The following is a 55,257-nucleotide window of genomic DNA, read 5'->3' on the forward strand; positions in this document are numbered from 1 at the left end:
CGCGGCGTCTACGGCGGCGCGGTGGGCTATCTGGCCGGCAACGGCAGCATGGATCTGGCGATCGCGATCCGCACCGCGGTGATCAAGAACGGCGAGATCCATGTCCAGGCCGGCGGCGGCATCGTCGCCGACTCGCAGCCCACCACGGAGTGGGAAGAGACGATGAACAAGGCCCGCGCCGTCATGAAGGCCGCGGCCCTGGCCGAGCAGGGGCTGGGGACGCGGCGCCGTGTTGGCCACAAGGGGGAGCGCTCGTCATGATCCTGATGCTCGACAACTACGATTGGCGTCTTCCAAAGGCCAGTGAGTTCCATGATTTGTAACTAAGTTATTGATTTATATTATATCAATATCCACAGCCGTCCATTGAGCGTCAAGCTGATCCAGCGTCATTGTGTATAATGTCGTGTATAATGACTTCTTAAAGAGGCGTTATACACATGGCTCAGAACCTCCTCTCTGTCCGCAAGATTGAAGCCGCCCAGCCTCAGCCAAAGGCATACCTGCTGCGGGATGGCGGCTCTCTCTTCCTGCGCGTCCAGCCTAACGGCAGCAAGCTCTGGTGGTTTCGCTATCGGCTAGGTGGCGTGGCGCAGACTTACTCCATCGGTATTTTTCCGAAGGTCACGCTCGAAGCCGCGCGGACTGAACGTGATTGGGCCCGCGGCCTGGTGAAGAAGGGACTCGATCCCATCCTTGAGAAGAAATCCCAGATTGCTGCCCAGGTCGACAGCAACGAGCAGACGTTCGAAGTCATCGCACGCGATTGGATGCGCGCGAACTCGGACTGGAGTGACTACTACGCTAAGCAGGTTGAGAACTATCTGACGAAAGACGTGTTCCCAAAGATCGGCAGGCTTCCGATCACTTCGATCAAGGCATCACATCTGCGTCCGGTCATCAAGGTCGTGGAAGCGCGCGGGGCCCAAAGCGTGGCTATCTTGATTCGGCAATGGGTCGGGCAAATATTTAGATATGCAGCCGCAAACGGTATCTGCGAATACGATCCGACATCGCTACTGAAGGGACTAGTGAAGCGGCCGCCAGTTCGTCATAACCCGCCGCTAAAGTGGGCCGAGGTGCCTGTCTTCCTCAACAAGCTTAATGGTTGGTCAGGCTTTCGGACAACGGAAATTGCCTTGCGGCTGGTTGCGCTTACTTTTGTTCGCACGGTCGAGATCCGTAGAGCCACGTGGGATCAGTTCGACCTCGATAGCGCGATATGGGAAGTGCCCGCCAAGAACATGAAGATGCGCCGGCCTCACCTGGTATTTCTATCGAAGCAGGCTGTCGCTTTGTTGCGAGAGCTGGAAACGTTGACGGGGGCAGGACAACTACTTTTCCCAAACAACCGTCGTCCCAAAGAACCTATGTCGGCCACCACACTGAACCGCGTGCTAGAGCGGCTCGGTTATGGCGGCCAATTCTCCACACACGGTTTTCGTTCGACCGCTACAACAATCCTTGGCTTGCTAGGCTACCCTGAGAATCGTGTAGATCTGCAGCTTGCACACCAGAAAAAGAAAGATACGTCGCGCGCATCCTACGACCACACGAAGTACGTAAGTTCCAGGCGTATGATCATGCAGGATTGGGCAGACATCCTGGATGCCCTGGAACGCGGCGATTCGGTCGATAAAATCACCAAGGACTTCGGGCCAATGTCCAAACGGCGTGCCGCATTGCTCAAGATAATCGAACGTGAGTAACCGCCGGCTCGCAGCCTCCATCCTCAGGCTGTGATACGCGCTTCACGAACCAGGGTTCGCCCAGATACTGAAGATCAGCGACCGCGACACGATCACGGGCGGAGTTTCGGTACAAGCATCCAGCGCTGGCGACGCCAGATTCGTGAGAATGCCCGCATCCGAGTCGAGATCAGCTCGATCGGGTGAGCTATGTCCTGGATATCCATAAGGCGCGGCGCATCCTCTTTCCCGACAACCGTCAACGAATACGTGGATTTATCGGCCGATCAACATGCCGATTGAAATTGAACGCGATTCATCGCCATCAAGACTCTCCCCGTGTCTGTTAAGGCCTTATTATTCAAACCCGCTGGGTCATATCATGAGCCAGCTGACTTTCCGAATTAATCAAGAACGTATTTGACGTTGCCCGTCACCGGACTGCGGCTCTTGTCGCTACTAAGTATAACCCGTTCCGCCATCTCGAATTATAGATCCGAACAATCGATTGCCGTCGCACGACGAGCAGTGAATCGTTGATCGCACTCTTGCCGGCTCACCCGAGCTGACTACAGGCCGATATCTCCCCTTATCTGGACTGTGCTGCGTCTTAGTAGGCACTGATGGATAAGCACGCCTGCTCGCCTAACCAGTATCGGCTACCTATTTCTTTTTTCGTCTGCTGTAAGACCAGACTGACAACATTCAGACATAAATCTTATTTTATCTATTACTTGCATATGACAGCAATCATCGTGCATCCATGACCGGTCTGGACTGACAGCCATCCTGATATTAGTCAGGCATCAAGCCGTATTTCACTGGTCTTCACCCGGACTGTCACTTATATCGAGACTGCAAAATTCTCACTTCCAGCCATAGCCGAACGGTCTTATGTGGTCAGCGTTTCTGAACTGTTCGTGAGCCAAGACACTCATGTCACCCATGATGAATGGCGTCGTTGACAATTATGCATATGTTTTGCGCTTTTTTAGCACACAGCAGTTCAACGCCAAAAGCAGTCCACACAAACCCAACGGAGAGACGCAAACACGAAAACGAGGGAGATTCACATGCCCACGAGATCCTGGGAGACAACGGGCCAAAAGGTGTTCTACCGTCCGATCGAGGCCGGCATCCGATGGAGCGGACTGTTAGCACACGAGCAACGGATTCTCGAAGTCGTCGGCACGCGACCGCTTCTCGAGCCCAACGCGTTTCCCGAATGGCCAGCTCTTCACTTGAACACCGAACGGATCGTCGACGCCCTCGTCAACGGCGATCTGGTTTATGGGAAAAATGGCATCACGTGCCACGATCCGACGCTGATCGATTCACCCGACCTGACCGTCCGCCACGTAGATCTGAAAGCCTGGATGGCCGACTTCTATCCCGGCGAGAAACCCGCTTTTCTCTTCAGTGGTGTGGAACGCCGTCTGCATACGGCGATCAGCGCGGAGGCTGTTCAAGCGTTGCTCGCTGACCATGAGGCCTTGAAGATCCGCCTGGCCCATCAAACCGAGGCGTCGAAGCAGCTCCAGTCAGATCTTGAAACGCTTCACCAAAAGCATGAAGCAGACGTGCAGCGGACCCAACGAGCACAACAACCGAGCCGCCGCAGCGAATCAACCTATCTCAATATTGTCGCCGGTCTTTTGACTTTATTGCTTGGGCATTCACCGTCCGGCCACCCGTACTCGAGCTTCAACACCCAGGACGCCGTCATCAGCGCCATGATCGCGCATCACGGCGACCGACTCGGCATATCCCAGAGCACACTGGAGAACAAATTCGCCAAAGCGAAGCAGCACATGCAAGGCAATTGACTTGTCCAGTCCCTATCTGGGGTCGCTGATACCCCATTGACGGTTTCTTTTGCTGCTGAGATCTATTGAATGGAGGTCACGTCCGAATAACGTCAAGGAGCACCCAGGAGTGACCGTCATGTCCGACACAACCGCTTCCATCCCTACTGAGCGCCGCATCCTGCGCCGCGCCGAAGTCGAAGCTAAAACAGGCTTCAAGCGCGCCCATATCTACAACCTGATCAAACAAGGCCAATTCCCAAAGCCCATGCGCCTGGGCGTACGGGCCGTCGGCTGGGACTCGCGCGAAATCGATGAGTGGATCGCCGAACGGCTCAAAGCGCGCGTTTGACGCGGCCCAATCCGAGCGTTTCGAGGCGTGGTGCCATGCAGGTGATGTCCATCATTTCGACCAAAGGTGGGGTCGGCAAAACGACTACGGCGGCGAACCTGGCGGGCTTCGCGGCCGATGCGGGCCTACGCGTGCTGTTGCTGGACGCCGACGTGCAGCCGACGCTGTCCAGTTACTTCGAGCTTACCGAGCGCGCGACCGGTGGTGTCTATGAATTGCTGGCCTTCAACGAGCAGGACACTACCCGTCTGATTAGCCATACCACGATCGATGGCCTGGATGTCGTGCTCTCCAATGATGACCAAGGGCAATTGAATACCCTGTTGTTGCATGCGCCGGATGGACGACTACGGCTACGCCATCTACTGCCCGTCTTCCGGCCCCACTATGACCTGTTACTTGTCGACACCCAAGGGACACGCAGCGTGCTCCTGGAAACGGCGGTGCTCGCCGCCGATGTCGTCCTGTCGCCGGTCACCCCCGAGATCCTGGCCGCACGTGAGCTCCACCGCGGCACCTTGCGGCTGCTCGAAGACATCGCATCGTATCGACACCTGGGCATCGTCTTGCCGCCATTGAATCTGCTGATCAATCGCATTCCACCCGTCTCGGCGAACGCGCGGACGATCCAGCAAGCTTTGCGACAGCTCTTTCACGAAGAAAACGGCATCTCGATACTGGAAACCGTCATTCCGGCCATCGAGGCCTATCCGCGGGCTGCGACGCGCAATCTGCCGGTCCATCGCGTGGAACACCGCCGACCGTCCGGGCGGGTTGCGCCCGCGGCGCTGGAGACCGTCCGGGCCTTGGCCGGCGAATTGTTTCCGCACTGGCAGGACCGATTCGCCACGGTCACCGGCCGAGCGCACCGGAGGGCATCCCATGACGAGCGCTTCTGATCCAAACCGCCGGCTCGCCCGGTTTCGGCCCCTGATCGATCACGCATTCCGTGAGGGCTGGGCGGTGCAACACATGCCGGGCGGCCAGCTGCGGTTCATGAAACCGGGTCTGCCAACTATCAGCACCGGCTCAACCTCCATTGACGATCCAGCCAGTTATCAGACTGAAACGTTCAGGCCGCAGCGCCGGCTATTGGCGGGACGATCGATCACAGACGGCGGACCCGACGGAGGCATTCATGGCTGAACTGACGCCGGATAATATGGCGCGCAAGCTACAAGCCGAAGGGTTTACGCGGCCTCGCCCGACCGCCGATAGGTTGAGTGATCCGATCGCCGACACGCCGATGACCGTCACGCTCGATCAATTGCGGCCCTATGATCTGAATCCGCGCGTGACCCGTAATCCCCGATACGATGCCATCAAGTCCTCGATCCGCGAGCGTGGACTCGATGCGCCACCCCCGATCACCCGACGCCCGAACGACACCGCCTACATGATTCGCAACGGGGGCAATACGCGCCTGGCGATTTTGCGCGAGTTGTGGGCCGAGACCGAAGACGAACGCTTTTTCCGGATTCCCTGCCTGTTCCGGCCGTGGACGGCGCGCGGTGAAATCGTCGCGTTGACCGGCCATCTCGCCGAAAACGAGTTACACGGCGGGCTCACCCTCATCGAACGCGCGCTGGGCATCGAAAAGGCGCGGACGCTTTACGAGCAGGAAACCGGGCAATCGCTGTCGCAGTCGGCGCTCGCCCGGCGCCTGACGGCCGACGGCTATCCTATTTCACAATCCCATCTCAGTCGCCTGCAGGATGCCGTGCGCTATCTGCTGCCCGCGATTCCGACGGTGCTTTACGCCGGGCTCGGACGGCCCCAGGTCGAGCGGCTGGCCACCCTACGCAAGGCCGGCGAACGACTCTGGGAGACATATGCGACCGATCCACACCCGGCCGCCGCCTTCCCTGATCTGTTCCAAGAAGTATTGGGCGCATTCGACAGTGCGCCGGAGGCGTTTTCGATCGAAGCCGTCCAGGATGAGCTGATCGGGCAAATGGCCGAACGACTCGATGCCGATTACGACGTGCTGGCTTTGGCGTTGGACCAGACCGAACGCCGACATCGAATATTACGCCAGGCTCCCGCGGACATCGGCCCGCATTTCAAAGCTGGCACGAGGCCGTCCCAAGCGCCCAGTGCACGGGTGGACGAGTCACAAAGCAAGCCCGCTGCACAGCCGTCGACTGCGACCGACACCGCTCCGGCGGACAAACCGGCCACCACGTCACAGCCGACGTTATCGATACCGAGAAAAGCCGGCGCACAACAAAATTCGGACCCGCATACCCCCATTGTCTCGCCGACACCGGAGCAGGAGCCGCTACGATCGGGACCGGCCCGGACGAACGACACGATGGGCGGTGCATGCCCCCTCGTCGAAACCACGGCCTTACGCTCGGCTTATGTGCAAGCCGACAAGCCCACTCCCGCCGCCGATGTCTGGTCCATCGACCCAGATCTGGAGACACCGGATCGCCTGCGTCGCCGTATTGCACAGCTGGCCCAAGATATCGCTACGGAAGCCGGCACAGCCGATACCATCGAATCCGTGAACGACGGCATCGGCTTTCGTTGTCGTGCCCCAAGGGGCGCGACGGATACCGACGCGTGCCCTGGATTCGCTTGGGCGATACTGAGTCTACTCTACGCATTGAGTACGGGCTATCGACTCGACCACGGCGGGTCCGCACCCGATGCTCTGCCGCTGACCCATACCATCGGCGCCCTGTTGCTGGGCAACCCACTGGGCGACGCAGTGCCGACAACGCGCCTGAGCGACGAGAGCCTATGCAAACTATTTCGGTTGGTGAGACTCGCCCGCCGCTTAAAGGCACTGGATAGCGATCGGCCGCCCCACGCCGAACCGGCCACTGGGCGTTGAACCGGACGCGTGCGATGTCGGGACCGCATCCCCTCAACCAGGCCGTCATCGCTCAAGCGCTACACGATTTGCGCAATGGGCAGTTACGGCGCTGCAAGAGCATGGGCTTCGGCGATTCAGACTTGGACGCGCTCAAACACCCCGAAATGGTGAGCCTACTCGCCAACGCCCGCGTGTCGTGGTGTACGGTTCAGGTCAATCGTGAGGTCCTGCAACGCCTGCTGCGTCAGGCCGATGACATCGAAGCGGAAATCGCGATGATCGATCGCATGCTACGCGTCGGTGCGAGTACAGAGATGATCACTCGGTATTTCGGTTTGACCCATCAGGAAATCGCGCTACGCCGGGACATCCTGGGCCTGCCGAAGCGCCGCGGCCGCCATCCGGTGTTGACCGAAGAACAAGACGTCACCCTCTGGCAGCAGTGGCGCCCGGCCTTGAGGCAACGCGACATCGCACTCAACGACGACAAAGCGATGCTCGGGTTGGCGATGGAGCTGGCCGAATCGCTCGATCTACCCATGTCCGTGATCTGGGCGACGATCCGCAGTTGGGTCGATCAAGGGCTTGTGTAGTCGACGCGAGCAAGCCTGTCTCCCGGCCACAAAGGTATGCGGCGCCGTCTGCTCTCGATTGCCAACCTTATAACCCGGTCCTCAGTCTCATCAAGCCCTTACGTGCGTTCGTCCTATCCCGTACAGCGCGCGTGCCCACGCGGGCACCGCGTCGCTCGCGCTGTGTAACTGGCCGTGCCGGAACGTTAACACCCATCGCGGCGGGGCGGCTTCTTTGGAGCTATCATAGATCTGCGCGAGGTCTGCCAAGCCGATGGCCTCCCGAATGTACTGGGCGCTCCGCTCATACCGCGCACGGATCTTGTCTTCGGGCACGTCATGACCGCCTTGCGATACGCGCCATCGAACACGCGCCACCGATAGGTCGGCGCTTTCCACATTGACGTGAAAGAGTACGACCCGGAATCCCGCCTCTTTCGCCGCGTGAACCAAATCCAGCTTGCTTGGATGAGAAAAGACAGTCTCTGTCACGAAGGAGGCGCCAGCAGCCAAATGCCCAGCCCGCATTTCTGCGGCTATTTCGGCCGCACGGTAGGCATCCAGTTCTTCTCCCTCAATCTGCCGCTGTTTGAGAATCTCATCAGCATTGATGAACGGCGCGTAGGTGTGTGGCCTGATCCGGATGTCGTATAAGGTCGACTTGCCGGCCCCATTCGGGCCGGCAAGCACGTACATCGTGGGCCTTGGCTCCAACGATTAGGTCCCGAGATCGCCCTTAGCGAAACCCGCTTCGCGTTGACGCTTGCCCAATTGCCTGAAGAACTCGACTTCCGTATCGCTGGCGTTTTCCATGAGCACCTCGTGCTCAACGTCATAAACCGCGCGCTCGTAAGAACCCAGCTCGTCGGGCGATATCTCGCCGCGCAGCGCCGATTTGATCTTTTTGTCATCAAAGGTCGGGGCCTGCTCAATCGCTTGACCCAGCCGCAGCCAATGCTCGATTTGAGCCTGCAGCGTTCGTGACATGATGCCTGCTTCCTTACGGGCATCGCTGATCGTGGACTCCGAGAGCCGGACACTCTGTGTGGCCATGACATGCCTCCTTGCTATGCCACAGAACCGCGCAAGCACCACTGCTCGCACTTTGACCACAATTTACCACACTTGCGTCTTGATGGTAATCAAAATACCAGGGCAACCCCGCGCTGGCGGACTTCAGGGGCATACCGGTTGCTCGGTTTCATAGCGCCAGCATCTCAAGCGTTGGAGCGGGTAATCCCGGGGCGATTCACCCATTATGCGACTCGCATAAATTCAACGCGTCGACCTAAGTCAGAGAAACCGGACAGCAGTCGATGCGATTTGATAACTGACGATCTTCCCAGCCTCGCTCCATGCTGGGTATCCGATTTTCATAGCGAGTCCGGCGCAGCGCCAGCGTGCTGGCGGTCGTCTCGGATGCGGTGAGTTCGCGAACCGGCGTCTCGAAGCGCGATCCTCGGGCCGCGGGCCACTGGGAGCAATCCGATGAGCCGCAAAAGCCTTACGGACGGTCAAGAGAATACCCCGTCGCAGCCACCGTCCGAACACGACGTGGCAGATGCGGCCCGTCCTCCGTCGCAGGTTGCCATCCCGATGCGGGTCGACGTCGATCAGATCGTGCCGTATGACCGCAACCCACGGCGGATGACCAATACGGCCTACGCTCAGATCAAGGCCTCCATTCGGGCGAACGGCCTCGATCAGGTGCTATCCATCACACAACGATCGGACACCGATCAACCGGACGTCTACATGATTGGCGCGGGCGGCAATACACGCCTGAATGCGGTCAAAGCGCTGTGGCAAGAAACCGGCGACGAACGTTTCAAGCAGATTTGGTGCCAATACTATCCTTGGGCGGGCGATACCCGCGCCCTACTCGCGCATATTCGTGAAAACGATCTGCGCAGCGATCTAACGTTCATCGATCGAGCGATCGCAATTCAGGAACTGCGCACGCTTATTGAAAGCGATATCGGCCAGTCCCTGTCCCAGCGCGAACTCAAGAACCAACTCAAAGAGCGCGGCTACCAAGTCAGCCAGACGATGATTCACTGGTACGACTATACGATCGACACACTCTATCCCGTGATCCCGAACGTGCTCCAGTCCGGCATAGGCCGGACCACGATCGCAAAGATCCACGCACTGCAGCGCGCCTTCGGCAAAGCCTGGGCCGCAATGGATCTCGGCGCCGCGGACGACGCCAATCACCTGTTCGCCCAGACCCTGCAACGACACGACGGTGACATCCTCGATGTTGACGCCCTGCGCCGTGATCTCGAGGAAGAACTGTCGGTGTCCGCCGACTGTGACATGCAGCGGGCCAGTCTTGAACTGGGCGCGGCATTGGGCGGACCTTCAGATTTCGACGCCGATACAGACCCGGGTACCCAAGCCTCCGCATCGCCAATCAAGGCATCACCCCAGCCACCGACAGCGCCCCCCGCAACCGATACGACGACCGATGAGAATGAATCGAGAAGCGCACCGCGGGCGAAATCCACGCCACCCGGCGATCACGGGGGCGCGTCTGTACCGGGCGAAACCGGGGCCTCGGACACCGGTCGGCCCAACGCGTATGGGTGCGGCGACGATCACGACCCGTCGACGGCACCTGATCCAGGACAAACCGACACGAAGCCGTCGCCGCCGAACGATCTGAAGTCGCTGCGTAGCCGATGTTGGACCCTGTCCAACCGCATTGCCCAGGGCTCGCGGCTCGGCGACATCGTGGTTCCGATCCACGCCGGCCTGGGGTTTCTCGTCGGCCCCGTTCCAGTCAACGTACAACAATCCTGGCATCCGGAAATCGGGCGTAGTGCCATGTGTGTCTGGTGGCATCTCGCCACGCTGGCCGAACAGTTCGCGCGCCATGGCCACGCCTATGCGTATCTCCCCGAGGCCTGGCAGTCGCGACGCATCGGCGACGCCGTACGCCAGGCGCGGGATAGCCAACAGGCCTTCTCGCGGTGGCAGTGGGAACAGGCCGATCGCGGACTGTTCGCGGACGTCCCCGCGCTGGAACCCAACGACATGGGACCGATGCTCTATCAAAGCTGGCCCGACCCACGCTGGCACGACTGGATTCAATTGGTTGAAGCTTATCGGGAGATCTACCGACAGACGAACAACACGCCTTGGGGGCCGTTGCATCATGCCGACGAAGGAGTATGAGCTTACGCTCGCAACCTTGATTTATGCGGCCGCCTGCCTCGAAGACGGCGACTGGGCCGTTCTACGTGATCTGAACTTCGGCGAGCAGGAAATCAGCGCGTTGCAGGGACTGGCGTTTCCCGACTTCCTGTCATTGGCCCGGCGCATGAACGGGCACGTCCTGAATATCCGCCTCGATCGCGAGCGATTCTGGCTGATCCTGAGCGAGATGAAACAAGAACGCGCGATTGCGCAGCTGAAAACCGAGATGGTCCGGCGGGATGCCCCGGTCGATATGATGCGGCAGTTGTTCGGCATGACCGAGAGCCAATACACCACGATGCGCCGGCGGTGGCGTCGACGTCGCGGCGCCGGCCGCCCACCGGAACCCGACACCGAGACCATGGATATCATGTGGCAGGCTTGGCAGCGTCAAGGTGAGGGCCGTACGGCCCTGTCCGCCGGTGAATGGCTGGCGCTATCGAAAGACACTGACGTGGATTTACGCACGCTCTGGCGCTTCATCCGCGGCACGAACGAGATAGAGCGAACCTTGTGAGGCCTAGCCAACCCCCAAGCCGCCATGACACGCTAAGCACGTATCTCAAGCACGCTGCGGACGATCTGGCGCATGCGAGCCCGCCACTCGATCATGAGGCCGAGGGGCTGCTTTTCCTGGGCGCCTGGCACCAGAGCTATCCCGCCATTCTGGTCCGGGATCCGTTTCTAAGCGACAGTGCCAAGGTACATTTTCTATATCTCATGCAAGAGTCCAGCTGCCAACCGCGCGGCGCGATTGCGATGCCCTCGCTGGATCAGACGGCCCAAGTGCTCGGCCATTCACGCAAGACAGTCAACCGCGATCGCACCCTGCTCCGGGTTTGTCGCTGGATCAGCCGGTATACCCATGTGCGTGACAACCAAGGTCGTTTCTGCGGCAGCATCAATGCCATTCACAGCGAACCCTGTTCGCTGGCCGAGGCCAGCCGCCTCGATACGTCCTACTTGCCACTGCTCGACAGCGCGAAGAATCACTCCGATCGCTATATCAAGCGCGCGGCCAAGGCCGCGCTGGCGAGTATCGATCAAACACTGGCCGACGGGCGAGACCCGCTGGAACCACCGGATCCGATCAGTCGACGACTCGATGCCGCCACGGCCGTGCAGAACGGGGGCGGCACGTTCTTCGATCTACTCCTCAGTGACGGCGGCCGCATCACAAAGCCAGACGATCCGACCGAGTCTGTCCACCCTATGGCCAGCAATTTCGGCGACGAATATGATTCGCAGCAAGAGAGATTTACCCACGGTGAGCCATGGGTAGAATTTACCCATGGTGATTCGCGGCCATGGGTGGATTTTACCAACGGAAGACAAGCTGCTGATAAAAAAGACAATAATATAAGTTATCCACAGACGGCGAAATTTACCCACGGCTACAGTAGTAGTAGTAGTAATAATAAAACTACTACTACAGACATCTCCGCGCGCGAGGCAGTATCGGCCCACGGTTCGTCTGGCCACAGTGTGGGCAGCCGGTCATCATCCGAGGCGACAGCCGAAGCCGGCCCCGCACTTCACTGGCCCGATGCCCTGCCGTCGAATGAACGTGCGTTGATCGAACGCAATTTTGCCTCGCAGGCCTTGTCGGGCGACCAGCAACAGCAAGTGTTGGATGTGATCGCCCGAAAGCTCCAGGATCCAGACAACCCGTTGCGCAGTCCTGTGGGTTACGCCGTGACACTGTGCCAGCGCGTCCGGTCGGGCCACTTCCAGCCGGTCGGCGCCCCGGAGCGCAAGCCGGACCGGCGACAGGGCGCACCCAAGCCGGAACCCGACGGGCCCGCTGCTGAGTTGGATGCGCTGCGGCAACGTTTACAGGCGGTGCAGAGCGAAATCGATGGCCTGGAACAGCACCTCATTCCCTTCGCCCCAACCGAGAGTCGGCCTGATCTCGAAACCCAGCGTGAGTGCCGCTGCCAGGAACGCGATGCCCTCAAACAACGGTATCGCGCGATACGAGCGCAGCTCGACGGTGTACGCGATTCGTCGACCTGATGGTAAGAACGACGCTGGAAACCGTGTTTCCGGAGCGGGCCGGCGCCCGAAGCCGATTACAGTGTAATCGAAAGGTGAACGCCCTTCGGGACTGATTACAGTGTCATCAGATGGAGGCTGCCCTGCGGCGCTGCACACACAATTTCCAGATTTGACGAAATCTCGACGCCGTGCCCCAGTATTTTCTGGCACGCCACGCTCTTGTGCCCTATACCGTTGCCGCAAATCCGCGATCGACGACGGCTTCCGCGCTGTCGATGAGCCAGGAGCAACGACCATGACCGACGCGAGCACCGCAAGCGCGAGCACACCGGCCATTGTGCCGGGCCGGCTGCGCAACTTTGTCGAGATGACCATCCAGACACGCCAGGCGCAGCGCTTGGTGCAGGGTCGCCGGGCCGTGGACGGCAAGCCGCCCATCATCGGCCTGTATCGCTACGGTGCCATGGTGCGCACGATCTGGGCGGGTGCGGCCCGAGACGATCCGTATGCCGACTGGTATCTGCTCAAGGTCGAGCAAGCGTTGACGGAATCAAAAGATGAAATCGCGACCTTGAAACAGACCATCGAAGCCAACATGGCACGGAGCCCGGCAATGAAAGTGGGCCTGGCGCATTCGCTCGAACCTGCCAACATCGAGCTGACCTTTTCCAATCCCTACGGCTACATGGGCGCCTGGCTGCTCTCTGATATGGACGAACTCGTGCTGGCCGCTCTGACGGCGCGCCATGTCGGGCTTATGAACCGGGATGAATCCGAACGGATGCTCGGCGAAGCCGGCCGCGCGATCCGGCGGGCCTTTGCCACAGCCCAAGGCTACCGGGCGACCGCGGTCAAGCGCGAGGATATGCGCCAGGGTACGCGGCGCGCCGAACGCGCCCGACAAGCTATGGGCGAACTGCCACAAGCCGTCCTGGACGGTGATCTGCGACCCGAGCACGCCCCGGCAATCGAGGGCGTGCAGCCCTCGCACAACACGGCTGGCCACAGTGTGGCCAGCTACGATGACGCGACAACGGATGAGGTGACTGACACAGATGCCACGACCGACGAGCACGGCGACGATGATGAGTCGTAAGAACGCGGTGGGTTACGCCGGATCTGACGAAGCCGTGGCCGACCGATTTGACGTAGCCCCTTTAAAGGGCCCTTTAAGGGTAAGGGAGGCGCGCCAGCGTCTCGCCGCCCTGGAACAGGTCATACGTGACGGCGAAGCCGAGGGTGCTCGGTTGTGTGAATCATTCGGCAAACAGTTTCCGACGGCTCCTGCCAAAATCGTTCGATACAACGATCGAAGCCTCACGTTCTATCGCTGGCGCCGGTCGAGCGCGCGTCGATGGGGCAATAAAAGCACGACGGCGATCAGTTTGACGGGTAAGCAAGGTCTGGCATTGCTTGCTCGAGTCCCGGAGTCTGCCCGCGGGCACTGGCTTAACTACGAGCGCCGCCGCATTTATCTCAATATGCGGTTGTCGATCGCCACCTATGAGCACTACCGAATCCAGGGCTGGCTCGATGGACTCGAGCAGATCAAGGTCATCGAACGTGACGGCCTTGCGGCCGGCGCGCCTGACAACCATAACGATCGCGGATAACCGCCGACGTCGTCAGCGACGGAATGTTTTGTTTCGGTGAGCGATCTGAGTCGATCGTCAACGGATGTTACGAGGGTGGCCACAGTGTGGCCCCCCCATATCACGGCGGCGGCTTCGCGCGACGAGGAAGGGAGAATCCATGTCTCGATTGAATGTGCCGGATGAGTGGGATCGAGCCGAGCTCACAGGTCGCATGTACGAAGCCATCGACCTCGAGACCGCGATTCGCGACGGTCGCTTCGCGTCCCTGAACGAGCTTGCGGATTGTCTCGCGGATCAATCGAAACTCATGAATCAGGCGTTGCGCTGCCATATCTGGGTGATGCACGCGGACAAACCCGGCTGTCTCGATCTCAACCGGACGATTGCACGAACCCGTCCACGCCAGCGCTCACCAATCTAAATGACACGGCAAAACCGTGGGATTCATTGTTGTACGGCGCCATGCGCCGGTCGAGGCTGACCTTGTCCTAGCGACACGCACGCTTGATTAACGGAGCCAACTGATGTCGAACTCATTCACCGCACGCGGCAATCTTGCGGCCGCTCCCGAATTGAAAACCGTCACCGTCAACGGGGAGAACCGCCAGGTCGCCGAGATGCGCATGTACTGCGATCGTCCAATTCCGGACGGTGACGGCGGCTTCAAGGATAAGGGCGGGTTCTGGCTGAACGTATCGCGCTGGGGCGCCGCAGCCGAACACGCAGCGCGTGTGCTCGATAAGGGATTCCGCATCAAGGCCGAGGGTACCTTGGTGCAGAACAGCTGGGAGAAGGACGGCGAGAAGTTTTCGCGCCTGGAACTCACGGCCGACGACATCACGCTGGATCTGTCGCGTGTCGAATCCGTGACGCGGCGCGAGCGTCGATCGCCCAATGCGACGGATACCGCAGACAGCACGAGTGAGGACGCTGCCGAGGCCGTCGCCTATGACGATTGAGCGCGATCGATCCAGGCGATCGAAACCCGCTGGCCACAGTGTGGACAGCGGGTTGAGTCTTTACCGAGACTTGGACGATGACAATGAAAAACGACATTCGGCGTTGCCGCGTGTGCGGTTGCACTGAACACGATTGCTCAAACTGTATTGAACGCACGGGCGAGGCGTATCGACATGCTCATCTGTTGAACATTCCCTGGATGTTTGCCTGTATGGCAGGGGCGCCGCAGACGCTCTATGGCCGTCGTGTTATCAACAATCCCGATCTATAGACGGCCGCAAGCCGCCATTCTTGAAACTGTTTTTTTGATTATCTCGAGCATCGCTCGGTTCGCAAAGATGGCTACTGTGAAAATCCGACGATGCCGGCAACGATTTTCGCCCTGATGGCGTTGGCGGGTTGCGATGCTGACTGTTCTTCACGTAACCGGCGAAACCATGGCTGGCGATACGGTCTATCTCTGCGAAAAACCCTCCCAAGCTCGCGATATTGCGCGGATTCTCGGCGCGACGAACAAGACCAAGCATTACCTATTCGGTGGCGGCATAACCGTCACCTGGTGTTTCGGGCATCTGCTCGAAATGGCATCTCCCGATCAGTACGGCGAGCAGTACAAACGCTGGTCGCTCGAGACGCTGCCGATCATCCCGGATCAGTGGCGTCTGGACGTCCGGCCCAAGGTCAAGGCGCAGTACAGCGCCATCGAGCGATTGCTGGGCCAGGCCGGGCATGTCGTGGTCGCTACCGACGCCGATCGGGAAGGCGAAATGATCGCCCGCGAGATCCTGGACCGCTGCGGTTTCCGGGGCCGTGTGTCGCGGCTGTGGCTGTCAGCGCTCGATGACGCCAGCATCCGCACGGCACTGCGTCAGTTGAAAGACGGCGCGGAGACCGAGGCGCTGTATTACGCGGGCCTGGGCCGGGCCCGTGCGGATTGGCTGGTCGGCATGAACCTGACACGGGCTTATACCACCATGGCCCGGTCCCAGGGCCACGACCGGCTGTTGCCGGTGGGCCGCGTGCAAACGCCGACGCTGCGGCTCGTCGTGGACCGCGATCACGAGATCGCGGCGTTCCGACCGGTACCGTATTGGGATTTGGTTGCCCATCTGGCGACCGACGACGGTGCGGCCTTGACCGCACAATGGCAACCTCCGGCGGACATCGCGGACGCCCAGGGCCGCTGTCTCAATCAACCGTCGGCCCAAACTGTGGCGCAGCAGATATCGGGCACCACGGCCCGAATCCATGCTACCGAAACGAAACGTGAGCGCGTCTCGCCACCGTTACCCTACGATCTCGGAACACTGCAGCAGGACGCCGGTCAAGCCGTTGACATGGGCGCACAGGCGGTCCTGGACACGGTGCAGTCACTGTACGAAACCACAAGGCGGTGACCTATCCGCGAACCGACTGCCGCTATCTGCCGGTCAGCATGTTCGCGGAAGCCGATGCCGTGCTGGATGCCATGACGCAAACGGATCCGGCCATCGCGCACGCTGTCGACCAAGCGGACGCAGCGACGCAGTCCAAGGCCTGGAACGACACAAAGATCACGGCGCACCACGCCATCATCCCGACGGCGAAGTCCGCCGACCTGAGCCGAATGAGCGCGGCCGAGCAACAGCTGTACCAGATGATCCGCACACGTTATCTGGTGCAGTTCTATCCGGACCACGAGGCCGATCGCACGATCTTGTCAATCGACGTCGCTGGCGCGGCGTTGCGTGCCAGCGGCAAGACGGTGATCGTCGAGGGCTGGAAGACGGTCACTGGATCCGCCGACGAAACCGACGAAGACAAGGCCGGCAATGCGCGTTTGCCTGCGGTCAGCGAGGGCGATCCCTGTCGCGTTACCGACATAAAGATTCAGGCCAAACAGACGCGCCCACCGGCCGCCTATACCGAAGGCACGCTGATCGCGGCCATGAAAAATATCGCGTCGCGGGTCACCGACGAACGACTGAAAAAGATCATGAAGGACACCGCCGGGCTGGGCACCGAGGCCACCCGCGCCGGCATCATCAAGACACTGATTGATCGCGGTTTCCTGGCGAAAAAGAAGAAGAAACGGGTCTCGACCGAAGCCGGCCAGGCATTGATTGGCGTACTGCCCCAGACGATTACCAATCCGGACACGACCGCGCTGTGGGAGCAGGCCCTGGACGACATCAGCACCCGCCGAATGACGCTCGACGATTTTGTCGCCCGGCAGACGAAGTGGGTCCGGGCCGCGGTCGGCCAGGTCAGCCGTTCCGGCCTAGCCATGCCCCAGGGGATCGAGGCCAAGCCGCAGAAGAAGTGCCCGGAGTGCGGCCAGGCCATGCGTAAGCGCCAGAGCCAGCACGGTGCGTTCTGGGGCTGCACCGGCTATCCGGACTGTACGACCACCGTCCAGATCGGCGGCAAACGGCGTCGCAAGAAAGCCGCCGAGGAATGACCTGCCCCGATGATCCATCCGTTTGCGCTGGGATTGCCTTGCCCCGAGTGGAACAATAGGAGACGACGCATGGCTGACGTCGGCGACCAGGCCGTTGAACTTCAGGAAGAATAGTTGCAGCGCTCGCTCGCGGCGCGCCAGGCGGCGCCCGCCGCTCGACCGAGTGCCGTGCGCTGCGTCGAGTGCGATGAGCCTATCCCGGTACGGCGGCGTGAGCTTCCGCCGGGCGTGCAACGCTGTGTTGATTGCGCCCGGTCGCGGAATGGCGACGTTGATTGAGCGAGCCTAACCGATCGTCTTTTCAACCAGATCAGGATGCTGGCCAATCACTTTCACGTACGCGAGCGCGAAGTCCGGCGCGGTTTCCCGTGCCTGTTCCCAGTCCCGCAGTGTGCCGGCCGGTACGCGAAACCGGCGGGCGAACTCGGCCTGTGACAGCCCTAGTCTCGTGCGGGTCGTGCGGATCAAACGCGCGCGCTGCGCGCGGTCCATGGCGCCCGCGGTGACGTCGAAGTCTTCTGGATCCGATGGATCAGAGGGCAGTGTAATACGCTCTTTCTTCACCTTTATTGCTCCTTCGCACGGACATGAATCGGGGTCGATCGCCCCGCCACACGAATACGCCGGTGAACAGCTTCTGTCCCACGACACCGACCACCTTGAAGCGCTCTTCCCCGTCCTGTGGACGAATCGAGGGCATGATCAGATGATTGTCGTCGGCGAGGATTTGATCTCCGAACGCCAACGAGAGCTTGTGCTTGGCCCGATTGGCCGCGTCTTTCGTCGGATCGAATCGGCCTTCCATATGCAACGCATTATACGGTAATCCCGTACATTCGAGAACAAGGGAACCCCCGCCCTGCATATCGAAAATTCCGACACCGCCCTGTCGGGATTTTGTGTTGTTCCGCGACCGGGTCTCGGCCAGTTTGGCCGCGAACCCATCGGCACGACGACGCGATATGGCCGCATCTCGATCTGCAACACGCCGCGCGATGATCGGCGGCGTGGCTGTCACGGCCTTGCTGCTGACATTGGGCGGCTGCGCCAGTCCACGGCATGCCTCCCCGGCCTCGAGCGCGGAACCCGCGCCGGATCGGCCCGCCGATATCTATGCTTCCCCGGCGACTGGACCGCAGCCCAACGTCGTGCGCACCGGCCGCTATCAGCTGGTTCCCCTGGCCCCGACCTCTGGCCAACGGAATCTGCTGGCCCAGGCCGTGACTATCGATCTCCCCCAATCGATGTCCCTGACGGTTCGCGACGGTCTGGTCCATGTGCTCCGGGATTCCGGTCTGCGGCTGTGCCCCCGCCTGTCTCAGACCGGCTTCTTCTCGTCCCCGTTGCCGGCCGTACACCGCGAGCTCGGCCCGACCACGCTATCCGACGCCCTGCAGGTGCTCGCCGGTCCGGCCTGGCGGCTGGATGTCGACTACGCCAAGCGCACGGTCTGTTTCGACCGGCGTGCGCGCACGGCACAGATGCCGCCGTCCGGCCGACAGCGCTCCTAACGAGGTTTGCCTGATGCGTAACCGCACGCTTCCACTTGCCCTGCTGATCGCCGCATCACTGGCGCCGGTCGCCGGCTGCAGCGACGGCGATAGCGACTCGAGTATCGGCCAGCACCATGACCGGGCGACGGAACAGACCGATTCTGGTTCATCGAACGCATCCCGGCTGCCGGTGAATGATCCGGACTCGACGCGTGGCGATCAGAACAGGCCGGCCCAGGCGCCATCCGATGATCCGCCGGATCAGCAGACGCAGCAGCTGGCCCAGCTGCTGCAACAGGTCCAGGCCATGAGGCAGGCCGCGGACAAGCAAAGCCAGCGCCTGGACGACCAGGCCCAGCGCATCGACCGCCTCGAGGACACGGTCAGCGATCTCAAGACACGGTTGCGCCGGCTGCCCCAGCCGGCGCAGACATCGCCATCCGGCAAAAAGAAAACCCAGCCGTCGAAGACGCCGGACGCCCTATCCCCCCAGGCTCAGAACGACTGTCAGCCGCGCGAGTCGCAAGCCGGCCCGGATGACGGCCAGAGCGCCGGCAGCGGTGACAAGGCCAGCGATGATGATTCGTCGGAACCGGCCGGCACGCTCTCGCCGCCAGCCGATGCGATCGGCGCGTGTCCGAGCCAGCGCGATCGGGCTCATCAGTTCGATGTGTTTTTCCAGGGCGCATCCGACAAGGCGCTCGGCCGGGCCATCGAGGCCGTCAAATCGGCGCAACTCAGCGACTGGTTTGCCCCGCGTGACGGTCAGCGGCTCTATCTCGGGCGCTATGACCGCTGCGCGGTCGCAGCCCGGCGGCGCGACGCGGTCCACCAGGCCACCGATCTGAGCCTGCATATCGCTGCGGCCCAGGCGCGGCATCCGTCGGGCGCACACGCATCCCGGCAGACAGACGACACCGACTACGGCTCGCCAAACAGCACGCGATCATCTCATTCGCCGGTGACAGTGCGTTCGGTCGCGTCGGCGCCGTTCACGCTCATCGGCGTCGAGATCCGCGGCACGCATCGGTTTCTCGGCGTTGCATCCGACCACGCGTCCGACCTGCGCGCCATCACCTGGCTGTCGCCCGGCGATCCGTACGCGGGCTGGCAGCTGCAGGCCCTCCAGACGGATCGCGACCGCGCCATCTTTAGGCAGGGCCCGCACACGATCGCCGTGGCCCTGCCGGATCGAGGTTAGTCATGGAAACACGATCGCTCGCGCTTCGTTGGTTCGGATTGGCGCTGTGCGCCGGCCTCAGCGTGGCATCCGCCGCGCCGGCACCGGCTGCGCATACATCGGCCCACGCCACCCGGCAACAGGACACCCAGGCGCGTGACACGGCCAAACGACACGCCCGGCAGTGGGATCTGTCGGTCAGTGAATGGGGCCGCTACAAGCAACTGCAACAGGGCATCGACGGCTATCGCTCGGACAAGCTGGATCCGATCACGCTGCTCGGCATGCACGCGCGCTCGAAAGTCGAGCGCCAGAAATACGCCCGCAAGCTCGCCCACCTCGAGCACGATCGCGTGCAGCGCGTGCTTAATTTCCAGAAAGCCTACGACCAGGCCTGGCAGAAACTGTATCCGAACACGCAGCGCGTGCATGCCGACGCCATGGCGAAAGCCATGGACGCGGGCCAACGCGACGCCCAGCGGCTTGGCCTGAATCGGGCCACCCGCGCGAGCGTCATCGTGCGGGCTCACGGCTGCGACGCCTGCCGGCGCACAGTCCAGCAGCTGGCGTCCTCGCACACGCCGATGGACATCTACGTCGTCGGTGCCGATTCCGACGACGCGATCCGGACCTGGGCGAAACGTGTCGGCCTGGATCCCGAGCGGGTGCGCGCCGGCGACATCACGCTCAACCACGCACCGAAGCGGGTGGCCGCTCAGATGGCGCACGCCTCGTTGCCCCGCGTGGTTCGTTGAGTATGCGGATGCGGGGGCTCGTCTGGCTTCTTCTGGGCCTCGCGCCGGCCGCAATGGCCGGGTCGCCGCGTGTCCCGGCTGCGTATGTCCATGCGGCCCAGGCGCACGCCGTGCCGCCGGTCATGCTCTATGCCCTGTCGCTGACGGAATCAGCCACGACGCTGTCGTTCGGACGCCGGCCCTGGCCGTGGACGCTGAACGTCGCCGGCACGCCGCATCGTTATACAACGCGTGACGCCGCCTGCAGCGCGCTACATCGCGCGCTGGCCCAAACCCGCGTGGTCGACGTCGGCATCGCGCAGTTGAACGTGCGCTGGCAGCGCCAGCTGTTCGGCAATGGCCGACGTTTCGCCGAACCGTGCGATGCACTGGATCCCTACGCCAACCTCGACGCCGCCGCGGCCGTGCTGGCGCGCTGTCATCACCAACATCCGGACAGCTGGCTCGCCGCCACGGGCTGTTATCACCGTCCGGCGGGCGGCGCGCCGGCCGCGCGTTACCAGCGCGCGGTTCGCCACCAGCTGGCCGCGATCGGCGACGGGGTCATCCCGCCTCCAGAGGATGGCCACAGTGTGGCCACCCGGCATCGACCCGAACACGCGCATCCCGGCGGCCACAGTGTGGCCACCACGCACAACCATCTAAATCACGCCACGCGCGTGACTTGGATCAATCCCACGCACGAGAGACAGGCCCATGCCCTGGATTAGAGCTCTGGCCGCGGGCGCGCTGGCGCTCGGCGGTCTGACCAGCGCCCAGGCCACGTTGACCGTGGTTGCGAGCCACGGCGGCATGCTGGCCCGGCCCTACTACGCCCCGATCGCCGCGGCGGACGTGGATGAGAACGACGCTTACAGCGCACGCGATGAGGCGACGACCCACGGCCCGATCCGCGAGGCCGACATGCTGCCGGTGGCCAGCGATCGCCTGACACCGGGCCATGTCGAGCCCCGCAAGCTGTCCATGCCGGCCAGCATGACGCCGTTTTTCATCATCGGCGCCGGCCCGCTATCGCTTCGATGGCTGAAACAGCGTGGCCAGCGCCTGCATCAACTGCACGCCGTCGGCCTGGTCGTCAACGTGCAATCGGTCGACCAGCTGCAACAGCTGCGCGCGGCCGGCAACGGCCTAGTGATGCGGCCGGTGGCCGGCGACGACATCGCAGCCCGCCTGCATCTGTCGCACTACCCCGTTCTCGTGACCCCGCAAGGAATCCAGCAATGAGTCTTGCGTCCATCACGCTCGACAACCTGTGCGCCATGGTCGTCGCCCGTCACCACGCGTCGGGCGCGACGCCGGGGGCGCGCTAGGCATGGCCTCGACTCATCCCATCGAAACCCTGCTCCGGCCGGCGGTGGAGGTTTACACCGCCCTGGCCTGCGCGGGCTGTGGGGTGGTCTGCCTGGCCGCGCCCTGGATGATCGCGCTAACGCCCAGCGTGGGATACGGTCTGGCCGCCGCGTTCGCCGGATTCGGGCTCTATCGCCTGGGTCAGGCCTGGCAGGTCGTGCGCTATCGACGCGGCATGAAACGCCTGCCGCGCTTCGCGCTGGCATCAAGCCAGATCCCGGTCAGCCAGCGCTATCTCTGGCTGGGGCGGGGTTTTCGCTGGCAGGTTCAGCACACCCGCCGGCTGCACGAGGCTCAGCAACCGGAAGCGCACGCGTTTCTAATGCCCAGCCGCGCCTATCGCGCAGCCCGCGCGCTCGAGGCCCCGTTCGAGCGCTGGCATCTGACCTGGCTGGTCGATGTCCTGCGCGCCGATACGGTTCTCAATCCGGTGCGGCCCCTGCCGCCAGTCGGCGGCGATCCGGCCCTGCACGCGGTCGAACCGGGCGAAACTGACATCTATTTGCCGCTGGCCGAACGCGTGGCGCACACGCTGGTTCAGGGCACCACGCGCGTCGGCAAGACGCGCCTGGCCGAAGTGCTAGTGGCCCAGGACATCCGCCGCCAGGTGGGTGGCGGCGAGGTGGTGATCGTCATCGACCCCAAGGGCGACGCCGACCTGATGAAGCGCATGTACGTCGAGGCCAAGCGCGCCGGTCGGCTCGACGCGTTTCGCGTGTTCCACCTGGGGTATCCCGAGGTCTCGGCGCGCTATAACGCCGTCGGCCGCTTCGGCCGGATCTCCGAAGTTGCCACCCGCCTGTCCGGCCAGCTGTCCGGCGAAGGCAATTCAGCGGCCTTTCGCGAGTTCGCCTGGCGTTTCGTCAACATCGTGGCCCGCGCCCGGCACGCGTTGGGCTACCGGCCGACCTACCAGCAGATTCTGGCTGACGTGGTGGCGATTGACGAGCTCATGATCGAGTACGCCGGCTATTGCCTGCCGCGCCTCGACGACACCGCCTGGGCCCAGATCACGGCGATCGAAAACGGGCTCAACGAGAAGAAGGTGCCCCGGAACATGCAGGGCCGGGCCTATCGCGTGGTCGCCATCGAGTTCTATCTGCAAGGCAACCGGGCCGCCGATCCGGTGCTCGCCGGTCTGCGATCCGCGGTGCGCTACGACAAGACCTACTTCGACAAGATCGTGGCTTCGCTGTTGCCGCTGCTGGAAAAACTGACCACCGGCGCGACCGCCGAGCTCCTGTCACCCAACTACGACGACATCGACGACGACCGCGACATCTTCGACTGGCGCCAGGTCATCCGCCAGAAGGGCATCGTCTATGTGGGTCTGGATGCATTGAGTGATTTCGAGGTCGCCCAGGCCGTGGGCAATTCGATGTTCGCGGATCTGGTCTCGGTGGCCGGCGACATCTACAAGCGCGGCGTCGACGACGGCCTGCCCGGCGCCGATCCCGGTACCAAGCCGGTGATCAATCTGCACTGCGATGAGTTCAACGAGCTCATCGGCGACGAGTTCATCCCGCTCATGAATAAGGGCGGCGGCGCCGGGGTCCAGGTCACCGCCTATACCCAGACCTTGTCCGACATCGAGGCCCGGCTGGGCAATACCGCCAAGGCCCGCCAGGTCATCGGCAACTTCAACAACGTCATCATGCTGCGCGTGCGCGAAGAAATGACGGCCCAGCTGCTGACCCGTCAGTTGCCGGAGGTCATGGTCAGCCAGCGCATGCTCGTGTCGATGGCCGGCGATAACTCAGACGTCGATACCGACACCGATTTTTCCTCGTCGGGCGGCGACCGCGTGACAACCACGCCCAAGCCGATGCTGACGGCCGCCGACATCATCAAGCTGCCGAAAGGCCAAGCGTTCGCCTTGATCGAAGGCGGGCGGCTGTACAAGATCCGTATGCCGCTGCCCAAGGCCGCAGACGCGGCCGAATTGCCGGCCGATCTGACCGACATGGCCGAGCGCATGCGCGAGCGCTATCAGACGGCCGATCACTGGTGGGATGACGTGGCGCCGCCGCCGGTCACGGTCGAACCCACGGCCCAGGCCAGCACGCCCAACAGCTGGGCCGGCGACACGATCCATGACACCGCCGTCAGTGCCGAGCTCGGCGAGGACGACGACTGAGCATGGCCACACAAGCCGAAACCACGCAGACAAAAGCCCGCCGGCCGACGCTGTTCGGCTGGATGCTGTCCCTGCCCTTTCGGATCGTCGCCGTGGTCGTGATCTCGATCCTGACCTCGATCACGATCGAATGGCTCGGCATCTATTTCGGCTGGTGGGATCTACCGGGCGCGCAGCACGCCCAGCACATGTTCAGCCATGAGCTGGGCTGGATCGATACCGAATTCACGCGTTCGCTGCTGGTCTCAAACCCGGCGGCGACCGGACAGAACGTACTGGCCTGGGTCTATCAGACGGTGTTCGTGTCGACTGGCATCACGGGCTGGTTCGATGCGCACGCCGACGGTGACGGGCTCGCTCACACGATCGCGATCTACAGCCAGGCCGGGCTGGCTGTCTGTCTGGTCGTGCTGATCCGCGTGTTCATCCTGGCGCTGACGATCCCGCTGTTCGTCATGGCCGCGTTCGTGGCCATCGTCGATGGCCTAGTCCGCCGCGATCTGCGCCGCTTCGGCGCCGGCCGCGAATCGGCGTTCATCTATCACCACGCCAAACGCATCACCGGCCCGGTGTTCGTTCTCGGCTGGCTGGCCTATCTGTCCCTCCCGTTTTCGATCCATCCGAACCTGTTTCTGGTGCCCTGCGCGGCCGGCTTCGGCGTGTTGGTGTCCGTCACGGTCGGTTCGTTCAAGAAATACCTGTAATCGGGGGTGCGCTATGTCACTCGTCGGCACGCGTAAAAATTCCCACACACCCCTGTCGGAATTTTGCCGCACCGAGCGCGATCGCTTTGTCAGGCTGAGCCCAACGCTTTGGACTCGACCGCCTGTGCAACGCATTGCCCGACACAACCCGCGCCGGACCGCCGCCGTTGCGCTGGCGATCGCCCTGCTGGCGATCGCCGGCCTGGCCCAGACCGCAACCGCGGCTGACCCGCGTGATCCGATCCAGCGCGAGGACATCGCGCTCATCGAAAAACAGCTGCAACGCATCGATTGGGTCATCGACCGGCTCGCCCAGCGTCAGCGCGCTCAGCCCAACCGGCGCGTCATCCTCGATATCGGCCGGCTGCGGGCCGACCTTAACGACGTGCGCAACGGCCTGCGGGCGTATCTATCGCCGCCGCGCATGCTACCGCGTCAATCGACGCCGTTGTCCGGCGCCTATCGCGCCCAGCGGGCCGGGGCCGATCGATGAACCCCGCCACGGCTTTTGCCGCCGGCTCCGGGCTGTCCATCAGCAAGCTCGCCTTTCTGATTTCCGGGGTGGCCTGTGTTGCGGTTCTGTTCTGGGGTGCCTGGGCCCTGCTGTCGCTCTGGCGCGGCTGGGCGCGCACGCGCGTCACCGAAGACACGTTCCTGATCGCGATGGTCCGCATTCTGTTCCTGGTTCTGTTCATCACCTGGATCGTGACGTGATCGATCCCATTCGCCCACGCCCTGCAAGGAGATCGCTATGAAAAACCTGACCCGTTTGTATCCTCGCGCCATGGCGCCCGACAGGCGCCACCGGTGGCTGTCCACCGGCCTGTCCGTACTCGCCGCCCTCCTCTTGATCGGGCTGCCCGTCCTCGGCTGGGCCGACGGACTACCCGACGTCGGTGATCCTGGCAGCGGCGGCGGCATTTTGGACGACACACAGCAAATGGCCGGCAGTGCCGCGGTTCTCGTCGGCCTGCTGCTGGCGGCTGCCGCCATGTATTACGTTGTCGGTGCCGCGATCAGTCAATACAACGAGGCCACGATGGGCCGCGGCAACTGGGGTGGCTTCGCCATGGCGCTGGTCGTCGGTATTGCCATGATCATTCTGATCGTCTGGTTGCTCGACAAGGCCTCCAGCATCCTGGGTAGTTAAACCGGTGGCCGATCGAAACACCATCGAGTTCGTCCCGAACCGGCTGAACATGGCCCCGATTGTCTTTCGCGGCATGACGGGCCGCGAGGTCATGCTGGTCGGCACGCTCAGTGCCGCCATCGGCATTGGACCCGGTCTGATCGGATGGTTGGTCTGGGGCTATTTCGCGATGGTGCCGACGGCCATGGCGGTCACGGCCGGAAGCGTTGTCTGGTGGGGCGGCCTGATCATGCGCCGCTTGCGCCGAGGCCGGCCCGAATCCTGGCTCTATCGCCGCATCCAGTGGCTGTTGGCGCACTACCGCCTGGCCAACAAGGCCGACTTGATCGTCGACACGGCGCGCTTTGAAGCGCGTCGCCGCCGGCTGCACGACACCGGAGAGCCGTCGTGAGTCAATTCCGCCACGGCAATGCGGCGCGCGATGCCCATATCATGACACTGCGCATCATGATCGGCGTGTTGGTCCTAAACCTCCTGGTGGCCATGGGCGGCTGGTATCAGGCACGCCAGGATCTCACGATCCATAACCCGCCGGATCTGCGTAGCGGCAGCACCCGCGCCTGGTGGAAAGTCCCGCCGTCGACGGTCTATTCGTTCGGTCTGTACATCTGGCAGCAGATCAACCACTGGCCCAAGGACGGGCAGACTGATTACAAAGCCAATCTCGAGCGCTACAGCGCTTACCTGACGCCGTCCTGCCGACATCAGCTGAACGCCAACTATGAGCGCCGCATCGGCCGGCATGAATTGAGCGATCGGGTTCGCACGCTGTCCGAGATCCCCGGTCACGGCTATCAGCCGAGTGATGTCACCGTACTCGACCGCGATCACTGGGTCGTCGCGCTGACCGCCCAGATCAACGAATACGTGCACGGCATGTCGGTGCGGAACCTTGCGATCCAGTATTACCTGCAAATCGAGCGCGCCGACGTGGATCCCGAATCCAATCCGTTCGGCCTGCAGCTGGATTGCTTTGCCAGGCCAGCACAGCGTTTGAGTCTGACCGATCAGACCGACTCATCCAATACACACAGCGCGAGCCCCGCCGAGGCCGGCCTGGAGGACGATCAATGACCATCATGACGCACGCGTCACGATCAGTCCGGCATGCCCTTGTTGGCGCGGCGGCGCTGCTGACGCTGGTCGCGATCAGCGCCCAGGCGACCGACGTTCGCCACTGGAAGCGCGAGCCGATCGACGTCGCGCTACCGGTCGGCACCGAGCGCATCATCGTATTCGGCACCGACGTTCGCGTGGGTCTGCCGAACCCGATTGCCGATCCCGACGTTCTGCGGGTTCAATCGACGGGCGGCGCGGTGTATTTGAAGGCCAACAAACCCTTCGATGCCCAGCGCGTGCAAGTACAGGACATGCAAACCGGCCGGATCATGCTGCTGGATCTGTCCGGGGTGGCACACGGCTCGCACGAGTCGATCCGGATCGAAAACGATGCCGGCTCGAACGACAACAGCGCGTCGTCATCGCGTCATGCCCCCGGTACGCCGGCCGATCGCCGACCGATTCCGCCCGAGGCGTTCGCGCAGGGCACGGGCCATCGCGGCGGTCCGCCACTCCCGGTCCAGCTGGTCCGACACGCCGCGCAGGCGCTGTATGCGCCTCAGCGCGTCGTGCATCACAGCCCCGGTATCCATCGCATTGCGATCCACACGCACAGCATTTCGGGCCTCATGCCGGCCTATCCGGTCCGTGCCAGGGCGCTGGCGGCCTGGCGGGCGGCGCCCTACACCGTGACGGCAATCCAGATCACCAACCGGGATCCCAATCGGCGTTTTGCCTTGGACCCGCGCAATCTCGCTGGCGATTTCTACGCCGCGAGCTTCATGCAGCCCACTGTCGGTCCGGCGGGTCGGTTGTCCGACACCACGACGCTGTTCGCCGTCACGAAAAACGGCGGTCTGTCCCATGCGCTCCGGCCACCGGCGGGCGCGCTGACAGCGGAGGCCGACGATGCAGATTAAGTCCAATGCGCTGCTCAAGGTCGGCGTGCCGCTCTTGATTGCCGGCGTCATCGTGTTCGTACTGCGCAGCTGCCATAACAGTCAGAACGGTGCCGGTCACGGCACGGCCGGTCAGAACAACACGCCGCGCCAGCTGACCGACAGCGAGCGCAAGGCGTTGGGCGTCGAAGCGGATAACCCGAACGACACGGTCTCGACCCTGGTCGCCAAGATGCAGCACATGCAGTCTCAGCTGAAAGCCTCACAGGAACAGTCCGAAAAACTGCGCGAACAGAATCAGCAGCTGGCCGAACAGAAGCGCCACGTCGAAGGTCAGATCGAGCATGCCCTGTCACAACAGAACGATCAGGCCCAGGAACAGCGCCAGTCGCTGATTGACTCGGTGCAACAAAAGATCGCCAATCTACGCGTCACGCTCGACAGCGAGACGTCTGGCGATCAATCGCAAAATAACCCGGATATGCCGGTCGGTCTGGGCCTGAACGGTGAAACGCCTGAGTCAGCGACTGGCAGCACGACCTGGGTCAACCCGCTCGAAGCCCGGTCTGCCGGCGGCAACGGCGACAACGAACCAAGCACGCCCGGCGGCGGCGCATTCAAGACGGCGTTCGATTCCGGCAAGCAGGCCGTCGCGAATGCTCGTAACAGCGCCGATCAGGCCCTGCCGGGCGATGATCGAACCGCCCACCCGGGCACGCCGGTCTATACCGTGCCGAAGTCTTCAACATTGATGGGCTCGGTCGCCATGACCGCCCTGCTCGGCCGCGTCCCGATCAACGGCACCGTCACCGATCCCTATCCGTTCAAGGTGATTATCGGCGGCAAGAATCTGACCGCCAACGGCAACGAGCTGCCCGAGATCAAAAAGGCGATCGTATCCGGCACGGCGACCGGCGACTGGACGCTGTCGTGCGTGAGAGGGAAGGTCAAGTCGATCACGTTTGTGTTTCAGGATGGCCGGATCCGCACGGTGCCGGAATCCGCCCGCCCCGGCGAAGGCAACGATAACGACGACAACGAGATCGGCTATCTATCCAATCCCGCCGGCGTGCCCTGCGTGGCCGGTACGCGCAAGACCAATGCGCGCAGCTTCATCCTGACGAGTTTGCTGTTGTCGGCCGGCGCCGCAGCGGGCAACGCCTACGCCGGGGGCGAGACCGAGACCAGCGTCAGCGGTCTGGGCACGGCCACCGGCGTGACCGGCGATGTGGGCAAATATATCGCAGGCTCCGCCGCCTCGAGCGGATTGAACGAGGTCCGCCAATGGATCCAGCAGCGCTTCGGGCAGACCTTCGATGCGGTCTATGTCCCGCCGGGTCATCCGGTCGCGGTCAATATCGACAAGGAAATCCCGATCGACTACGAACACAACGGACGAAAGGTGCGCTATGCGCATGACACGCGTGCGAACGGCCTCGATTAGGGCGCTCGCCCTGGGCGTGGCCATGGCGGCACTCCAGGCGACGTCGGGCTGTGCGACATCCCAGGAAGAAATGTTGCCGACTAACGGTACGACCATGGCCGACATCTGGGCGGGGCAAACCCACGGCAACGCGGACTCGGATGAGGACGACGACAGCGATCGCGATCACACAACGGATCTGGACCGGGCTCGCGCGGCGTTGCGCCGGCCGCTGGCCGGCGGTGACGTCGGTGCGGCCCATGCCGCGTACACGCGCACCGCGGCCAACGAGATCCACAGTCAGTTCCAGCGTCTGCCCAACCCGGATCTGACGCTCTATATCTTTCCGCATCAGTCGGGCGGAGCCGGCGAGCAGGTGCCCGTGCCGGGTTACTCGACCGTATTCCCGCTTTATAACCGCCCGCACTACGGCGAGCCGGGCGAGCGGGTCGAGTATCAGGCCACCGGCGACCATCAGTCGGCATCACGCTGAAACAGACGATCACAAGGACACGATGATGAAGCCCAACGTATTCCACCAGTTATTGACGGGTGCCAAACGATCCAGCGATCGGGACGAATCGGCCGATCCCGTCGATCCGGCTGACCCACCGCCGGGTCAGCACGGCCAAGCCCGCGGCCGGCCACCGACCTATCGCGAAATCGCGGCCACTTACAGGCCAGGGCCGTCGTTCACGCGATATCTGCCGTTCGTGGAGTATCTGCCGCAATCCGGCTGTTTTCTGCTCGAGGACAGCCGGTCTGTGGGCATTGCGGCCGAGGTCTGGCCGGTCCCGACCGAGGGTCGCTCTCAGGAGACGCTGGGCGCGGTGCGCGATCAAATCGAGGGCGCGTTTCAGGACGCCTTGCCCAAATATGATCGCCATCCGTGGATCGTGCAGATCTTTGCGCGTGACGAAGTCGATCCCCGCCATGACATCGAGACGCTGCACGATCATGCCGCGGCTGGCCTGACCGACGATGCGTTTACTCAGGCCTGGCTCAAGGGCATGGCGCGGCATTTGCGCACGATCGCCCAACCCGGCGGGATTTTTCACGACGACCGGGTCACGAACACGCGCTGGCGCGGTCAGACACGCCGGGTACGCTTGCTGCTGTACCGCTGGCTGACCGCGACCGAAGGCTTGACCGCCGAGGATGAAATCAATCGGGTCTATGACCGGCTGACCGCGGCCTTGTCCGGCTCCGGGCTGGTCATCGAGCGCATGAACGGTGAAGCCTTCCACCACTGGCTGCTGCCCTGGTTCAATCCGGCGCCGGCCACGGATCGGCACGAACCGGGCGCGTTTTACGAGCGCATGGCCTATCCCGGAGACGACGCGATCGAGGATCTGGCCCACTACGATCTCGGCGAAGACGTCATCCACAACAACCCGGTCGGCGACGTCGAGCGCGGCCTCTGGTATTTCGACAACCGGCCGCATCGGGTCATCCCGGTCGAGCAGCTGCGTCAGTGTCCGGATGTCGGTCACATCACCGGCGAGCTCGCCCGTTCCAACGGGCAGGTCTACAACGCGATCATGGACCGGTTGCCCGAAGATACGATCATGGCGCTGACGATCGTGGCCACGCCCCAGGAGCCGCTGGAAGACCACATCAATCTGCTCAGCAAGAAAGCCGTGGGCGACAGCGTCAACGCCGAGAGCGTTCGACGAGACTGCAAGCGCGCCCGCGAAATGCTGGCCGATCAGCACGAGATGTTTCAGTTCTCGTTGAGTTTTTTCGTGCGGGGCGACGCCGACGCGGATCTGCGTCAGCGCACGTTGGCCCTGACCACGCAACTACAGCAGGCCAAGCTCAAGCCCGTGGCCGCCGAGGACGAGATCGCGCCGCTGAATACGTATCTGCGCTGGCTACCGTTTGCCTACGATCCGCAGCAGGACAAGCGCGGCTGGTACACCCAGCTGGGCTATGTCCAGCATCTGGCCAATCTCGCGCCGTTTTTCGGCCGGTCACGCGGCACCGGCCGGCCGGGTCTGTCGTTTTTCAATCGCGGCGGCGCGACGTTCAGTTTCGATCCGCTGTCGCTGGCCGATCGCGAGAAGAACGGCCACATGCTGGTATTCGGGCCGACCGGGGCCGGCAAGTCGGCCACGCTCAACGCGATCTTTTCCCAGGTCATGGCCCTACGCCGGCCGCGGCTGTTCATCCTTGAGGTCGGCAACAGCTTTGGCCTGCTGGCCGATGACTTCGCCCGACACGGTCTGTCGGTCAACAAGGTGCGCCTGGCGCCGGGTGCGGCCCCGCCGCTGCCGCTGTTCGCCGACGCCCACCGTCTGCTCGACGATACGGCAACCCATCGACGGGATTCGGCCGATCGCGAGGATGCCCGCCGCGCCGACGAGCCAGTCGTCATCGACGAGGACGACGACGCCGACAAAGAAGAACGCGATCTGCTCGGCGAGATGGAAATCACGGCCCGCTTGATGATCACCGGCGGCGATGCCAAGGAAGAAGCGGATTTTCGTCGGGCCGATCGCCGCCTGGTTCGCGATGCGATCTATCGCGCTGCGCGAACCACCAACGACGCCGGCCGGCCGTGTTTAACCGAGGACGTGCGTCACGCACTCTACGAACTATCGCAGGATCCGGCGCACCCCGAGGCCCGGCAGGCCAAGGCCCACGACATGGCCGAGGCCATGGGGCTGTTTTGTGACGGTTTCGACGGCCAGGTGTTCAACGCGCCCGGTAAAGCCTGGCCCGAGTGCGACGTGACGGTGGTCGATCTGGCCCACTATGCACGGGACGGCTATGAAGCCCAGCTGGCGCTGTCGGTGATCAGCCTGACCAACATCATTATCGGCATCGCCGAACGCGACCAGTATTCCGGCCGACCGATCATCCAGGCCATCGACGAGTGTCACATCGTCACCGTCAATCCGTTGCTGTCGCCCTATCTGGTCAAGACCGGGAAGATGGGCCGCAAGCTATCGTACTGGATCTGGTTAGCGACCCAGAATCTTGAGGATTTTCCCGACGCCGCCGCGCGCTTGCTCAACATGATCGAGTGGTACGTCTGTCTGGTCACGCCCGCCGATGAAATCGAGCAGCTGGCCCGCTTCAAGACCCTCTCGGACGATCAGAAGGCCTTGATCCGCTCGGCGACCAAGGTCAACGGCAAGTACACCGAAGGCGTGGTGTTGGCCGACCGGCTCGAGGCGTTGTTCCGCGTCGTGCCGCCCAGCCGCTATCTCGCCCTGGCCGGCACGGAGGGCGAAGAAAAAGCCGAGCGCCGCCGGGTGATGATCGAACGCGGCTGCTCGGAGCTCGACGCGGCGCTGCATATCGCCGATGCCATGGACGAAGCCCGTGGTATCCGCGCACAAGCCAACCCATGACACAGGAAGACAACATGGGCCTGGAACGGATCAACGCGTCGCAAGCAAGCGCGCCGTTCAAACCGATTGAAGGCCGACGCGGCATCAAGTTTCGTCAGCAGCAGCCCTCCAGTGCGCTGATTCAAATCAAGCACGACGGCCATGATCACGTCATCTTCGACCTGCGCGGGGACGAGCTCGGCCATGACGGCGCAACGACGACACGTCAGGCCCTGCTGTTGTCATTCGATAGCCAGGAAACCGCGCAGCTGGCCAGCATCCTGACGTATTGCGTCGAACAACACCTACGTGATGCGGCGGAAGTGCCGTTTCACAGCGTCGTGACGACGCCGGAACGCGCGGGATTCGGGGCGAACTGGCTGCTCGAGGAACAGGACACCGCCATCGAGCGGCTGGACCGCCGTCGATGGCGTAGCCACGTCCTGGGTCTGATGCAGCGCTGTCTCGAAATCTGCGGAAACGAGGCCTTCATTCGGAAAATCACCCTAAATCTTGCCCTGTGGGCCAGCGAGCCTGGCGATGGATTCGCTGTGAGCAAGGCCGAGGTCGCGCTGGTTCAGATGGATAGGGTGCCCGACTCGACCGGGGAGTGAGCCCATGCGTCGGATCATATCGACACTGATGGGATGCGCCCTGCTGGCCGCGGCCGGGTCAGCCGCGGCCCAGGTCGAGGTGTTCACCGTGGCCGGGGCCCCGGTCACGCATGTGCCGGACGGCGTGGACGTCATCGAGATCGACAAGCCAGCCCGGCTGGACAAGCAGTTGTCCGAGGGCCTGCCCCGTGACAAGGCCGCGGCGGCGAAAGCCGTACAGAAGCGCCTGTCAGGCTTCAAGCAAGCCTATGGCAGCGCCTACGACGGCCTGCTCCGCGCCTGGCGGCTCGGCGTCGAGCGCGTGCCGGCTGTGGTTGTCGATGGCCAGTACGTCGTCTATGGCCAGCCCGACGTCAAAGCCGCCGTGGCCGAGATCCGCAACGCCCAGGAGGACGGCTCATGAATACGAAACGCACACCGCTTGTCCTGTGCGCGGCGTTTGCGCTGTTGATCAGCGCCAGCGTCATGCCGCGGCCGGCCGAGGCCACCAATACCGGCGAGATCGTGGCCTCGGCCGCGTCGTGGGATTGCCTGGATTATCAGATCAAGGGCGTGTGTGTCTGGCTGACCTGCACGCCGTTTGGCTGCTATACGCAGACCAGCGTGAAGGTCAAGCACGACATGCCGGATCTGGTCGTGTCCGTCTACCAACGCACCGGCGACAATCCCTGGTCGGTGATTTCCCCACTGGCGCCGCCGAACGTCACCGCGCAATACGGCGGCAATGGGCGCGAACGTCGTTACGGGCGCGATCATCAACAGGTGCGTTTCAAAAACGCGGACGCGGTGGGTCATCCAGCCGCGGCCGGTTTCGACCTGCTATCGAGCGTCGGCTATACCTGTGACGCCGGCGCGACGCCAATGCAGCCCTATTACCTGTCGGTGTTCGATTCGTTGGCCTGGCGGCAAGGCGTGCCCGAGTCCGCTTATCCCGAGGCGTTGATACCAGGCCAGCGCGAAGTCGGTGTGCTCGGCAACATCTGGGGTCATGTCTATCCCCGGTCGGGCTTTGTCAGCCAGGCCAACGATTACAAGGCCGCGGCGGTGATTGCCCAGCGCGTGGCCGATTTCGTCACGCGAACCGGTCAGCCGCACGTCTATACCCCGCTGGATCCAAAGAAACGCGAAGGTTACTGGCCACCGGATCCCGTCAAGGAGGGCGATGAGTCGAGCGGCAAGTGGCAGCGCCTGCAGCCCAACATGAGCGATTCCTGCACCGTCTTTCCCGATCGCGGCGTGCTCGCCAGCTTTGCCGACGTCACCGCTGACGACGGCGACTACGTCTGGGCCTTGTGGCGTCCCTACCAATGCTGCAAGCGCCGCGGTGAAGTCCTGATCTTTTCGAGCTAGCGAGAAAACGATGAACAACGACACGTCTTTCGGTCGGCGCACGGCTTTGATCGCGATACTGATTGGCGGGATCGTCTTGATGGCCGGGTGCGGGCTCCGATGTCGGGCCGACGGTCGACAGGGTGCGTCTGGATCTGCAGGACCGGATGGACACGCGGTTCCACGGCGTAATTCGGCTTCTGGATTTTGAGATCACCCAACGCAAGGCGCTTAGCGAGGATCGCGTGCAATTTCACGTCAGTACGACCTATGGGCTCGATAAAGATCGCCTCGAAGCCCTGCAGAAGAAAGAACACGCCCGTGGGCGGCTGTTTGGCACCGACATGAGCTATGGCGTGACCCAAAAAGCCCGCCGTCTGTCCGGACGCCATGATCAAGTGACCGTGCTTTATAAGCGCACTGGGCTAGACATCTGGCAACTCGCCGGACCTCAGCCAGGCTATCAATAGAGGTGTCGCCATGTCATTCATGACGCGTATTCCGATCACCGGTCTGCTGCTCGGCGCTCTGTGTCTCACCCTGCCCCTAACCGCCTGGTCGGCCGCCGGCGACGATCTGTACTACCAGATCGGTGGCGGGGGCCCGGTGAGCGCGTCGGCCGGCCGTGGCTATCAGCCGGGTCAGCTCGGTCTGGGCATTAGCTGGGACGAGGGCTCGGCTTGCAGCGGGCTCAATCCCCAGGCGACCGTTGCCAATCAGCTGAACGGCGTGACCCGCGGCTTCCAGAACATGATGGGCTCGGTCGTGCAAAGCGCCACGGCCGCGGTCGCCGCCCTGCCGGCGATGATCATTCAGCGGGCTGCGCCGGGTCTTTACGACCTGCTGTCGAACGGGGTGCTGCAAGGCCGGCTGGACTTCAACAAAGCCAAAACGTCATGCAAGGCGATCGCGGGTCGCGCGGCCGACGAAATTACAGGCGGCTGGCAGCGGCAAGCCGAGGCCGAGAATTGGCGGGCCACAGCGGCGGAAAACGAGGATGCCGTCGCGGCCCAGCAATCGGTCGAAGCCACCGGCGGCAACAAGGGCGTGATCTGGGTTGGCGGCGAGAAGCGGGGTGGCACCGCGCAAGAACCGATCAATGTGACCCACGATACGGCCGTGGCCGGCTACAACATCCTCCACGGTCGCACGGATCCCACCAGCACGCAGCCGGTTTCCGGAGGCGGCCAGGGCTGGGGCTCTGTGCCGACACCCGGCGGTTCGTGGCCCGGCGGCGACGGGTCCGGGTCGAGCCCCGATATCGGGGAGACGGGTAGCGGCTGTAACGGCGGCATGTGCACGGTCTGGGGTTCACCCCAAGAGGCTTCGCAATGGATCACCGACGTCATCGGTGAGAAACAGATCCAGACTTGCAGCGGCTGCGAGAAAGTGCAGTCGAAATCCGGTACGGGTCTGATGCGCGCCCTGGAAGATCAGCAGAACGAGATCCAGAAGAATCTGACGGCCATGGTCAACGGCAGCCAGCCGATCACGGATGCCAATCTCCGCGCAGTCTCGGCCGGCGCGACGCTGGCGGTATCGCGCGGTGTGATCAAGTCGCTGCGGCATGATCCCCAGGGCGGTCTGCTGACCCACCGCCTGGCCTCCGAGATGGCGTTGGCGCGCACGCTCACGCAGGCCCTCTGGGCACGCCGGATCCTGTTGGCCGGCGCCGACGAGCCCGGCATCGCCAACAACGATGAAGGTCAGGACGCCATCAACAACGAATTGACGCATCTCGATCGCGGTATCGAGGCATTGCGCACCGAGATCGATGTGCGTCGGTCCCTGGCCCACAACGCCGCCACGATGGCCTTGACCCGTAACCGGGCCAGCGCCCATCGCGGCGAACCGGCCAACACGGGGCCAGGCGATCGCGAGATCGACACTCGGGGCGCAATCGATGGCAATAACGAATAAAGCCCGCCGGCTCGGCGCCTGGGGGATCTTTCTTGTCGCCTGGGCCGCGGTCCTCGTGGTGGCGTTCGCCATCGCCGCGATCGGCCTATCGATGGCCGGCGGCGCGGTCGAGTTCCGTGATTGGGGGGCCCGGATCGTCCCCTACGCCCTGATCTGGCGGGTTGGCGTCTATGTCGTTATCGGCACGCTGTATATCAAGCGATGGCGCCCGCGCTTGCGCGCGTTGCAGCAACGCCAGAGCGATGGCGGTGAAGCGGCGCGCCAAAGACTCGTCCGTGTCGAGTGGATGTTGCTGGCCGTGATCGTCGTGACCGAGGGGGCGAATCTGCCCGATCTCGTCAACTGGATAACGGCGAGCTAGCGGAGAAGCGGCATGAGCGCGGATCTGACCGTATTCGATTTTTTCGAGAACGTCGTGCTGATGCTCGGCTGGATCGTGAGCAACGCGATCTGGGACGTGCTCAATACGACCATGCTCGCCGCCATTCCTTTTGCTGCGCTTATCGCGCGCGAGTGGTACAACGCGCGCCGTGAAGGTGAGGACGAGGGCAACAAGGGTTTGCTCTCGCTCAACCGGATCGAGACAACGCTGTATGCGATGCTCCTGGTGTACATATTCGCCGCCGTGCCGCTGCTGAGCGTACAGTTCGCGCCGGCGAATTTCGACCAACAGTATTATCAAAAGTGTGGCGTGAAAACGGCAACCGGCGGGACATCCACCGGTGCCGGCGCTGCCCTGGGCGGCAAGACCGCCGATATGCCGCTGTGGTGGGCGCTTGTTCATGCGATCTCGAACGGCGTCACCAACGCAGCGCTTGGTGCGCTGCCCTGCAATACCGACTATCAGTATCTACGCACCGAGCTTGACCACACCGCGATCCAGGATCCGACGCTGCGTAGCGAGGTCGCCCGATTCCAACGTTGGTGTTATGGCCGGTCCCGGACCCAACTGTTCTATGCGTCCGAGAGTTTGGACGCGGACGTGGCCAAAGATACCGACTGGATTGGTTCGCACTATTTTCTCAACACCCCCGGCTACTACGACAGCTTCCAGTCTCACCGGCTGGTCCAGGGCTTTGCCTACAACGCCTCGCGGGACTCCGGCTACGGTACCCATCCCTCGCAAGGCGGCTATCCCACCTGCAAACAGTGGTGGTCTGCTGCCGGGAACGGGCTCAGAACCCGTCTGCACGATCAGATCGATACCAGCCTCTGGCAGAACATTCATGCCGCGTTCACATCGTCGACGGCTGACGACTATGCCATCCGTGCCCTGCTTAACACACATGGCGGGATGGCGAACGGCAATTCGGGCAGCGACGTTGTGTCCGGTTCCGGTGGCGGTAACGGTCTCAACAGCACGATCGGTACCGCGGCCGGTGCGCTGGGCGCCGGGCTGAGCTGGCTACCGGCGGAGGGTATGAAGGATGTGGCGGCACGGGCGATGCCCATGGTCCAGTATCTGCTGATGATGGCGATCGTCATCGCCATTCCGGTCGTGATCGTGATTTCCGGCTACAGCATGAAGGTCATTGGTATCCTGACCTTTGGCTACTTCGGGATGGCCTCATTGACGTTCTGGTTCGCCCTGTCGCGCTGGCTGAACAATAACCTAGTGGACCTTCTCTACCAGAGCGATGCGGCCAAGCTCGGCTTCATGGCCGGATTGAGCAATGCCTACGATATTTCGATTCTGACCCTAGTGCAGGCAGCCATGGTGGTGGTGTTGCCCACGGCGTGGCTCGCAATGTTGGGATGGGCTGGTGCTGGAGCCGGTAGTGTTTTGGGGAACGCAGTCAGAGGTGGTTCAGACGAAGCTGGTAAAGCAGGCAAGCAAGGTGGAGCGAAAGCTCAAAACACTGCCTCGGGCGGGAAACTCTAGACCCAATGCTTATTCAGTTTCATTATCAATGCGGACGCCTTGCACATACCAGCCGAAACCTTGCCAGCCGTTTCGCCAGCCATCTTCGTCACCTTCGTCCAGAATAGTGTCAGGAATCCCATTTTTGAGCATCAAACCCAAAAGCGTTACGACGGCCATGGTGATGAGAACGGCGTGCCAGTGCATGACGGCCAGGCCGAGCACCATCGCGACGAGCGCGCTGGCGATGCCGATCGTGGCCCATTGGCCGAAACCGTGCCGATGAATGGTGTACGCGATCATCGGCACGGCCGTTAGCGCGGCGCCGGTGGCCAGGAACGCGCTCAGGCTATCGAAGGCCCCGATCAGGCCAGCGCCTTCGGCGCGCGGATCCAGTAACGCGGTGACAACGCTCAATAGGATCCAGGCGACGAGGCCGAGTGCGCCGACACCAAGCCAGCGCGCCAACGCTCGAAGCGGCCTCGGGCGCGGCTGTACGTTGGGCGTGTGAGTAGTCATGATGATTCCCGTTTATACTTATCCACAAACATAACGCTGGTTAGGTGTGTCAGCAAATGCCACCCGATCATCCGGGTTGTCCTGCTTCACGGCGTAGAACAAGCAGTCGTGTCACCAGCCGCCACCGTAAAGAACGCCGGTATGTCTCGCTTGTTGGGTGATGCGGCCTGGTCGGGCGTTGACACGGCAAGTTGATTCCTGGCGAATGGCCATGTCTGTTGACACTCGCAATGAGCCGTGTCTAGTCTGAAGCTGAATACCCCACTGCCAGGTTTGAATGGCAGCCCTTGAAGCCTCACGCGGATCGTGCGACGAGGCGCCCTGCGGGGTTCGATCCACGCTTAAAACAGCAGCTGTCCGCCTTGGACAGCCCCTTCCGCCCACGCCGGGGAACATCCTTCCCCGAGCGGGTCGTGGTGTTTCCTGTTTTCACAGGAGAAACACCGTGTCAGTTCTGACACATGCCAACCGGCAAGCGATCCTGAACCGGGTCTATGCCTGTTTTATCATCAAAGAAGAGCCGTTAACCCGATCCGCTCGGTCAGTCGTCAGCCTTTTCGATTGGGCTGGCTGCCTGCGCAGCGACCGGGTTTATCGTCCGGCCGATCGCTATAAGTTGGACACACCCTTCGTCGACAAGCTGCAAGCAGCGCCGGGATTGGCCTCGGCTTTGTTTGGCCTGGACGATGACGACGAACTCGACAACGACGATTTCGCCTTTCTCATCGACCTGGAGTCCGAACACCGGTCGGCGGTCGCCACTGCGTGGCAGCACTTCGATGTCAAACGCGAACTGGATCCCGCGTCGTACCGTCACGATTTGAGCCAAAGGCTGGATCGTTTCGCGTCCAATGAAGGGCTTGATCGGCCGGCATCGGCACTCTTGGCCTCGTAAACCGTAGCGGAACGCTACTTTCTTCCCATCGGGGGATTCATCATCCCCCTGGCGGGCTGGTGTTCCTCATTTTTCAGGAGACACACCATGTCCGAATCGAACACGCTCGATCGTCAGTCAATCGTCAATCGTGTTCATCATCATTTCATTGTTCAGCGCTTGCCAGCCGGACGGCTGAGCGGCGCCAGCTGCATCTATCACGGCTACGACGAGCGCAATCGTCTGGTCTCGTGTGCGATCGGCATTTTCGACAGCGACGGGCGGCTCGGTAGTGAACCAGAGTGCAATCTGTCCGTTCCTGATCTATTCGATCAGGAGCCCGGTGCGCTTTGTGATGTCTTCGGGCATTCCGAGCTCACTATTCCTGATATTGGCTTTCTAGCCGATGTTCAGGACGAGCACGACATGGCCGTGAAGAACGCGGCGCTGTCGGATCAGAGCTTCGATTCCTACTTCATCGAGGAGCTGGCCCACCGACTTGATCGGTTCGCCAGGGAACAAGGCCTCGATTCGCCGTGTACGTCGAGCGATCTCGGCGCGGTCTAAATTCATCCGGACTTGCTAACGCAAGATCCGTCTTCCCGCTGCGGGGCATATCACCCCGCAGGGCGTGGTGTGCCCTTTTTCAAGGAGTATCACCATGCTTTTAGCGCTATCCGACGATGATGCAATGATCGTTCGCCAGGCGAGCGAAATCATGAAGCGCCACCTGGTCTCAGATCGAACCGTCCTGAGCAGCCCGATGGAGACTCGGGAGTATCTGCAGCTGCAGATCGCACACCTCGAGCACGAGGTCTTTGGCGTGATCTTCGTCAATAACCGCAATCGGATTATCGACGATCGGATCATGTTTCGCGGGACGATCGACGGCGCTGCCGTTTATCCGCGCGAGATCGCCAAGGAGGCTTTGCGGCTCAATGCGTCCGGTCTGGTGCTTTATCACAATCATCCGAGCGGTGTATCCGAGCCGTCCCGGGCCGATCGCGACATCACGGAGCGGATCACCCAGGCGGTCGGATTGTTCGATATGCGCGTTCTGGATCATCTGATCGTGGCAAGCGATCACGCGACCTCGATGGCCGAACGCGGTCTCATTTGACGTTCACGACCAGGCCTCGCCCTGGTCTTTCCTTTCCACCCCATCGGGCATGCCGCCCCAATGGGGTGGCGTGTGCCCGATTCATTCGGAGTACACCATGCAGACACAAGCACAGATCTATCGCTCTGTTCGTCATCAGCATCCGGCCCTGCCGGCGCTATCAGCCTGGCAGCACGCCGGTCAGAAGCTGGAAGTCGATCGCTGGATTACTCGTGTCGGCTTCGCGTGGAACGACTCGATCGAGCCACGCTATGCGCGGTGGTGCGAGTCCGGCTTTGACGTTGAAGCTCGTCTCGAGGCCGATGAACACGGCTGGGATCTGGTCGGCGTCGATACGATCGGCGAATTTCAAAATCGTTGGGTACCCGGCGCGATCGCGCACGATCGATTCAACCATCGTGTGCTCGACCGGTTCGTGCCGGCCAATGCCAGCTATGCCCAGGCCCATCCGGCATACGGCCAGGCTCAGTACCAACGGGCCTGCGCCTATGGCCGCGATTGGGCGTATCGGGTTTTGACGGTCAAGGCCATCCGAGCCGATGTCGAACTCGGCGTGGCCGTGCTCGGCGGTATCGAATCCGATAGCGACGAGGATTTCGTGACCGGGTCGGTATTCGACCTCACGGCCGAGGCGATCCAGACGGCTGGCCTTAAACTCCGCGAGCTCTGTGGCGAATGCTGACGAGCTCGTTCGCTGCCGGTTTTACCTGAGCCCGGCTTTCATCCATCGGGGATCCACCATCCCCGAGGGCTTGGTGTTTCCCGTTTTATTGGAGAACCACCATGAAATACGTCGTGGGCTATTCGCTGCCCTACTTCCACCACGTCCAGGTCGGCATCGAGGCCGAGTCCCAGGATCACGCGATCGAACGTGCTCAGGCATTATTCGATACGTGTGAGATCTGGGGTGACACGCCGGAGCATCCCTTACTTCGGGATGATTTCGACGAAGACGTCGACGCCGGAGCTGCACTAACGTTTGAGATCGTGCAAACGATCGAGACCGAGGGCGATTTCCCCGTATCGGACAGCAGTGTGAAACAGCTTCGATCCGACGCCAGAGCACGGGCTGCGGCCCGCGCACTTGTGGCCGCGTATCAACAAGGCGAGACCAACGGCGGTTCGATCGATTGGTCAGATCTCGATACGGCCTATGAGCTCGCCCGGGCCAGCCAGGCTGATCAGCCATAACGGTCTGATCTGACAAACCCACGCCCATTCACGGGCGTTTTATTCACCCGCAGGGGAACATCACCCTGGCGGGGTCTGGTGTTCCTCTTTTCACAGGAGCAACACCATGAAAACGATATCGACCCAGTCCGCCGGTCATTCCGGGGCAAACCGCGACACCACGCCGCCGATGCTGGCCATCGTCATGGAAGGTGGCCTGGTGCAAGCGGTGGTTTCCGATCGCTCGGAGGCCATCCGTGTGAACGTTTGGATCATCGACTACGACACCGATGGTGCCGATGACGATGAGCTTTCAGAGGTGCCGCAAGGCGACGGCTCGTTCTGCGATGCCGTCGTCGATCATCGATACCTGACCGAGGCGGCTATCGACCTCCATCACATCGTCGACAAGACCGATTCGGATCCATAAGCGGCGTCGATTATTCGTACTGACGTCATGCTGGGCCGGCCGCACTGCGGCCGTGCCGAGCTCAACACAAACGTCCGCTGACGCGGACTTCTCATCATCCACCCGCCGGGGAACACCACGTCCCTGGCGGGCGCCGGTGTTCCCTTTTTTCACAGGAGCAACCCCATGGGATGGTTAATCACACAAGGCCAGACGAAGGCCGAACTCATCGAACACCTCACCGAAGGTGACGCCAACCTCCGCACGCATCGGAAATGCGTGCGGGGCAACGTACTCTGGACTATTCAGGAAAACCTGAAATATCCAGGGTGGGGTCGATTCATCGTAGCGTATCTGATGGTTCACGATCCGGGCTACGGCTGGGGCTACAAGCCCGTCGACGAATCGATGGGGCCGGCCGATCTCTCGTGTCCGGTGTCGTATCTCGATGAAGTCCCCGTGCCCAATAGCGAGTTCGCCGCACCGTGGCGAGAGCGTGTTCGTCGACGTCATGCCGACAAACAACGCCTCAAGCGCATGGTGGCTGCGGCCTCGATCGGCGATCAGGTCACGCTCACCGAAGGGTGTGTTCCGCACACGGTGACACTAACGTCCCGGAAACCGCTGATCGGCCAAGCCGACAACGGCTCGTGCTGGGGGATTCCCCGCCGGTGCATTGCGTCGATCAATCCGACCACCTGACCAATTTAGGGCCCCTTTTCGAAGGGGCCTTTTTTTCGCACAATCATTGTGGATAACCTGCGTCGCCACGCCACGCCGCGCAAACGCAGACCGGCTGAGGCCCGGCTGGGGGCTGATCGGTCTTTGACCACTTGGCTCCGGCCGATCCCAAAATTTCGACAGCAGCGTGTGGGATTTTGTATTGTGTCGCCGCACACGATCGCGCAGATTGGCCTCGCCATTTACCAGACGACGATCGGCAATGCGGCTTCCGGAGACACTACGGCGTCGCCTTCTGACCTGGGCGCGGGAATACCACAGCGAGGCTCGATCCAGTGATTTCCTGATCCAGAACGAGAACGGCCCGTATCTCGCCCGGTGGTATGTCATCCGCCAGGGGCGGCGCTGGCTCGACCGGTCGCCGGCGATCCGGCGGCTCGATCTTGAGCACGAGAATCCGCGGGTCGACGGCCACCGACGTAACGTATTCGTCCATCAATTTCTGGCCAGCGACGACGATCGGGCGTTGCACGACCATCCCTGGCCCTGGATCACGATCATTCTCGACGGCGAATACCTTGAGCATGTGCCGGCCGACGCCCGGCATCCGGGTGGGCCGACCGTAGCCCATCGACGACGCGCCGGCGATGTGGTCATGCGATACAACGCCGTGCGACCGCATCGCATCGAACTGATCAATCATCGCCCGGCCACGACGCTGTCTCTCACCGGCCGAAAACGCCGCGAATGGGGCTTTTACTGTCGCCAGGGCTGGCGGCACTGGCGAGATTTCACCGCGACGGACGGCCGCGGTGGATCGCGGCTATGAATGATGCGCGATCAAAATTCCGACACGCCCCTGTCGGAATTTTCTATTGTTCGAGCTGCGCCGGCCGGACAGCATGAGCCCGTCATTTCGACGGGTACTGACGATGAACGATACAACCGACGACGGAGCCGCGGTGGATGCTCGCATCAAACCGGCACCGGGCCCAACCGAGGATGAGCAGATCCTATGGTCAGCCACACCCGGCCACGTCACGAATCTGCATATCTACGTTGTCGCCGTGATTGCCGCGGCCGTGCTGGGCATCTACGGGCCCTGGCCGTGGGTCGGCTTGGCGCTGATTCCGCTGGCGGTCGCCGGCGTCTATGCCGCTGCGCTGCAGGCCACCCGCTACGAGCTCACCAGCCAGCGGCTACGCAAGCAGTGGGGCCTGCTCACGCGTCGCGGCGAGGAAGTGGAGCTCTACCGCGTGGAAGACACGAATCCAACGGCCCCGCTGCTGTACCGGCTGGCTGGCCGCGGCAACGTCGAGGTGCTGTCGACCGATCGCACGAACGACGATCTGATGCTCAAGGCGATCAAGAATCACGAGCGGGTTCGGAATCGGATTCGCGATCACGTCGAAACAATGCGCCGAGCCAAAGGCACGCGTGTCGTGGAGTAAGCCTGGTGGCTTTTCACCCCCACACAGCCATCGAGGATCGCATGGTCCAAGAGGGCAAGCCTGCAGCCGAGGCTTTTCCGTTGCCCGCAGCGGGCGGATCTGAGGTGATGAATCGGCCGGTCCTGTACTGCGCCCGCTGCGGTGCCGAAATCCAAACGCGGCACATCGTCTGGCAGATCAACCGGTGGCCGGCCGCGGTCGATATTCGCGCGCTGCAACTGTACGCATTGCCGGTTCGGCACGAGACCGCGACTGCGCTGGTACGCCGACGGCCGACTCGAAGGCCCGCATCCGGACACTGGCCGCTGGGTTCATTATCCGGCAATCACGCCCCGATACCGCTTTTACAGGCGCTGGGTCGAAACGGCGCGGCTGCTGTTCGGTGGCACACCGCAGCCTTGATAACTGTCGCCCATGCAAGTCTTGCAGGAGATCGATCGCATGACACGCCATAATGCCCTTGTTGCGGCGATCACCGGCATCGCCTTGATCAGCGGGATCGCGGCGGGCCCGGCCGCGGCCGAATCCCCACCGCAGCCGAACTACCCCAAAGTGCTCCGCCGGATGGTCGATGCCGGCGAGATCCAGGTAGTGAAACAATTTCCCACCGACAAGCCGGGCCTGACCGGCTATCGGGTCAAACGCGACGGCTACCAGACCGTGGTCTACGGTGAAGACGATTATCTCATGCTCGGCCCACTCTACGGGCCGAAAGGCACGAATCTGTCGAAACGCTATAAACGGCAGCATCAATCCCGGCCCGACGTCGCCCAGACGATCGACGGCTTGGATTCCGAACATCTGATTACCGAGGGCGCGGCCGATGCGCCGGCGTTGTACGTCTTTCTCGATCCCAACTGCATTTTTTGCCACAAGCTCTATCAGCAGACCGCCCCTTTGGTGAAACAGGGCAAGCTGCGGATCCACTGGATCCTGGTCGGCGTGCTCGGTTCGAGCAGTATCGGCCGGGCTGCCACGATCCTGTCGGCCGATGATCCCGTCGGCATGCTCGCCCAGGACGAGGCTGGCTTTGACGTGGCCAATGAACAAGGCGGTGTCACGCCCAAGAAACCGGATGACAAGATAGCCAATGTCCTCGATCGCCACCGCGACGCCATGTTCAACGTCGGCGGTCGCGGTACGCCCGTGGTGCTGTTCCAGAATCCGGACGGCCATTGGCAGTCCCGGCAGGGTCTGCCGCCGGCCGGCTGGCTTGACCATTACGCGCAGGATTAAGCTATTCCATGGGCTCATCCGCCCCGAGGACCCCTATGATAAAAGTTGATGGGCCCTGCCCCGAATGCAGCCAATCGCCGGTCAATCGGTTCGATCTAATGGACGGAGAGATTTGGATCTGTCCCGGCTGTGGCTATCAGGAGATCACCGCCGGCGTGGACATCGAAGCGCAACTGAATGCCCTGGCCGAGCACGATCCCGAGCTCGCTGCCGGTTGGCGCGAAGAATTGGGAATTTAGGCCGCATGATCGATGAGAACAGCCCCATGGTCGGACATTGTCGCGGGATTGAAGTGCGCCGACTTTGCCGCCTGCTACGCGTTTTGTCGGCGCCAGGGCCCCGTATTGCTCGAAGCGCTGGATAACGGCGCTGCGCGGCTTTGGGACATCGAGTTCGAGTTCGAGTGCCGCCAGCCCGATGCACACTGCTCGACTGGAAGTTTCCCGACGCCTACGCGCCGGTCGAAGCCCTGCCAGACGCCCTGGACGCGGCCTGTGAAGGCCGCGAAGGTGCGGTCTACGCTCTGCTGACCGATGCGTGGTTAGCCGAGCTTGCGGCCACGGCTAGGTGGACACTTCTCGATGAAGTGGGCCCAGTACGATGATGGCCATGCCGGTCAAACAGAGCAGTACGCCAACAATGTCGCTAGCGTTCGGCGGGGTCGACTCGATCCACCAGAGCCATAGCAGGGCGACGCTCACATAGATACCGCCGTAGGCTACATAAACCCCGCCGGCCGCCTGCAGGTGAAGGGTCAGTAGCCAGACGAACAGCACAAGGCTGGCTGTAGCCGGCAACAGCAGCCAAGGGCTCCCGGGCGGTTCCACCACAGATGAGGCAGGTAGCAGCCGACGATCTCTGCAACGGCCGTGAGCACGAACAAGCCGAGCGTACGGCCCAACTCTATTAGCATAGACTCATGGCCGCACAGCGGTTAAATCCCATTAATGGGCCTCGTGCAGGCATTTGTCGTGATCGGCAAGCGTTTCGATCACCCGGCAGTTGCGCACGCGCTCGTGACGGCAGCAGGTGAGCATGCGCTCCAGTTCGCCCTTGAGCGCGGTGAGCCGCTGGATTCGGTCCTCGACGGTGGCGAGCTGTGCGCTGGCGATCTCGTCGGCCTGTTCGCAAGACTGCGCCGGATGATGCTGCATCTCGATCAGCGTCCGAATGGCCTCGATGTCGAAGCCGAGTTCGCGAGCATGGCGGATGAAGCGCAGGCGCTGTATGGCGTCCGGGCCGTACTCCCGGCGATTGCTCGCGCTGCGTGCGGGGGCCGCGAGAAGGCCGATGCGTTCGTAGTAGCGGATGGTGGGCACTTTGACGCCGCTGCTTTCGGCGACCTGGCCGATGGATAGCGCGGGCATGGGCAGCTCCATTTTCTATAGCGACTATAGATATAGGAACGGATCGACGGCGAATCAAACGCCATACAGCTGTCGTGCGCCGGACTTGCTCCTATAGCGGCTATAGCACTTAGCATTCGAGCCAGTATAAACGCCGAGTGTGATGAATATGAGTGCTTCCACGATGACAAGCCGTTTTCATATCGACGGTATGGACTGTGCCGGCTGTGCGGCCAAGATCGAAGGCGCGGTGCGCCGCGTACCCGGTATCGACCATGTTTCGGTGTCGGTCACCGCCCGGCGCCTGACCGTCGAGCACGAGGCAGACGCCCGGCTCGACAAGCTGGAAAAACGCATCCGTGCGCTCGGCTACGGCACATCGCGCGTCGCGGCCAACGAAACGCTGCCCGACGCGGCGCCGTGTTGTGCTCATGATGACCATGACCATGACCATGACCATGACTCGTGCTGCGAGCACGACCATGGCCTCAAGGCCGAAGCCGCGGCCTTCGACGACACCGGTGCCGATCGAGCGATCACGCGCTACCGGATCAGCGGTATGGATTGTGCGGGCTGCGCGGCCAAGATCGACAGCGCCGTCCGTCGCGTGGCCGGCGTTCATGACGTACAGGTTTCCGTACCGAACCGCCGCCTGAGCGTGCAGCACGCGCCGGATATGGCGCCCGCGCCATTGGAAAAACGTGTCCGCGCGCTGGGTTACGGGGTCGAACGCGAGCCCGACGATCGCCGCGACGCATCGGACGTCGGTCATCCCGACGGCGCCGCCGGTTCGGACGTCGATAGCGGGCCGGCCGAAACCCCGTGGTATCGCAACGCCAAGATCGTCACCACGCTGGCCTGTGGGGTCACGCTGGCGCTGGCCGCCGCTCTGACGACCGTCCTGCCCGGCTACGCGGTCATCTGGTTCGGCATCCCCACGCTCATCGGATTGATACCGGTCGGGCGCCGGGCCGTGATGGGCGCGGTCCTCGCGGGTACGCCGTTTTCCATCGAAATGCTGATGTCGATCGCCGCCGTGGGCGCCATGGCCTTGGGTGCCACACGCGAAGCCGCGGTCGTCGTGTTCCTGTTCCTGCTCGGTGAATGGCTGGAGGGCGTGGCCGCCAGCCGGGCCCGGTCGAGTATCTCGGCGCTCGGTGATCTGGTGCCGAAGTCGGCACAGCAGGTGGAGGCCGACGGCTCGATCCGTGAGGTGCCGGCTTCGACGCTGCGTCCGGATATGACCGTGCTTATCCGCCCTGGCGATCGTATCCCCGCCGACGGCGTGGTGATCCAGGGCAACAGCGCGGTCGACCAGGCCCCGGTGACCGGCGAGAGCACGCCGGTGCGCAAGCAGGTCGACGACACGGTTTATGCCGGCACCATCAATGGCGACGCGGCCTTGCAGGTGCGCGTGACGGCGGCCGCCCACGACAACACCATCGCCCGCGTGGTGCGCCTCGTGGAGCAGGCCCAGGAATCCAAGGCGCCGACCGAGCGCTTCATCGATCGCTTCTCGCGCTATTACACGCCCGCCGTGGTGGCCGTCGCCGTGCTGGTCGCCGTGCTGCCACCGTTGCTGGCCGGCGGTGCGTGGAGCGACTGGATCTATCGGGCGTTGGCGATCCTGTTGATCGGCTGTCCCTGTGCGCTCGTGATCTCCACGCCGGCGGCGGTCGCGGCGTCGTTGTCTGCCGGCGCGCGGCGCGGGCTGTTGATCAAGGGCGGGGCCGTGCTGGAAACGCTGGGCGGCGTTGATGCCGTCGCGTTCGACAAGACCGGCACGCTCACCGAAGGCCGGCCGCGCGTGACCGATGTGCTGGCGCTCGGCGACGCCGACGAGGCCCGCGTGGTGCGCCTGGCGACAGCCGTCGAACAACAGTCGAGTCATCCATTGGCGCGTGCCGTCATGACTGCCGCCGAGACGCGTGATATTCGGGTGCCCGCCGTCGACCGCGGCGAGACGCTGAGCGGCGAGGGCGTGGCCGCGGAACTGGCGGGCCAGCGCCTGTTTTTGGGTTCGGTGGCGGCCGCGCGGCAGCGCACCGCGATCGACGCCGACACCGAATCGCGTCTCGAACGCCTGCACTACGAGGGCAAGAGCGTGGCCATGCTGCTCGTCGACGATAAACTGCTCGGCATACTCGCCATGCGGGACGAACTGCGGCCCGAAGCGGTGGATGCGCTGGCCGATCTCAAGCGGCGCGGCATCGAGGCGGTCATGCTCACCGGCGACAACCGGCGCACGGCTGAAGCCGTCGGCCGCCAACTCGAGATCGACGGGCGCGCCGAACTCATGCCGGAAGACAAGCAGGAGGCCGTGCGCGAACTGCAGGCCCGAGGCCTCAAGGTGGCCAAGGTCGGCGACGGCATCAACGACGCCCCGGCGCTGGCCGCGGCCGATGTCGGCATCGCGATGGGCGGCGGTACGGATGTGGCGCTGGAAACCGGCGACGCCGCCAGCCTGCACAACGATATCCGCGACGTCGGCAGCATGATCGCGCTATCGCGACGGACTATGCGCAATATTCATCAGAACATCGGTATGGCCCTGGGTCTAAAGGCCGTGTTCCTGGTCACGACCATCGCCGGCTTGACCGGGCTTTGGCCAGCTATCATGGCTGATACGGGCGCGGCCGTCTTGGTGACGGCTAATGCGCTTCGGTTGTTGCATATACCCAGCGCAAAATCTAGCGTCGATCCTGTCGCACCGGATCCAGCGGTATCCACCCCGACTGTATAGAGATTGATAGCCCTTTACGGCGAATTCTGCGTGGAATGTTCTCTTGTCTCGGTGTAAAGAGATTGACGGAACACTGGCTGCAACGTCCGCATTGGGCCCAGGCTGTGTGAAAACTCACTCCGGTCGCGGTCTGGCTGAAAACCGACGCTCTGTACGCCTGCTGACGCCACGATCGGCTACTGGACAGGGGTAAACGAACCCCTTGAATGCCCATGTTTCGAGTTTTCACACAGCCTGGATCGACTCCGGCTGGTGGACCCGCTTGGCGGATCGTGCAATCTGTTGGGTTTTCACAGTCTGAATCATATTGGGTAAGTCGCCTTGCAAAGCCTTCTAGAACTGGGATTCTTCCGACAACTCAACATGATCCGGAACTCAACATAAACGGTAAAAATCGTACGCTAAGCCCTCGGGCCGTTGCGATGACTGAAGAACTCTCAACTCAGACAAGCTGAAGCTTGACGCCCCGTCAAGATCATTACCAGCTTTGCCACGGGTAAGCAATATAGCCACGACTTAATATAATAGCACTGTAACAAATTGATTTGCATGGTATTTCGAGGCGCGATGCGCACATCTCTATAAAGCTGCTTCCGAGCTGTTGCGGCTCTTTAATCGGTACTCGCGTGTCGTTCATCACTTCGTTGTCGCTCGATCTGAGTTTGTCCATGGACGCATTCGCGGCCTCCGTCGCGCAAGGCGCCAAGACCCGGAGCACCCGAACACGAGAAGCATTGCGTAGGGCCTGTTATTTCGGCTCTTTCGAGGCCCTTACTCCCGTGATCGGATGGACTCTGGGCGCGCTGTTGGGCTCGGCGATGGCGCATATCGATCATTGGATCGCGTTCGGTTTGCTGGTGGCGATCGGCCTCAAGATGATTCGTGACGCTTGGCGCGCGTCCGAACGCGCGCAACGTCAGAGCGGCCCGGGATTAGGTCGGATGGCACTATTGGCGTTGAGCACCAGCGTGGATGCAGCCGCGGTCGGCGTAACCCTGGTCGTGCTGCAAATACCGATCGTCATGGCCGCCCTCGTGATTGGTAGCACGACATTTGTCATGACCTGCGCGGGTTTCATGCTCGCCGGGCGTCGCATGCCGCGCTATGCGGAAGGCCTGGGCGGCCTGTTGTTGATCGGTATCGGGACGCAAACCCTGCTCCAGCACATGGTTTTCGGTTAACACCGGGCGGACCTTTTCAGCCGAACTCGAACATGTATCTGGACGCACTGCTCTTTACCTTGATCCCCGTCGCTGCGGCTGCGTTTTCGGGGCTCGTCGTAACCATTCGCACGCCGGGCGAGCAGGTCACCAGTGCCGTGCAGCACTTGGCCGCGGGCGTAGTGTTCGCCGCCGCGGCGATCGAACTGGTGCCCGGCGTACTCCATTCGGCGCCCGGCCCGGCCATCGTGGGCTTCGCGATCGGGATCGCGGTCATGTTCGCCTTGCGGCAGTTCAGCGACGCCGCCGAGCGGCGCTCGAAACGGCGCGGTTCACCAGTGGCGATTGGCTTGATCGCAACCATCGGCATCGATTTCTTGATCGACGGTGTCGTCCTGGGCGCGGGCTTTGCCAGCGATCGGAGCACTGGCATCTTGCTGACTATCGCGATTACGCTGGAATACTTGTTCGTCGGCCTGTCCGTGTCCGCCACACTGCCGACCCGGTCGCCTTGGGCATTGATCGGTTTACCCACGATGCTGGCCTTGCTGACGTTAATCGGTACGGCGATCGGTGTGGCTACACTCACCGGCGCCTCGAAGCCGGTCATGGCCGCGGTCCTCGGTTTTGGCGCCGTGGTCTTTATGTATCTGGTCACCGAGGAACTACTGGTCAAAGCGCATGAGCAAGGCGACACCGCGTTTGGCTCGGCCACATTCTTCGTGGGCTTTCTCTGCTACCTGCTGATCGAACAGGCGATGGCGTCTTGAATTGACGGCGCGAAGGCGAATGGTGATGCAAGCCGCCGAAGCCGAAGAAAAAACGGTCCGAGTCCCGGCGCGTCTGTTTTTGGTTAATCAAGCGATGTCGGTATCGGACAAAGCGGCCAGAATGCCGCACTCATGCACCGGATGCTCGCCGTCGCAGGCCCGCTGCAAGTGCGCCAGGCGCGTCTCGAGGGCTTGGAGTTGGGCGATGCGCTGACGCACCGAACGCACCTGTTCGTCCAGGAGCGTATCGATGGCTTCGCAAGGTTGCTGTGGATGATCGGCCAGCCGCAGGAGATCGCGAACCGAGGCGATGGAAAAACCCAGCTCCCGGGCGCGGTTGACGAACGCGAGGCGTTCGACGTCGCCCGCCTCAAAGTAGCGATAGCCGTTGTCACCGCGTCGCGCCAGCGGCAGCACACCCGCGCGCTCGTAATAACGGATGGTGGATTGCGGGCACGCCGCACGGCGCGCGGCTTCGGCGATGGTGAACATGGGCGTTGTCCGGTGTTGACCTTAAAGCAACTTTAAGGTTGACGATACGACAATCAACGCGCAACGGGAAATATGATGCCTTGTTGCTGTAACGAAGACGACGCCAATTTGCAACGCTTGCGCGGCCGCCAGGCCCGCATGCTGTGGGCGGTGCTCGTCATCAATGCCGCCATGTTTGGGGTCGAGTTCAGCGCCGGCTGGCTGGCCGCCTCGACCTCGCTGATGGCGGGTTCGCTGGATATGCTCGGCGATGCGCTGGTTTATGGTCTGAGCTTGTTCGTGGTGGCTAAAAGCACCCGCTGGAAAGCGACTTCGGCCGGCGCCAAAGGCGTGTTCATGCTCGGCTTTGGTCTGCTGGTGCTGGGTCAGGCCGCGGTCCGGGCGATCGTCGGTGATGTCCCCGAGGTCGGCATCATGGCCGCCGTCGGATTGCTGGCGCTGGCCGCCAACATCGTCAGCCTGGTGCTTTTGACCCGCCACCGCGATGATGACGTCAACATGCGCTCGTCCTGGATCTGCTCCCGCAACGATCTGATCGCCAATGTCGGCGTCTTGGTTGCTGCGGCGCTGGTCGCGCTTACCGGGACGCTTTGGCCCGATATTGCGGTGGGTGTCGTCATCGCGGGCTTGTTCGTGCATTCATCGATCGGCGTGCTGCGCGATGCCCGCGCGAAGTTCACTGAACCCAGCGACCCGCCGGCGGTTGAGGCGGATGGGTCGCAGCCGCTCAATCATTCTGGAGTTCACTCATGAGTCACGACCACAATCGCGGCCATGACCACGGTCACGGTCACGGTCATCATGACCATAGCCACGCCATTTCGGCCAACGCAGACCGACGCTACTTGTTCACCGCGCTCGGCCTGCTGGTCGGGTTCATGGTGGTCGAAGTCGTGGTCGGTCTCATCGCGCAGTCCCTAGCGCTGATTACCGACGCCGGCCACATGCTCACCGACGCCGGCGCCATTGGCATGTCGCTGGTGGCGATGCGCCTGGCCAGCCGGCCCGCCTCGGGGCGTTTCACGTTCGGGCTCAAGCGGGTGGAAATCCTGAGCGCTCAGGCCAACGGCCTCACGCTCTTGTTGCTATCAATCTGGTTCGTCATTGAAGCGATCATGCGGCTAGTCGAACCGCCGGCCGTCGATGGCCTGCTGGTGGGCATCGTGGCTATTGTCGGCGCGATCGTGAACATCGCGGCGGTCATGGCATTGAGCCGGGCCAACCGGGAAAGTCTCAACGTCGAGGGCAGCTTCCAGCATATCCTGACCGATCTCTATGCGTTCATCGCCACCGCCATCGCCGGTTTCATCATTTGGGTGACGGGCTGGTACCGCGTGGATGCGCTGGCCGCGCTGATTGTCGCCGGCCTCATGGCCAAGGCCGGTTACGGCCTGGTGCGCGAGTCCGGCCGGGTCTTTCTGGAAGCCGCGCCGGCGAATCTGCACCCGGAAAAGCTGGATAGCGCCATACGCGAAGTCTCCGGGGTGTTGGATGTCGACGACCTGCACGTCTGGGAAGTGACGTCCGGCATGCCGTGTGTGTCCGCCCGGATCTGGGTTGCAGCACACGCGGACTGCCACGCGATCCGGCATTCAGTCGATGCCATGCTCCATGATCGTTTTAGCGTCGAACACAGCACCCTACAGACCGAGCATCAGCGGGATGACGCCGAACCGGCAAGCGACCGCGAAGGGCCGGGTGATGCCTGCGTGTTCGGCGGCGCCAGCGCTTGAGTGATCCGCAAACTGCTTAACGGCATTAGCGGCTTAAAAAGGGCGTGATCGCGTTCGCAACGGCGTCCGGAAACGCCTCGTGAACGGCGAGCTTGCCGGGGTCGAGTCGCCGGGTTTCGACTCCGGTAACTCGGCCAATGCCGCTATGTCAGCGCGTGACTTTGGCGGCGTTTCCTCGCCATACACGACCAAGATCGGCACCCGCGCCCGACGGGCCAGATCGAAAAACGACGCGCGGCTTGTCACCGGTCGAGACCGCCACTGACAAAACGCACGGAGGCGTGCCGGGCGCCCGGTGCGCGAACGACGGCGCGTTTTTCAGCCAGCCGATCGCCGGCCAGCCACTCAGGATCGCTGTAGACGTGACCTTTAACCATTTTGTCGAGGATCGGCCGGCTCACATTGAGCCGATAAAGAGCCGGTCCCAGCACGGGCATATCGAATGCCGTGCGGATAGGAGCGAACCAGGGCCGTTGGCCACCCATCATGGTCGGCAAGGGGCCACGCCACGTCGGCGCGATCAGAACGAGCTGGTCGATCGTGCCCGGGCGCTCGACCGCTTGATGCAACGCATAGGTGGCGGCGTGGCCGGCAGCAACGACAGCATGCGGCGGCTGCGCTATCCGATGCAGGGCGTCATCGAGGAAGGCCGACAGCACTCGTGGCGTCCAATCCACGCGTGGCCGCGGCCGGTCGCCGAATCCGGGCCAGTCAATGGTCGTAGCGTGAAACGCCGGCGCGAGCCGATCCATAAGCGGTCGCATTTCACCGCGCGTCGAGATCGAACTGAGCGCCGGTAGTAGGACCACGGAGCAACCGCCGCCGGCGGCCTCCATGCCGAGAGTCACGTCAGCGCCCTCCCAGGTCCAGTCTAGGGTGTGAGTCGCCATCGTGGGTTCTTCCGTT

63 protein-coding genes and 2 pseudogenes are annotated in these 55,257 nt (G+C 62.5%); 55 read left to right on the plus strand and 10 right to left on the minus strand.

All coding sequences use genetic code 11. The features are described from left to right. The 7 genes from ACS8YF_RS13480 to ACS8YF_RS13510 form a co-directional block, all read left to right on the plus strand. Positions 1–261, plus strand: a 261-nt coding sequence (locus ACS8YF_RS13480; RefSeq protein WP_440850722.1) for a chorismate-binding protein, incomplete at its 5' end; no start/stop codon positions are given. A gap of 179 nt (positions 262–440) precedes the next feature. Then, positions 441–1,709 (plus strand): tyrosine-type recombinase/integrase, encoded by a 1,269-nt coding sequence (locus tag ACS8YF_RS13485; RefSeq protein WP_037335744.1) that lies wholly within the window; start codon positions 441–443, stop codon positions 1,707–1,709. A 1,052-nt stretch (positions 1,710–2,761) separates the two neighbouring features. Further along, on the plus strand, positions 2,762–3,514 hold the full coding sequence (locus ACS8YF_RS13490; protein WP_037335745.1) for a hypothetical protein: 753 nt from the start codon (positions 2,762–2,764) through the stop codon (positions 3,512–3,514). 118 nt (positions 3,515–3,632) lie between these two features. Further along, on the plus strand, positions 3,633–3,845 hold the full coding sequence (locus ACS8YF_RS13495; protein WP_111747083.1) for an AlpA family transcriptional regulator: 213 nt from the start codon (positions 3,633–3,635) through the stop codon (positions 3,843–3,845). Positions 3,846–3,880: 35 nt separating this feature from the next. After that, positions 3,881–4,744: a ParA family protein gene (locus ACS8YF_RS13500; RefSeq protein ID WP_037341935.1), complete on the plus strand. Its 864-nt coding sequence runs from the start codon at positions 3,881–3,883 to the stop codon at positions 4,742–4,744. Between the two features lie 239 nt (positions 4,745–4,983). Beyond that, a complete protein-coding gene (locus tag ACS8YF_RS13505; RefSeq protein WP_037341933.1) occupies positions 4,984–6,687 on the plus strand; it encodes a ParB family protein in 1,704 nt (567 codons plus the stop codon). A gap of 14 nt (positions 6,688–6,701) precedes the next feature. Continuing rightward, positions 6,702–7,262, plus strand: coding sequence for a DUF2857 domain-containing protein (locus ACS8YF_RS13510; RefSeq protein ID WP_037341931.1), 561 nt, complete (start codon positions 6,702–6,704; stop codon positions 7,260–7,262). 90 nt (positions 7,263–7,352) lie between these two features. On the opposite strand, the gene ACS8YF_RS13515 is transcribed toward ACS8YF_RS13510, so the two are convergent. After that, on the minus strand, positions 7,353–7,937 hold the full coding sequence (locus tag ACS8YF_RS13515; RefSeq protein ID WP_037341929.1) for an AAA family ATPase: 585 nt from the start codon (positions 7,935–7,937) through the stop codon (positions 7,353–7,355). Between the two features lie 21 nt (positions 7,938–7,958). Continuing rightward, positions 7,959–8,294, minus strand: a complete 336-nt coding sequence (locus ACS8YF_RS13520; protein WP_051883793.1) for a TA system antitoxin ParD family protein — start codon at positions 8,292–8,294, stop codon at positions 7,959–7,961. 435 nt (positions 8,295–8,729) lie between these two features. Between ACS8YF_RS13520 and ACS8YF_RS13525 the strand changes: the two genes are divergently transcribed. From ACS8YF_RS13525 to ACS8YF_RS13565, 9 genes and pseudogenes are all read left to right on the plus strand, one after another. Next, complete coding sequence (locus tag ACS8YF_RS13525; RefSeq protein ID WP_084189001.1) at positions 8,730–10,421, plus strand: ParB family protein; 1,692 nt, start codon at positions 8,730–8,732, stop codon at positions 10,419–10,421. Next, positions 10,402–10,959 carry an STY4526/YPO1902 family pathogenicity island replication protein gene (locus ACS8YF_RS13530; RefSeq protein ID WP_051883544.1) on the plus strand — a complete coding sequence of 186 codons (558 nt, stop codon included), beginning with the start codon at positions 10,402–10,404 and terminating at the stop codon, positions 10,957–10,959. The genes ACS8YF_RS13525 and ACS8YF_RS13530 overlap by 20 nt, the downstream gene beginning before the upstream one ends. Continuing rightward, positions 10,956–12,458 (plus strand): hypothetical protein, encoded by a 1,503-nt coding sequence (locus ACS8YF_RS13535; protein WP_440850723.1) that lies wholly within the window; start codon positions 10,956–10,958, stop codon positions 12,456–12,458. Before ACS8YF_RS13530 ends, ACS8YF_RS13535 begins: the two co-directional genes overlap by 4 nt. A 277-nt stretch (positions 12,459–12,735) precedes the next feature. Further along, entirely contained in the window at positions 12,736–13,536 is an 801-nt protein-coding gene (locus ACS8YF_RS13540) for a PFL_4669 family integrating conjugative element protein (RefSeq protein WP_051883543.1), read from the plus strand. Further along, positions 13,526–14,053 carry a hypothetical protein gene (locus ACS8YF_RS13545; RefSeq protein ID WP_111747112.1) on the plus strand — a complete coding sequence of 176 codons (528 nt, stop codon included), beginning with the start codon at positions 13,526–13,528 and terminating at the stop codon, positions 14,051–14,053. The genes ACS8YF_RS13540 and ACS8YF_RS13545 overlap by 11 nt, the downstream gene beginning before the upstream one ends. A 139-nt stretch (positions 14,054–14,192) precedes the next feature. Then, positions 14,193–14,456, plus strand: a complete 264-nt coding sequence (locus ACS8YF_RS13550; protein ID WP_156962544.1) for a hypothetical protein — start codon at positions 14,193–14,195, stop codon at positions 14,454–14,456. A gap of 103 nt (positions 14,457–14,559) precedes the next feature. Then, positions 14,560–14,994 carry a single-stranded DNA-binding protein gene (locus ACS8YF_RS13555; RefSeq protein WP_051883542.1) on the plus strand — a complete coding sequence of 145 codons (435 nt, stop codon included), beginning with the start codon at positions 14,560–14,562 and terminating at the stop codon, positions 14,992–14,994. Positions 14,995–15,432: 438 nt separating this feature from the next. Beyond that, positions 15,433–17,435 (plus strand): annotated as a pseudogene (locus ACS8YF_RS13560) (DNA topoisomerase III). Between the two features lie 168 nt (positions 17,436–17,603). Beyond that, positions 17,604–17,714: a TraR/DksA C4-type zinc finger protein gene (locus ACS8YF_RS13565; protein ID WP_318269700.1), complete on the plus strand. Its 111-nt coding sequence runs from the start codon at positions 17,604–17,606 to the stop codon at positions 17,712–17,714. A 6-nt stretch (positions 17,715–17,720) separates the two neighbouring features. On the opposite strand, the gene ACS8YF_RS13570 is transcribed toward ACS8YF_RS13565, so the two are convergent. Both ACS8YF_RS13570 and ACS8YF_RS13575 read right to left on the minus strand, forming a co-directional pair. Then, the gene (locus tag ACS8YF_RS13570) at positions 17,721–17,999 is read right to left on the minus strand and encodes a helix-turn-helix domain-containing protein (RefSeq protein ID WP_037339346.1); all 279 of its coding nucleotides are present in this window, start codon (positions 17,997–17,999) and stop codon (positions 17,721–17,723) included. After that, positions 17,968–18,240, minus strand: coding sequence for a BrnT family toxin (locus tag ACS8YF_RS13575; protein ID WP_037339343.1), 273 nt, complete (start codon positions 18,238–18,240; stop codon positions 17,968–17,970). Before ACS8YF_RS13575 ends, ACS8YF_RS13570 begins: the two co-directional genes overlap by 32 nt. A gap of 202 nt (positions 18,241–18,442) precedes the next feature. On the opposite strand from ACS8YF_RS13575, the gene ACS8YF_RS13580 reads away from it, so the two are divergent. From ACS8YF_RS13580 to ACS8YF_RS13690, 23 genes are all read left to right on the plus strand, one after another. Continuing rightward, on the plus strand, positions 18,443–18,946 hold the full coding sequence (locus tag ACS8YF_RS13580) for a hypothetical protein (RefSeq protein WP_198025212.1): 504 nt from the start codon (positions 18,443–18,445) through the stop codon (positions 18,944–18,946). 13 nt (positions 18,947–18,959) lie between these two features. Continuing rightward, positions 18,960–20,129, plus strand: a complete 1,170-nt coding sequence (locus ACS8YF_RS13585; protein ID WP_051883540.1) for a hypothetical protein — start codon at positions 18,960–18,962, stop codon at positions 20,127–20,129. Between the two features lie 2 nt (positions 20,130–20,131). Continuing rightward, positions 20,132–20,863, plus strand: a complete 732-nt coding sequence (locus tag ACS8YF_RS13590) for a TIGR03759 family integrating conjugative element protein (protein ID WP_051883539.1) — start codon at positions 20,132–20,134, stop codon at positions 20,861–20,863. Between the two features lie 53 nt (positions 20,864–20,916). Continuing rightward, positions 20,917–21,573, plus strand: coding sequence for a transglycosylase SLT domain-containing protein (locus ACS8YF_RS13595; RefSeq protein ID WP_198025211.1), 657 nt, complete (start codon positions 20,917–20,919; stop codon positions 21,571–21,573). Then, the gene (locus ACS8YF_RS13600; protein ID WP_037339340.1) at positions 21,560–22,087 is read left to right on the plus strand and encodes an integrating conjugative element protein; all 528 of its coding nucleotides are present in this window, start codon (positions 21,560–21,562) and stop codon (positions 22,085–22,087) included. The genes ACS8YF_RS13595 and ACS8YF_RS13600 overlap by 14 nt, the downstream gene beginning before the upstream one ends. An 88-nt stretch (positions 22,088–22,175) precedes the next feature. Then, positions 22,176–24,350 carry a type IV conjugative transfer system coupling protein TraD gene (gene traD / locus ACS8YF_RS13605; RefSeq protein ID WP_037339338.1) on the plus strand — a complete coding sequence of 725 codons (2,175 nt, stop codon included), beginning with the start codon at positions 22,176–22,178 and terminating at the stop codon, positions 24,348–24,350. A 2-nt stretch (positions 24,351–24,352) separates the two neighbouring features. Then, complete coding sequence (locus tag ACS8YF_RS13610; protein ID WP_037339335.1) at positions 24,353–25,054, plus strand: TIGR03747 family integrating conjugative element membrane protein; 702 nt, start codon at positions 24,353–24,355, stop codon at positions 25,052–25,054. A 124-nt stretch (positions 25,055–25,178) separates the two neighbouring features. Then, positions 25,179–25,547, plus strand: coding sequence for an RAQPRD family integrative conjugative element protein (locus tag ACS8YF_RS13615; RefSeq protein ID WP_051883537.1), 369 nt, complete (start codon positions 25,179–25,181; stop codon positions 25,545–25,547). Next, positions 25,544–25,768, plus strand: a complete 225-nt coding sequence (locus ACS8YF_RS13620) for a TIGR03758 family integrating conjugative element protein (RefSeq protein WP_037339333.1) — start codon at positions 25,544–25,546, stop codon at positions 25,766–25,768. Before ACS8YF_RS13615 ends, ACS8YF_RS13620 begins: the two co-directional genes overlap by 4 nt. Before the next feature lie 37 nt (positions 25,769–25,805). Beyond that, positions 25,806–26,204, plus strand: coding sequence for a TIGR03745 family integrating conjugative element membrane protein (locus ACS8YF_RS13625; RefSeq protein WP_051883536.1), 399 nt, complete (start codon positions 25,806–25,808; stop codon positions 26,202–26,204). A 4-nt stretch (positions 26,205–26,208) separates the two neighbouring features. Then, complete coding sequence (locus ACS8YF_RS13630) at positions 26,209–26,595, plus strand: TIGR03750 family conjugal transfer protein (RefSeq protein ID WP_037339331.1); 387 nt, start codon at positions 26,209–26,211, stop codon at positions 26,593–26,595. Continuing rightward, on the plus strand, positions 26,592–27,278 hold the full coding sequence (locus ACS8YF_RS13635; RefSeq protein WP_051883535.1) for a PFL_4703 family integrating conjugative element protein: 687 nt from the start codon (positions 26,592–26,594) through the stop codon (positions 27,276–27,278). The genes ACS8YF_RS13630 and ACS8YF_RS13635 overlap by 4 nt, the downstream gene beginning before the upstream one ends. Then, positions 27,275–28,183 (plus strand): TIGR03749 family integrating conjugative element protein, encoded by a 909-nt coding sequence (locus tag ACS8YF_RS13640; protein ID WP_198025210.1) that lies wholly within the window; start codon positions 27,275–27,277, stop codon positions 28,181–28,183. Before ACS8YF_RS13635 ends, ACS8YF_RS13640 begins: the two co-directional genes overlap by 4 nt. Beyond that, positions 28,173–29,606, plus strand: coding sequence for a TIGR03752 family integrating conjugative element protein (locus tag ACS8YF_RS13645; protein ID WP_037339329.1), 1,434 nt, complete (start codon positions 28,173–28,175; stop codon positions 29,604–29,606). Before ACS8YF_RS13640 ends, ACS8YF_RS13645 begins: the two co-directional genes overlap by 11 nt. Beyond that, positions 29,578–30,078, plus strand: coding sequence for a TIGR03751 family conjugal transfer lipoprotein (locus tag ACS8YF_RS13650; RefSeq protein ID WP_084189007.1), 501 nt, complete (start codon positions 29,578–29,580; stop codon positions 30,076–30,078). The genes ACS8YF_RS13645 and ACS8YF_RS13650 overlap by 29 nt, the downstream gene beginning before the upstream one ends. A 25-nt stretch (positions 30,079–30,103) precedes the next feature. Continuing rightward, the gene (locus tag ACS8YF_RS13655) at positions 30,104–32,944 is read left to right on the plus strand and encodes a conjugative transfer ATPase (RefSeq protein WP_232226080.1); all 2,841 of its coding nucleotides are present in this window, start codon (positions 30,104–30,106) and stop codon (positions 32,942–32,944) included. Next, positions 32,941–33,537 (plus strand): hypothetical protein, encoded by a 597-nt coding sequence (locus tag ACS8YF_RS13660; RefSeq protein ID WP_037339326.1) that lies wholly within the window; start codon positions 32,941–32,943, stop codon positions 33,535–33,537. Before ACS8YF_RS13655 ends, ACS8YF_RS13660 begins: the two co-directional genes overlap by 4 nt. 4 nt (positions 33,538–33,541) lie before the next feature. Beyond that, positions 33,542–33,940: a TIGR03757 family integrating conjugative element protein gene (locus tag ACS8YF_RS13665; RefSeq protein WP_037339324.1), complete on the plus strand. Its 399-nt coding sequence runs from the start codon at positions 33,542–33,544 to the stop codon at positions 33,938–33,940. Then, positions 33,937–34,887: a TIGR03756 family integrating conjugative element protein gene (locus ACS8YF_RS13670; protein ID WP_037339321.1), complete on the plus strand. Its 951-nt coding sequence runs from the start codon at positions 33,937–33,939 to the stop codon at positions 34,885–34,887. Before ACS8YF_RS13665 ends, ACS8YF_RS13670 begins: the two co-directional genes overlap by 4 nt. Before the next feature lie 122 nt (positions 34,888–35,009). Continuing rightward, on the plus strand, positions 35,010–35,336 hold the full coding sequence (locus ACS8YF_RS13675) for a hypothetical protein (RefSeq protein ID WP_037339318.1): 327 nt from the start codon (positions 35,010–35,012) through the stop codon (positions 35,334–35,336). Positions 35,337–35,346: 10 nt separating this feature from the next. Next, positions 35,347–36,786 carry a hypothetical protein gene (locus ACS8YF_RS13680; protein WP_156962541.1) on the plus strand — a complete coding sequence of 480 codons (1,440 nt, stop codon included), beginning with the start codon at positions 35,347–35,349 and terminating at the stop codon, positions 36,784–36,786. After that, a complete protein-coding gene (locus ACS8YF_RS13685; RefSeq protein WP_037339315.1) occupies positions 36,770–37,147 on the plus strand; it encodes a hypothetical protein in 378 nt (125 codons plus the stop codon). Before ACS8YF_RS13680 ends, ACS8YF_RS13685 begins: the two co-directional genes overlap by 17 nt. A 12-nt stretch (positions 37,148–37,159) precedes the next feature. Next, a complete protein-coding gene (locus ACS8YF_RS13690) occupies positions 37,160–38,668 on the plus strand; it encodes a conjugal transfer protein TraG N-terminal domain-containing protein (protein ID WP_037339312.1) in 1,509 nt (502 codons plus the stop codon). Between the two features lie 9 nt (positions 38,669–38,677). On the opposite strand, the gene ACS8YF_RS13695 is transcribed toward ACS8YF_RS13690, so the two are convergent. After that, positions 38,678–39,115: a DUF3742 family protein gene (locus ACS8YF_RS13695; RefSeq protein WP_037339309.1), complete on the minus strand. Its 438-nt coding sequence runs from the start codon at positions 39,113–39,115 to the stop codon at positions 38,678–38,680. Positions 39,116–39,611: 496 nt separating this feature from the next. Here ACS8YF_RS13695 and ACS8YF_RS13700 point away from each other — a divergent pair, with 496 nt between their 5' ends. The 11 genes from ACS8YF_RS13700 (at position 39,612) to ACS8YF_RS13750 (ending at position 46,346) form a co-directional block, all read left to right on the plus strand. After that, positions 39,612–40,061, plus strand: coding sequence for a hypothetical protein (locus ACS8YF_RS13700; RefSeq protein WP_037339308.1), 450 nt, complete (start codon positions 39,612–39,614; stop codon positions 40,059–40,061). An 87-nt stretch (positions 40,062–40,148) separates the two neighbouring features. Continuing rightward, the gene (locus tag ACS8YF_RS13705) at positions 40,149–40,607 is read left to right on the plus strand and encodes a hypothetical protein (RefSeq protein WP_037339306.1); all 459 of its coding nucleotides are present in this window, start codon (positions 40,149–40,151) and stop codon (positions 40,605–40,607) included. 94 nt (positions 40,608–40,701) lie between these two features. Next, on the plus strand, positions 40,702–41,160 hold the full coding sequence (locus ACS8YF_RS13710) for a JAB domain-containing protein (protein WP_111747144.1): 459 nt from the start codon (positions 40,702–40,704) through the stop codon (positions 41,158–41,160). Positions 41,161–41,257: 97 nt separating this feature from the next. Beyond that, positions 41,258–41,842: a hypothetical protein gene (locus ACS8YF_RS13715; RefSeq protein WP_037339304.1), complete on the plus strand. Its 585-nt coding sequence runs from the start codon at positions 41,258–41,260 to the stop codon at positions 41,840–41,842. Between the two features lie 101 nt (positions 41,843–41,943). Next, positions 41,944–42,351, plus strand: a complete 408-nt coding sequence (locus ACS8YF_RS13720) for a hypothetical protein (protein ID WP_111747145.1) — start codon at positions 41,944–41,946, stop codon at positions 42,349–42,351. Between the two features lie 106 nt (positions 42,352–42,457). Then, positions 42,458–42,760 (plus strand): hypothetical protein, encoded by a 303-nt coding sequence (locus ACS8YF_RS13725; protein ID WP_111747146.1) that lies wholly within the window; start codon positions 42,458–42,460, stop codon positions 42,758–42,760. A 165-nt stretch (positions 42,761–42,925) separates the two neighbouring features. Beyond that, positions 42,926–43,441 (plus strand): DUF6927 domain-containing protein, encoded by a 516-nt coding sequence (locus ACS8YF_RS13730; RefSeq protein ID WP_111747147.1) that lies wholly within the window; start codon positions 42,926–42,928, stop codon positions 43,439–43,441. 241 nt (positions 43,442–43,682) lie between these two features. After that, positions 43,683–44,249, plus strand: coding sequence for a hypothetical protein (locus ACS8YF_RS13735; RefSeq protein ID WP_353213517.1), 567 nt, complete (start codon positions 43,683–43,685; stop codon positions 44,247–44,249). A gap of 103 nt (positions 44,250–44,352) precedes the next feature. Continuing rightward, on the plus strand, positions 44,353–44,871 hold the full coding sequence (locus tag ACS8YF_RS13740) for a PH domain-containing protein (RefSeq protein ID WP_353213518.1): 519 nt from the start codon (positions 44,353–44,355) through the stop codon (positions 44,869–44,871). A gap of 441 nt (positions 44,872–45,312) precedes the next feature. Then, positions 45,313–46,107 (plus strand): thiol:disulfide interchange protein DsbG, encoded by a 795-nt coding sequence (gene dsbG / locus ACS8YF_RS13745; protein ID WP_353213519.1) that lies wholly within the window; start codon positions 45,313–45,315, stop codon positions 46,105–46,107. Between the two features lie 98 nt (positions 46,108–46,205). Continuing rightward, the gene (locus ACS8YF_RS13750; protein ID WP_353213520.1) at positions 46,206–46,346 is read left to right on the plus strand and encodes a hypothetical protein; all 141 of its coding nucleotides are present in this window, start codon (positions 46,206–46,208) and stop codon (positions 46,344–46,346) included. A 324-nt stretch (positions 46,347–46,670) separates the two neighbouring features. Here the strand turns inward: ACS8YF_RS13750 and ACS8YF_RS13755 are convergent. After that, a pseudogene (locus tag ACS8YF_RS13755) lies at positions 46,671–47,020 on the minus strand (YnfA family protein). A 31-nt stretch (positions 47,021–47,051) separates the two neighbouring features. Next, positions 47,052–47,474, minus strand: coding sequence for a MerR family transcriptional regulator (locus ACS8YF_RS13760; protein WP_111747741.1), 423 nt, complete (start codon positions 47,472–47,474; stop codon positions 47,052–47,054). 148 nt (positions 47,475–47,622) lie between these two features. Here ACS8YF_RS13760 and ACS8YF_RS13765 point away from each other — a divergent pair, with 148 nt between their 5' ends. Both ACS8YF_RS13765 and ACS8YF_RS13770 read left to right on the plus strand, forming a co-directional pair. Then, positions 47,623–50,196: a heavy metal translocating P-type ATPase gene (locus ACS8YF_RS13765; RefSeq protein ID WP_353213521.1), complete on the plus strand. Its 2,574-nt coding sequence runs from the start codon at positions 47,623–47,625 to the stop codon at positions 50,194–50,196. A 668-nt stretch (positions 50,197–50,864) separates the two neighbouring features. After that, positions 50,865–51,377, plus strand: coding sequence for a manganese efflux pump MntP (locus tag ACS8YF_RS13770; RefSeq protein WP_353213718.1), 513 nt, complete (start codon positions 50,865–50,867; stop codon positions 51,375–51,377). A gap of 16 nt (positions 51,378–51,393) precedes the next feature. On the opposite strand, the gene ACS8YF_RS13775 is transcribed toward ACS8YF_RS13770, so the two are convergent. Beyond that, a complete protein-coding gene (locus ACS8YF_RS13775; RefSeq protein WP_440850724.1) occupies positions 51,394–51,720 on the minus strand; it encodes a hypothetical protein in 327 nt (108 codons plus the stop codon). Here ACS8YF_RS13775 and ACS8YF_RS13780 point away from each other — a divergent pair. Next, positions 51,707–52,126: a ZIP family metal transporter gene (locus ACS8YF_RS13780; RefSeq protein WP_440850725.1), complete on the plus strand. Its 420-nt coding sequence runs from the start codon at positions 51,707–51,709 to the stop codon at positions 52,124–52,126. The genes ACS8YF_RS13775 and ACS8YF_RS13780 overlap by 14 nt on opposite strands. Positions 52,127–52,213: 87 nt before the next feature. On the opposite strand, the gene ACS8YF_RS13785 is transcribed toward ACS8YF_RS13780, so the two are convergent. Beyond that, positions 52,214–52,618, minus strand: coding sequence for a MerR family DNA-binding protein (locus ACS8YF_RS13785; protein ID WP_353213523.1), 405 nt, complete (start codon positions 52,616–52,618; stop codon positions 52,214–52,216). A 138-nt stretch (positions 52,619–52,756) separates the two neighbouring features. Between ACS8YF_RS13785 and ACS8YF_RS13790 the strand changes: the two genes are divergently transcribed. Both ACS8YF_RS13790 and ACS8YF_RS13795 read left to right on the plus strand, forming a co-directional pair. Further along, positions 52,757–53,371 carry a cation transporter gene (locus tag ACS8YF_RS13790; protein ID WP_440850726.1) on the plus strand — a complete coding sequence of 205 codons (615 nt, stop codon included), beginning with the start codon at positions 52,757–52,759 and terminating at the stop codon, positions 53,369–53,371. Then, positions 53,368–54,351, plus strand: a complete 984-nt coding sequence (locus ACS8YF_RS13795) for a cation diffusion facilitator family transporter (protein ID WP_353213525.1) — start codon at positions 53,368–53,370, stop codon at positions 54,349–54,351. Before ACS8YF_RS13790 ends, ACS8YF_RS13795 begins: the two co-directional genes overlap by 4 nt. Before the next feature lie 242 nt (positions 54,352–54,593). On the opposite strand, the gene ACS8YF_RS13800 is transcribed toward ACS8YF_RS13795, so the two are convergent. Continuing rightward, positions 54,594–55,241, minus strand: a complete 648-nt coding sequence (locus ACS8YF_RS13800) for an alpha/beta hydrolase (protein ID WP_198025206.1) — start codon at positions 55,239–55,241, stop codon at positions 54,594–54,596. Between the last annotated feature and the right edge of the window lie 16 nt (positions 55,242–55,257).

The sequence above is a fragment of the Salinisphaera sp. SWV1 genome (assembly GCF_052044155.1).
Classification (GTDB): Bacteria; Pseudomonadota; Gammaproteobacteria; order Nevskiales; family Salinisphaeraceae; genus Salinisphaera.

Excerpts from the sequence above, each read along its gene's own strand:
- ACS8YF_RS13485 (WP_037335744.1), top strand. The coding sequence starts at position 441 with ATGGCTCAGAACCTCCTCTCTGTCCGCAAGATTGAAGCCGCCCAGCCT.
- ACS8YF_RS13490 (WP_037335745.1), top strand. The coding sequence starts at position 2,762 with ATGCCCACGAGATCCTGGGAGACAACGGGCCAAAAGGTGTTCTACCGT.
- ACS8YF_RS13495 (WP_111747083.1), top strand. The coding sequence starts at position 3,633 with ATGTCCGACACAACCGCTTCCATCCCTACTGAGCGCCGCATCCTGCGC.
- ACS8YF_RS13500 (WP_037341935.1), top strand. The coding sequence starts at position 3,881 with ATGCAGGTGATGTCCATCATTTCGACCAAAGGTGGGGTCGGCAAAACG.
- ACS8YF_RS13505 (WP_037341933.1), top strand. The coding sequence starts at position 4,984 with ATGGCTGAACTGACGCCGGATAATATGGCGCGCAAGCTACAAGCCGAA.
- ACS8YF_RS13510 (WP_037341931.1), top strand. The coding sequence starts at position 6,702 with ATGTCGGGACCGCATCCCCTCAACCAGGCCGTCATCGCTCAAGCGCTA.
- ACS8YF_RS13515 (WP_037341929.1), bottom strand. The coding sequence starts at position 7,937 with ATGTACGTGCTTGCCGGCCCGAATGGGGCCGGCAAGTCGACCTTATAC.
- ACS8YF_RS13520 (WP_051883793.1), bottom strand. The coding sequence starts at position 8,294 with ATGGCCACACAGAGTGTCCGGCTCTCGGAGTCCACGATCAGCGATGCC.
- ACS8YF_RS13525 (WP_084189001.1), top strand. The coding sequence starts at position 8,730 with ATGAGCCGCAAAAGCCTTACGGACGGTCAAGAGAATACCCCGTCGCAG.
- ACS8YF_RS13530 (WP_051883544.1), top strand. The coding sequence starts at position 10,402 with ATGCCGACGAAGGAGTATGAGCTTACGCTCGCAACCTTGATTTATGCG.
- ACS8YF_RS13540 (WP_051883543.1), top strand. The coding sequence starts at position 12,736 with ATGACCGACGCGAGCACCGCAAGCGCGAGCACACCGGCCATTGTGCCG.
- ACS8YF_RS13545 (WP_111747112.1), top strand. The coding sequence starts at position 13,526 with ATGAGTCGTAAGAACGCGGTGGGTTACGCCGGATCTGACGAAGCCGTG.
- ACS8YF_RS13550 (WP_156962544.1), top strand. The coding sequence starts at position 14,193 with ATGTCTCGATTGAATGTGCCGGATGAGTGGGATCGAGCCGAGCTCACA.
- ACS8YF_RS13555 (WP_051883542.1), top strand. The coding sequence starts at position 14,560 with ATGTCGAACTCATTCACCGCACGCGGCAATCTTGCGGCCGCTCCCGAA.
- ACS8YF_RS13575 (WP_037339343.1), bottom strand. The coding sequence starts at position 18,240 with ATGGAAGGCCGATTCGATCCGACGAAAGACGCGGCCAATCGGGCCAAG.
- ACS8YF_RS13585 (WP_051883540.1), top strand. The coding sequence starts at position 18,960 with ATGCGTAACCGCACGCTTCCACTTGCCCTGCTGATCGCCGCATCACTG.
- ACS8YF_RS13590 (WP_051883539.1), top strand. The coding sequence starts at position 20,132 with ATGGAAACACGATCGCTCGCGCTTCGTTGGTTCGGATTGGCGCTGTGC.
- ACS8YF_RS13595 (WP_198025211.1), top strand. The coding sequence starts at position 20,917 with ATGGCCGGGTCGCCGCGTGTCCCGGCTGCGTATGTCCATGCGGCCCAG.
- ACS8YF_RS13600 (WP_037339340.1), top strand. The coding sequence starts at position 21,560 with ATGCCCTGGATTAGAGCTCTGGCCGCGGGCGCGCTGGCGCTCGGCGGT.
- traD (WP_037339338.1), top strand. The coding sequence starts at position 22,176 with ATGGCCTCGACTCATCCCATCGAAACCCTGCTCCGGCCGGCGGTGGAG.
- ACS8YF_RS13610 (WP_037339335.1), top strand. The coding sequence starts at position 24,353 with ATGGCCACACAAGCCGAAACCACGCAGACAAAAGCCCGCCGGCCGACG.
- ACS8YF_RS13620 (WP_037339333.1), top strand. The coding sequence starts at position 25,544 with ATGAACCCCGCCACGGCTTTTGCCGCCGGCTCCGGGCTGTCCATCAGC.
- ACS8YF_RS13625 (WP_051883536.1), top strand. The coding sequence starts at position 25,806 with ATGAAAAACCTGACCCGTTTGTATCCTCGCGCCATGGCGCCCGACAGG.
- ACS8YF_RS13640 (WP_198025210.1), top strand. The coding sequence starts at position 27,275 with ATGACCATCATGACGCACGCGTCACGATCAGTCCGGCATGCCCTTGTT.
- ACS8YF_RS13645 (WP_037339329.1), top strand. The coding sequence starts at position 28,173 with ATGCAGATTAAGTCCAATGCGCTGCTCAAGGTCGGCGTGCCGCTCTTG.
- ACS8YF_RS13650 (WP_084189007.1), top strand. The coding sequence starts at position 29,578 with ATGACACGCGTGCGAACGGCCTCGATTAGGGCGCTCGCCCTGGGCGTG.
- ACS8YF_RS13655 (WP_232226080.1), top strand. The coding sequence starts at position 30,104 with ATGAAGCCCAACGTATTCCACCAGTTATTGACGGGTGCCAAACGATCC.
- ACS8YF_RS13660 (WP_037339326.1), top strand. The coding sequence starts at position 32,941 with ATGACACAGGAAGACAACATGGGCCTGGAACGGATCAACGCGTCGCAA.
- ACS8YF_RS13665 (WP_037339324.1), top strand. The coding sequence starts at position 33,542 with ATGCGTCGGATCATATCGACACTGATGGGATGCGCCCTGCTGGCCGCG.
- ACS8YF_RS13670 (WP_037339321.1), top strand. The coding sequence starts at position 33,937 with ATGAATACGAAACGCACACCGCTTGTCCTGTGCGCGGCGTTTGCGCTG.
- ACS8YF_RS13680 (WP_156962541.1), top strand. The coding sequence starts at position 35,347 with ATGTCATTCATGACGCGTATTCCGATCACCGGTCTGCTGCTCGGCGCT.
- ACS8YF_RS13685 (WP_037339315.1), top strand. The coding sequence starts at position 36,770 with ATGGCAATAACGAATAAAGCCCGCCGGCTCGGCGCCTGGGGGATCTTT.
- ACS8YF_RS13690 (WP_037339312.1), top strand. The coding sequence starts at position 37,160 with ATGAGCGCGGATCTGACCGTATTCGATTTTTTCGAGAACGTCGTGCTG.
- ACS8YF_RS13705 (WP_037339306.1), top strand. The coding sequence starts at position 40,149 with ATGTCCGAATCGAACACGCTCGATCGTCAGTCAATCGTCAATCGTGTT.
- ACS8YF_RS13710 (WP_111747144.1), top strand. The coding sequence starts at position 40,702 with ATGCTTTTAGCGCTATCCGACGATGATGCAATGATCGTTCGCCAGGCG.
- ACS8YF_RS13715 (WP_037339304.1), top strand. The coding sequence starts at position 41,258 with ATGCAGACACAAGCACAGATCTATCGCTCTGTTCGTCATCAGCATCCG.
- ACS8YF_RS13720 (WP_111747145.1), top strand. The coding sequence starts at position 41,944 with ATGAAATACGTCGTGGGCTATTCGCTGCCCTACTTCCACCACGTCCAG.
- ACS8YF_RS13725 (WP_111747146.1), top strand. The coding sequence starts at position 42,458 with ATGAAAACGATATCGACCCAGTCCGCCGGTCATTCCGGGGCAAACCGC.
- ACS8YF_RS13730 (WP_111747147.1), top strand. The coding sequence starts at position 42,926 with ATGGGATGGTTAATCACACAAGGCCAGACGAAGGCCGAACTCATCGAA.
- ACS8YF_RS13735 (WP_353213517.1), top strand. The coding sequence starts at position 43,683 with ATGCGGCTTCCGGAGACACTACGGCGTCGCCTTCTGACCTGGGCGCGG.
- ACS8YF_RS13740 (WP_353213518.1), top strand. The coding sequence starts at position 44,353 with ATGAACGATACAACCGACGACGGAGCCGCGGTGGATGCTCGCATCAAA.
- dsbG (WP_353213519.1), top strand. The coding sequence starts at position 45,313 with ATGACACGCCATAATGCCCTTGTTGCGGCGATCACCGGCATCGCCTTG.
- ACS8YF_RS13750 (WP_353213520.1), top strand. The coding sequence starts at position 46,206 with ATGGACGGAGAGATTTGGATCTGTCCCGGCTGTGGCTATCAGGAGATC.
- ACS8YF_RS13760 (WP_111747741.1), bottom strand. The coding sequence starts at position 47,474 with ATGCCCGCGCTATCCATCGGCCAGGTCGCCGAAAGCAGCGGCGTCAAA.
- ACS8YF_RS13765 (WP_353213521.1), top strand. The coding sequence starts at position 47,623 with ATGAGTGCTTCCACGATGACAAGCCGTTTTCATATCGACGGTATGGAC.
- ACS8YF_RS13770 (WP_353213718.1), top strand. The coding sequence starts at position 50,865 with ATGGACGCATTCGCGGCCTCCGTCGCGCAAGGCGCCAAGACCCGGAGC.
- ACS8YF_RS13775 (WP_440850724.1), bottom strand. The coding sequence starts at position 51,720 with ATGGTTGCGATCAAGCCAATCGCCACTGGTGAACCGCGCCGTTTCGAG.
- ACS8YF_RS13785 (WP_353213523.1), bottom strand. The coding sequence starts at position 52,618 with ATGTTCACCATCGCCGAAGCCGCGCGCCGTGCGGCGTGCCCGCAATCC.
- ACS8YF_RS13790 (WP_440850726.1), top strand. The coding sequence starts at position 52,757 with ATGCTGTGGGCGGTGCTCGTCATCAATGCCGCCATGTTTGGGGTCGAG.
- ACS8YF_RS13795 (WP_353213525.1), top strand. The coding sequence starts at position 53,368 with ATGAGTCACGACCACAATCGCGGCCATGACCACGGTCACGGTCACGGT.
- ACS8YF_RS13800 (WP_198025206.1), bottom strand. The coding sequence starts at position 55,241 with ATGGCGACTCACACCCTAGACTGGACCTGGGAGGGCGCTGACGTGACT.